Genomic DNA, 56177 nt, shown 5'->3' with positions numbered 1-56177 from the left:
CCGCCGTACACCCCGATCTGGCCGGACAACACGGTCAGCATCGTGCTGCCGCAGACCACGGCGCTGGAGTCGCTGCTCGGCGGGCCCGCCGCGGTGCGCTGCCGCGACGAGCTGCTGCGCCTGGGCGTGCCCGCGGTGTCGGCGTCGCTGGCGCACCTGGGCCAGCGCGGCGACGTCGCCGGGGCGCGGGTGTGGCTGCTGCTGGTGTCGATGGCCGCGCACGCCGGGCGCTACCCGCTCGGACTCGGCGCCGGGCACCAGTCGTTCCTGTCGCACCTGGAGGACTTCCTGTTGTTCCACGACCCGGACGGCACACTGCGCCAGGCGTACGCCCGGCACTGGGACCGGCACGCCGACGTGGTCACCGACCTGGTCACCCGGGTCGCCGACGGCCGCGCGCAGTCGCCGGTGGAGGCGTCGTGGCTGGACTGGACCCAGGCCGCCCGCGCCGTCGCCGAACCCGCCTTCGACCGCGACGAGCTGCCGCTGGTGCCGGGCGCGGCCTACACCGACCGGGCACGCCAGGTCGGCGACGAGCGCACCATGCGCCAGTGGGACCCGACGCGCCGCACCGAGTTCAGCGCGTACCACGAGCAGCTGCGCAAGGTGGACTTCGACAAGGTGCCCTTCGCCCGGGAGTTCGTGACGTACCGCTTCGCCACCAACATCCTGTACCAGCTGCTCAGCGTCTGCGACGTGGAGCCCGCCGAGCGCTACCTGGCCGCGTACCTGGTCAGCCAGGCCGCCGAGCGGATCACCGGCATCACCTGGCGGGAGCGGCTGGACCGCTACCTCGCCGCACAGCGGGCAGGTAATGAGCCCGGCACGACCGTGCCGCAGCGGGTGCTGAGCGAGGTGGCGTCGTGACCGCGCTCGCCACGCGCGGCGTGCCCACGCAGCGCACCCCCGCACAGGTGACGCCGGAGCCCGCGCCGCAGGCCCCGCGCACGCTGGTCCGGCTGCGCCCGATCGTGCACGCCACGCCGACCGCCCAGGGCGTCCACGTCCGCGGCTGGTCGTCGAGCTTCACCGTCAAGGGCGGCAGCGGCCTGTGGAAGCTGTGGCAGATCCTGTCGGCCCGGCTGATCGAGGGGCTGCCCACCGAGCAGGTCGTCGCGCCCACCGGCCGGCCCGAGGTGGTCCGCGCGGTGACCGTGCTGCTGGAGCAGCTGCGCGAGCACGACATGCTGGTCGACCTGCCCGTGGGCTGGGTCGACGGCACCGACCCGGCGGCCCCGCCCGCCGACGTGTGCGCCTGGCTGAGTTCCGTGGCGGCCGACCCGGCCGACGCCTGGCGGCGGCTGCGCACCACCCCGGTGCGGCTGACCGGAGCCGGTCCGGTCGCCGAGGCCGCAGCCCGCGCGTTGGCCGGGATCGGCGTCGACGTCGTGTCCGGCGCGCTGCCGCCCGCTGCGCAGGGCGTCACCGACCTGGTGCTGTCCACCGACGCCGGGATCGCGGTGGCCGCGCGCTGCCGTGGCGAGGTCGGCATGGTGGTGCCGGTGTCCGCAGCCGACTCGGTGCTCTGGTCGGCCCGCGAGGTGACCCGACGGCTGGCCGGGACCGCCGACCCGAGCGCCGCCCCGTACGCGCTGTCGGCGCTGGTCGGCTCCGCCGCGGCGCACCGGCTGGTGTGCGCGGTCGCCGGGCTGGCCGATCCCGCCGTGGAGGCCGCCGAGCTGCACGACGAAGACCAGCAGCCCGCACCGGCCCGGCTGGAGCACCCGGCGGTGCTGGTGGCCCGGCTGGACCCGCTGTCGCTGACCTACCACCCGTTCCTGGCCGCCGCCGCCCCCGCCGCCGCGCCGCCGGACACCGCCGACGAGGCGCTGCGCCGCATCGAGGCGCTGGTCGACGCCGAACTCGGCCCGCTGGCCGAACCGGTCGCGGGCAGCCTGCCGCAGGTGCCCGCCGCCCTGGCCGCCGCCGACGGCGTGGTCGGCATGGGCGCCAGCACCGACGCCGCCCGGCTGGACGCCGTGCTGCGCCAGGCCGAGACCGTGCTCGCCGGTGGCGACGCCGGGCACTTCGCGGTCGGTGTGCACGACCGGCACGCCCACGGCACGGCCCTGCGCCGCCTGGCCGACGCCGCCATCGAGGAACTGGCCACGACCCCGGTCGCCGATGACGAGTGGACCGGCTCACCGGCGGCCCGCCGCTGGTGGAAGGCGCTGACGCTGCGCTTCGGCCAGCCCGCCTGGGTCCACGTACGACGGCTCGCGCCCGATGCCGTGCACGCGCAGATCGCCTGCGGCGGCGAAGTCGTCGCCTGGGCCGTCGAGGCGCGGACCGCCGACGCCGTCGCGTTCGCGGCGCTGGCCGCCGTCGGTGCCGCCCAGGCACGGGAAGCGGGACGGGATCTGCCCGGCGGCCCGGTGACCCTGTCCGGGGCCGCGCCCGCCTGGCGGCCCGCCGGTGAGGACGTCACCCCGTGGTCGGACGGCTGGCACTGGCCCGCCGGAGTCGACCAGGGCGAGGACCGGCTGCAGGCCGCGCTGGCGGCGCTGCCGCCGGTGGCACGGGCCACCGTGTGGCGGCTCGGCACGCTCAGCAGTGCCGAGGACGGCATGACCGAGCAGGCCGCGCAGCTGCGCCAGGCCCTGTCGGCGGTCGGTTTCACGGTCGTGCGGTGGGCGTCATGAGCACCCTCGCCACCGCCCTGCGCGCCCTCGACCTGCCGGTCATCGACCCCGACCAGGTCGGCGTCGGTCAGCCTGCGGTCGTGGTGCTGCAGGACTGGACACGGGAGCAGACCGAGCAGCTCAGCCGGGCGGCGTACGCGGGGGACCGGCCCGTGCTGCCGGTGCGGCTCGACGGTGGGCTGGTCCTCATCGGACCGGTGCTGCACCGAGACGCGCCGGTCTGCCTCGGGTGTGCCGAGAGCGCCCGGCTCAGCGTCTTCGGGCCGACGGTGCCGCAGCGCACCCCCGGCCTGGCGTACGGCGGGCTGCTGCCGCCGACCCTGCTCGCCCCGCTCGCGGCGCTGCTCGCCGGGGCGCTGGCCGACCCGGCCGGGCACGAGGGCATGGTGCTGGCGCTGCGCGCCGACCGGCTCACCGTGTCCACGCACCGGGTGCGCCCGGCGCGGCAGGGCTGCGCGGTCTGCGCGCCGCTGCCCGACGACACCGCGCAGGACGCGCGGATCACGCTGCCGCCGAGCCCGGCCGCCGACCCGTACGCGTTCCGTGCCGCCAACGAGCGCACCACCCGGGAGGGGCTGCGGGCCGAGCTGTTCGACTGGCGCCACGGGCCCGTGGCGCACCTGCGCCGCACCGAGAACATGCCGCTGCCGCTGGTCACCGCGGAGCTGTCGGGCGACAGTGCGATCCGGGAGTCCGGGTACGGCCGGGCGCGCACCTTCGCCGACGCCGAGCGCGTCGGGCTGTTCGAGGCCGCCGAGCGCTACACCGGCATGCGCCCGCACGGGCGGCGTACCGCGATCACGGCGTCGTATGCCGAACTCGACCCGGCGACCACGATCGACCCGGCCCGGCTCGGGCTGCACGATCCGGCGTACCTCGCCCATCCCGAGTTCAAGCTCGAGGCGTACACGCCGGAGCTGCGTACCGGCTGGGTGCACGGCTGGTCGCTGACCCGCGACCGGCTCGCGACCGTGCCCGAGCACGTGGCCTACTGGGGCCTGCACGCCAGTGCGGGACCGCGCTTCCTCTACGAGAGCTCCAACGGCTGCGGGCTGGGCAACAGCCTCACCGAAGCGGTCCTCTACGGGCTCTACGAGGTCGCCGAACGCGACGCGTTCCTGATGGCCTGGTACGCCCGCACCCCGCTGCGGCGGGTCGCGGTCCCCGCCGACGACCCGGTGCTGCCGCACCTGGCCGACCGCCTGGAGGCGGCGGGCTACCGGCTGATGTTCTTCGACGCGACCAACGACTTCGGCGTGCCGACGGTGCTGGCCCTGGTGCTGCACCGCGACCCGGCCTCCGGCGCGCCGCAGGCGCTGTTCGCGGCCGGCGCGCACCCCGACCCCCGGGCCGCGATGCGCTCGGCGGCCGCCGAGGCCGTCGTCGACGCGATCGTCACCCCCGACGTGGTCCGGGCCAAGCCGCACTACCTGGACCGGGCCCGGCTGCTGCCGATGCTCGACGACCCGGCGCTGGTGCTCACCCTCGACGACCATGTCGCCCTGAACACCCTGCCCGAGGCGCGCGAGCGCTACGACTTCCTGCTCGGCGACGACGACCCCGACGGCGGCGACGACTGGCGCGAGGTCTGGCCGGGGCAGCCCGCACCCGCCGCCGACCTGACCCGGCTGCTCACCGACACCCTCGCCCGGCTCGACCGGGCCGGGCTGGAGGTCGTCGCCGTGGACCAGACCGATCCGCGCCTGCGCGACCGGCTCGGCCTGCACGCGGCGAAGGTGATCGTGCCGGGCAGCCTGCCGATGACGTTCGGGCACGTCAACCACCGCACCCGGGACCTGTCCCGGCTGCTGGAGGTGCCGTTCCGGCTCGGCCGGGCCGCGGCGCCCCTGCGCTACGACGACCTCGCCCGCCACCCCCACCCGTTCCCGTGAGGACCACCATGGACGCCACCCTGTCCCGCGTGTGGGACCAGACGCACGGCAAGTCCGTACGGTCGGGCGCGATGCCCCCGCGCACCTGGCCGGACCGTGCCGGCATCGCGCTGGCCGCGCTGCCCGAGCGGTACGCGCTGCCCGCCGCGATCCTGCGCCTGGCCCTGGCACCCCGCCGCTGGGAGCCGTGGAACTCCTACAACGAGCACCGCGCCTACCCGTCGCCGCGCGCCGCCTGGCTCGTCGACGTGTCCGTCGTGGAGGGGCACCGCCGTTGGCTGGTCGACCCCGTGCGGGACCGGCTCGCCGGTCACGCCGACGCCCCGGCCGGCGCGGGCACCGCCGTGACGCTGGAGCTGACCGTGCACCCCGAGCGGCTGCCCGCCGGGTACGCCGCCCTCGCCGACGCGCTGACCTGGCTGGAAGCCGGGCACGTGGCCGGTGCGCTGGCCGAGAGCGCGCAGGCGCACGGCTGGCACGCGACCACGGACCTCGACGACGGCGAGCTGACCGTGACGCTGCGCGCCGCCGATCCCGCCCCGCCCGGCCACGCGCAGGCGGCACGATCGCGGCTGGGCGCGCGGCGTACCTCCGGGCTCGGCCCGCGCGGGCTCAGCGCCGATCCGGCCCCGCTGCCCGAGGGCACCCTCGCGGCGCTGTCCCAGGCGGCGCACCGGCCCCCGACCGGCTCCCCGGCCGCCTGGCCGGGTCTGCGTCACCGGGCCGTGGCGTGCCGTATCACCGGCCTGGCCGACGGACTGCACACCGTGGACAGCGGCACGACTCACCTCGTCGACGCCGACGTCACCATGGACCCGGTGCAGGAGGCGTTCAGCTACCCGCGCGACAAGCTCGACGTCGCGGGCATGAACATCGGCTGGGTGATCACCGCCGACGTCGCGACGGCAGTGCGCGCCGCAGGCGCGGCCGCGTACCGGCGGCTGCTGCTGGCCGCGGGCGCGACCGGCCAGCACCTCGGGTCGGCCGCCGCCGCTGCCGGGCTGTTCTGCCGGCCCGCCCGCAGCGTGCACGAGGCGCACCTGGAGGCGGCCGTCGCCGCCCCCGCCCCCGAAGACTTCCTCTACCTGCTGCTCATCGGCCGGTCGCGCCCCCGCGACTTCGCCTACGACCTGACCCCGCCGGAGGTGCTGCCATGACCGCCGCCACCCTTGACCGGCACAGCGACGCCCGGGTATGGCTCAGCCTGCACTGCTTCGCCTACTGGCCCGCCGGTGACCTCGACGACTTCCTGTGCCGCACCGTCGCCACCCTGCTCGACCGGCTGCGCCGCGAGCAGCGCATCGACGACTGGTTCTACATCCGTTACTGGGAGGGCGGTCCGCACCTGCGGCTGCGCCTGCGCGGCGCGGACCCGGCGACCGCGCAGTGGCTGCGCGAGGAACTGGGCCGCCTGCTGGCCGAGGCCCCGTTCACCCCGGCGGCGCTCGACGGCAGCACCTACTACCAGGCGCTGGGCGGCCCCGCCGCGCAGTCGAAGGCGGGCTGGCACGAGCACGGCGAGGTGCGCGAGATCGCGTACGTCGCCGAGACGCCCCGCTACGGCGGAGCCGACGCGCTGCCGATCGCCGAGGAGGTTTTCTGCCGCAGCTCTGACGTCGCCACCCGGATCGTCGCCGCCACCGCCGACCCCCGGGCGCGGCTGGCCGCGGCGACCGAGCTGACCATCGCCACCGCGATGGCGCTGGGCCTGGACCGGCTCGGCAGCGCCCGTTGGCTGCGCATCCACGCCGGGGCCTGGCGGTTCAACACCGAGGTCGCCATGCTGCCGACCGCGCTCATGCAGGAGCGCACGTCCAAGGTGCTGGCCAAACAAGCCGGGACGCTCAACCAGCGCTGGGCCCGCACCGCCGCGGCGATCACCGCCGACCCCGACGGCCGCCGCTCACCGGTCACCGCCTGGGCCGCCGTGGTCCGGGAGGCCAACGAGCGCCTGGCCGCGCTGGAGCCCGCCGCGACCCCCGGCCGCTGGCTGGGCGTATGGGCCTCGCAGCTGCACATGCTGTTCAACCGCCTCGGTATCACCCCCGACGAGGAGCGCTCGGTGTGCTGGCTGGTCGCCGGCACGGCACTGGCTCCCGAGGGCCTGGCCCCGTTCTTCACCGACGGGGCACAGGCCGCCGACCGCCGCTACCACGAGGCCAGCAAGTTCCTGCTGGGCGGCGCGAGCGACCACGCGCCACGTGAGGTCGAGGGCCCGCCCGCGTTCCGGATGCGCGCGATGCGCCCGCCGGTGGTGCTGCCCGCCCACGACGCGCCACGGCTGCCGCTGGCCGACGTGCTGCGCACCCGCCGCTCCGCACGGGGCGCGGTCACCGGCCCGCTGGTGGCCGAGGAGCTGGGAACGCTGCTGTGGAGCGCCCACGCGATCTCGCACCACGAGCAGATCGTGCTGCCCGACGGCACGCCCTACCGGTTCGGGCACCGGCCCTACCCGAGTGCGGGCGCCCGCTACGTGGCGAAGCTCCGGCTGGTCGTACGCGACGTCGCCGGGGTGGACCCCGGCTGCTACCACGTCGACCCGGCCGACCGGACACTGTGGTGGATGGGCGGGACGCCCTCCGATGTAGACCTGCTGGCGACCTCGACCTGGTTCCAGCCGGACAACACCTCGGCGTACGAGGGGATCGACATCTCGGCCATGCCGGCGATGCTCGCCCTCTACGTCGAACTGGGGCGGCTGCGGCCGCGCTACGGCATGCGCGCGCTGCGTTTCGCCACCGCCGAAGCGGGGCATCTCGCCCAGAACCTGTCACTGGTCGCGGCGGCGACGGGGCTGTCGCTGGGCATGATCGGCGGCTTCTACGACGACGTCGCGCACGAGGTGTTCGGGCTCGACGGCATCGACAACGTGGCGATCTACCTGATGCCGGTCGGACGGCAGCGGCGCTCGCCGGACGGCTGAACCGCCACGGGCCCGGCTTCCGGGCCCGTGGCCAGGCCGGACGCGAAAAAGCCCCCGACCGTCAGGGAGGACCGAGGGCATCGCTGAACACAGTGTGGCACATCTGAGCGCGCGCCGCACCTCTGACGGGAGGGGAACGTCATGTCCGACCCCGCGCCAAGCCTGCGCAGGATCGCCGGTGTGAGCGAGCTGCGTGCGGTCAGCGACACCGTGCGCCTGGCCGTGCTGACGATCCTGTTCGACCATCCACAGGAGACGTTCTCCGTGCGTGACCTGGCCGAACGCACCGGTGTCGCGCTGACGCTGATGCACTACCACCTGAAGATCCTGCGTACCGAGGACCTGGTGGGGGTGGTGGTGCGCCGCACTGCGCAGGGCCGCCGCGAGCGGCGTTACCAGACCTCGTGCGCCGCGCTGCGCTGGGACTTCCCGGCCGCCGACCGCCCCGCGACCTGACGCGACCGCCCCGACCTGACGTCGCCGGGCACGCCGACGGCCCCGCCGGTCAGGGGCGGGGTCGTGTCGGCGTCGCGGGATCAGGCGCTGCCGGGCGAGTTTGTTCCCGCACCGGCGCTCGGGCGGGCGACCGCGGGGACGGCCGGCCGGCCGGGGAGAGCTGTGGTCACTCGCTCCGGGTCGGATGCAGGGCGACCAGCATGCCGAACGGGTGGCTGCCCGAACCGGCGCTCTTCTCGAACTTGCGGACCAGGTTGAGCAGCTCCGCGCGGAACTCCGCGATCTGACTCTGCTCGATGCTGGCCACCGAGCGGCTGACCAGGAGTCGTTCGGTCTCGTCGGCGTCGGCCTCGATGGACATCGTGGACGCGGCCAGGCCGCGGTCGATCTCGTCGCGGGTGATGTCGAACTGGGTGCACACCGCGGCACGCAGGCTCTCGCCGCCGTCCTCGGTGCGTCGGCTGAAGGTCAGGTCGAGCTGGCCCGTGCCGTACTGCTTCTCGATGATGCCGTTGACCACCCGGGTGTCCCTGATCTGGATGAGACCGTGCTGCTCCAGCTGGTTGAGGTGGTAATAGATCTTGGTGGGGGAGATGCCGACGATGCCGGCGAACTCCTTGGCCGTCCAGGTGCGCGCTGGCTCGGCCATCGCCAGCTCCAGGATCGCCATGCGGATCGGATCAGCGAGCGCCTTCAACGTCGCCACATCGTCGATGACCCGCCGCGGTACTAGCTCAGTCACGGCTCAGACCTCCCGTTCATCTCATGTCTACGGTTCGACTATACACCAACGCTTGACATTGTTTAGTTGCTCAGATTATTTTGAACGTAGAGATTATCGCATCGCCATCTTTGAATGCCACCCGGACCCCTCAATCGGAGGATCATCATGTCCAGGAACCGCCTCACGACCGTCCTCGCCGCCGCCGCCCTGGCAGTGGTCGCCTCGCCCGGCCTCGCCAGCGCGTCGCCGGACAGCGATCAGGCCGTCGCACGCGACCACAGCACGGCGATCATCGAGGTGCTCGCGCTCGGCGACGGCGGCCCGGAGGCACCGGGTCCCAACTTCGGCTGCGGCGTGTGCTGATGCCCAGCCTGATCACAGATCTCGCCTAGACGGACGGGTGCGGCCGCGCCCGTCCGTCTACGTATGCAGAGCCGCACCGCCGCACGACGCTCCCCGCCAGGTCCCGAACCGCTGACGGAAGGCCCCGCCATGGTCCGAGCCACCCACGTCCCCAGCCGCTACCTCGCCTTCGGCGAGCGCACGTTCCAGCACCGCACCGGTCGGCCGGTGCGCGCGGTCTACCACACCGCCACGGCGTCGGCCCTGCTGCTCGACCCGTCCATCGTGGACGTGCTCAGTGGCGCCGCCCCGCTGGACCGGCTGGACGCCGCGTCCCTGGACCGGCTCGCACAGCTCGGCCTGCTCGTGCCCGCCGGGACCGACGAGGCGGGCGCCGTCATCGCCGTGTCGCGGGCGGCGGTGCGCGACGCGCGGCAGCGCCAGTTCGTGGTGATGCCGACGGCCTACTGCAACATGGGCTGCGACTACTGCGGGCAGGAGCACCGGCGCGGTTCCGGCATCGCGCCCGGCCGGCACCGCGACGCCCTGGTCGAGCGGGCCGAACGGGCGATGGCCGGTGGCCGCTACGACGCCGTCCACGTGCGCTGGTTCGGCGGCGAGCCCCTGATGGGGTACGCGGTGATGCGGGCGCTGTCGGCCCGGTTCGTGGCCGACGCGCAGCGCCACGGCGTGACGTACTCGGCGAAACTGGTCACCAACGGCGCGCTGCTGGACGCCCGCAAGCTGCGCGCGCTGCACCTGGAGTGCCGCGTCAAGCAGATCGAGGTCACCATCGACGGCCCGCCCGCCCGGCACGAGGCGTCCCGCCCGCTCAAGAGCGGGCAGCAGTCGTACGCCCGGATCGTCACCGCGATCGGCGCGGCGCTGTCCGATCCCGACCTCGCCGGGCTGTCGTTCAGCGTGCGCACCAACGTCGGGCAGCACAACGCCGACCTGGCCGGGGAGTTCGCGGCGGGCATGGCCGCGGCCGGGCTGGCCCACCCGAGGGTGAGCTTCTATCCCGCGCCGATCCACTCCTGGGGCAACGACGTCAGCGACGTGGCGCTGGAGCGCGCCGAACAGGCCCGCGTCGAGCTGGACTGGTACACCGCCTACCTCGCCGCCGGACTGACCTGCGCGCTGCTGCCCGCCACGACCCGCCCGGTGGTGTGCACCGCGGTCACCGCGCACAGTGAGGTCGTCGCCCCGGACGGCCGCGTCTACAGCTGCACCGAGCAGCCGCTCGTGCCCGGCTTCACCGAGCAGCACGTCGGCGACCTCACCGCACTCGACCCGGCCGAGCCCCGCCCGGCGGGCGCCTTCGACGACTGGTACGACAGCATCGACCGGGACCGCACCGGCTGCGGCGACTGCCGCCTGCTCCCGGTCTGCGGCGGCGCGTGCCCGAAACTGTGGCGCGAGGGCAAACCGCCGTGCCCGCCGCTGAAGACCAACCTCACCCAGCGCCTCGACCTGTTCGCCGGATCCACCGGCCTGACCCCGTTGTCCTGACGGGAGCCGGTTGTGCCGCATCGGATGCGGATGCTTCCTGTGAGAGCGCTCTCGCCCTTATCGTCGGGATACCGCTATCCCCGGACGCGGCGGAGGGTGCAGGTGCCACATGAGCCGGTCCAAGCAGCCGACGATCGATGACGTCGCCAGGGTCGCGGGCGTGTCCCGGGCCACCGCGTCCCGCGTGATCAACAACGCGCCGGGTGCTTCCGGGCTGCTGCGGGCGCGGGTGCACGAGGCGGTGGCCGAACTCGGCTACCGGCCCAACGAGGCGGCCCGCGCGCTGGCCTCCGGGCGGCCGCGGGTGGTCGACGTGATCGCGGTGTCCTGCAACCTGCCCGGCGGCTGGCTGGGCTCCAACCCGTACTACAGCCGGGTTCTGGCCGGGATGATGCCGCTGCTGGAGGGGACCGGCGCGCAACTGCGGGTGCACGCGCTGAGCCACGAGTCGGCCGCCGAGGCGCTGGACGAGATCAGCGCCGGGGTCACCCTCGGCGCGGTGCTGTCCGACATCACCCCCGCGCTGGCCGCCCGCTTCCACCGGCTGTGCCGCCGGGTGGTCTCGCTGGTGCCGACCGCGGCGACGGTCCCGGCGATGGTCGCCGACAACGCCGGCGGGGCGTACGCGGCGGTCACCCACCTGCACGGCCTGGGCCGCCGCCGGATCGCCGCGATCCACGGTCCGGCGATCAGCACCTGCGCCGCCGACCGGCGCATCGGTCACCTGCGTGCGGTCCAGCGCTGGGGGCTGGCCGACGTCAGCGCCGACGCCGGTTTCACCCGCGAGGGCGGCTACCAGGCCGCGCTCGCGCTGCTGGACCGGCATCCGGACCTCGACGCCGTGTTCGTGGCGTGCGATCTGATGGCCGCGGGCGTGGTGCAGGCGCTCACCGCGTGCGGGCGGCGGGTGCCCGAGGACGTCAGCGTCATCGGGTTCGACGACAGCGTCGCCGCGATCTGCGTGAACCCGCCGCTGACCACGATGCGCCTGCCGGTGGAGGAGATGGCCGCGGCGGCGGTGCGGCTGCTGCTGTCCGGTGACATCGTGCCCGGCCACCGCTCCCTGTTCCCGGCCGAACTCGTCGAACGTGAGAGCACCGGAGCACCGAAGTCCTGATGAGCGCGGTCCCGTCTGGGGCATCCGCTGCTAGCTGCTGCTCATGGCGAGGGTCTGCCTCTTTCTCCGCCCCGGCGGTCACGTGCCGGGGCTGGCTGTAGCTCGCGCTGCCCGTGCCGGAGTCGAGCGCTGCGCTGCTCGGCCCGACTATGCCCGCATACATTCAAGATCGAATTAAGAAAGTGAAGGTTTGGGGTTTGACACCTTGAAATAATCAAGATACAAATTAATGGCGAGCGTATCGGTGAGAGTGAGGAGCCCGGCATGGAGTGGCAGGAGCTGACGGACCTCACGCGAGGGGAGCCGTTCGTGGTCGAGCGGGTTCGCCTGGAGGGCAGCGGCATCGCGGTCGAGGGCCGGTTCGAGCCGCCGCAACTGGCCCAGCTCAGCGGTGACGACCAGGTCTTCGTCGCCGCGTTCGTGCGCTCACACGGCTCGATCAAGGAGATGGAACGGATCTTCGGAGTGAGCTATCCGACGATCAAGTCGCGGCTCAACCGGATCGCCGAGCGCCTCGACTTCGTCGACACCGACCCGGCCCCCACCGGCGCCGACGTCCTCGACCGCCTGCAGCGGGGCGAGATCGACGTCGCGGCGGCGCTGGCCGAGTTGGACCGTTCCCGATGATCCCGCAGCTGGTGACCGTGGGCTGGCGTCGCCGGGACGGCCGCTGGTTCCGGCTGTACATCCCGGTCCTGCCGGTCGTGCTGGTGCTGTCACCGCTGCTGCTGCTCGCCGTGCTGGGCGGGCTGATCGCGTGTGTGATCTTCAAGGTGAGCATGGTGGGCGCGCTGAGCGGTGTCGGGCGGCTGGTGTGGGCGCTGCCCGGCACCCGGTTCGAGATCGCCGAAGGCCGCATGGGCGTGCTGGTGAGTGTCCGTTGAGGCAGAGGGAGGAGCAACGATGAACGAGCAGCGCCGCCAGGTCCTGGAGATGCTGGCAGCAGGAAAGATCACCGCGGAGGAGGCTGAGCGGCTGATCGACGCCCTCGGGCGGGACCAGCTACAGACGTCGCCGGGAACCGGGTCCGGCGCGAAGTCGCGCCCCAGGTATCTGCGCGTGATGGTGGTCGCGGACGAGGACCCGGCAGGTGAGGGTTCGTCCCGGATCAACGTCCGGGTTCCGCTGCAGCTGCTGCGGGCAGGGGTACGGCTCACCAGCCTGGTCCCGCCGCAGGCGCTCAGCCGGGCCAACGCCGAACTGCACCGGTCGGGCGTCAACATCGACCTGACCCAGCTCAAGCCGCAGCACCTCGACGAGCTGATCGAGCACCTGGACGAGCTCACCGTCGACATCGACTCCGCGGAAGCCAAGGTGCAGGTGTTCTGCGAGTAACCACCACGGCCCGGCTCGACTTCTGACGGCGAGCGCCGCGCGTCCGACGCGCGTCCCGATGCTCGTCTCCCCGCGGCGTTCTCGTCGCCGCGTACAGCACGACGGCTCCTGACCCAGGGCCGCCGTGGCTCGTCCACACCCTTGTGCACCTGTGCGACTCGGCCTGCTGGTCGAGGGAGTCCTGCTGCCCGCGAACGGATGTCGCGCCGCGGCGGGCCGTCCGCCCACTCGATCCGCCAGGGCGGCTTCGCACGCCACAGGTGATCGTCGAATAAGGAGACACCACCCCCATGTCCACCGCACCCCCGGCGGTCCACGTCAGTGGACTGCACAAGTCATACGGAAAGCTGGAAGTCCTCAAAGGCGTGGACTTCAGCGTCGCCGCCGGAAGCATCTTCGCGCTGCTCGGCTCCAACGGCGCGGGCAAGACCACCGTCGTACGCATCCTGTCCACCCTGCTCAAGCCCGACAGCGGCACGGCGGGCGTCGCCGGTTTCGACGTGCTGGCCCAGCCCGAGCGGGTCCGCGCGTCGATCAGCCTGACCGGCCAGTTCGCCGCGGTCGACGCCATCCTCACCGGCCGGGAGAACCTCGTCATGGTCGCCAGGCTGCGCCAGGTCAAGAATCCCGGCCAGGTCGCCGACGACCTGCTGCGGCGCTTCGGGCTGACCGACGCGGCCGGTCGCCGGGTGGCGACCTACTCCGGCGGGATGCGCCGCCGCCTCGACATCGCGATGAGCCTGATCGGCGACCCGCCGGTGATCTTCCTCGACGAGCCGACCACCGGCCTGGACCCGGAGGGCCGCATCGAGGTGTGGAAGGAGATCCAGGGCCTGGCCGACAGCGGCACCACGGTCCTGCTGACCACCCAGTACCTGGAGGAGGCCGAGAAGCTCGCCGACCGGATCGCGATCCTGCACCAGGGCACCATCATCGTCTCGGGCACCCTGGCGGACCTGCGCAAACTGCTGCCCGCCGCGAAGGCAGAACTCGTCGAACGTCAGCCGACCCTGGAGGAGATCTTCCTGGCCGTGGTGAAGAAGGAGCCGTCATGAGCACGCACGTCATCAGCAACACCGGGGTCATGCTCGGGCGTTCCATCCGGCACGTCACCCGCAGCATGGACACCGTCATCACCGTCACGATCATGCCGATCGCGTTCATGCTGCTGTTCCGGTACGTCTTCGGCGGCGCGATCCAGGCCGGGACCGCGAACTACACCAACTACCTGATGCCCGGCATCGCGCTCATCGCGATCGCCAGCGGCATCTCCTACACCGGCTTCCGGCTGTTCAACGACATGCAGAGCGGCATCTTCGAACGTTTCCACTCCATGCCGATCGCGCGCTCGTCGGTGCTGTGGGGACACGTGCTCACCTCCGTGGTGTCCAACGCGATCAGCGTGGTCGTCATCTTCGCCGTGGGGCTGCTGATGGGCTTCCGGACCTCGGCCGGGGTGCTGGCGTGGCTCGCCGTCGCCGCGATCCTGACCCTGTTCACCCTGTCGCTGACCTGGGTGGCGATGATCGCGGGACTGGCCGCGTCCTCGACCGACGGGGCGACCGCGTTCTCGTACCCCCTGGTGTTCCTGCCCTTCCTCAGCTCGGCTTTCGTGCCGACCGCCACGATGCCGGGGCCGGTGCGGGCCTTCGCCGAGAACCAGCCGGTCACCTCCATCGTCAACGCGATCCGGGCCCTGTTCGAGCAGCAGCCGGTCGGCAGTGACATCTGGATCGCCCTGGGCTGGTGCGTCGGCATCCTCGTGGTCGCGTACGCGTTCGCGATGCGGGTCTACCGCCGCAAGATCGCCTGATCGGCCCGCCCGAGCCGCCCGCCGCCACGCGGGCGGCTCGACCCTCTCCGAGATCGGCCCCCGTCCGTCGGCGTGCCGATCCGGTCTCCGGCCTGGTCCACGGTAGGTATAGGTGTGATCCGTCGCCCGAACTCCGGCCTGTCCCGCCGGTCGCTGCTCGCCTGCGCCGCCGCGGCCGGGCTGACCCCTCTGGTCGCGGGCGCGGGAAAGCCGCCGCGCGGCCTGCGCTGGGTCGCCGGGGACCATCACGTGCACACCAAGTACAGCGGCAGCGCCGACGCCCCCTACCGCATCGAACAGCACGTCGAGCGCGCTGCCGGGTTCGGGCTGGGCTGGCTGGTGGTGACCGACCATCCGGGTCCGGCCCACCGCAGCCACGGGCTGGCCCGGTCCTTGGACGACCTGCGCCGGGCCCGTGCCGACCACCCGGACATGCAGCTGTTCCAGGGCATCGAGTGGCGGGTCCCGGCCGGGGAGCACGCGACGCTGTTCACCGCGCCGGGCCCACACGAGGCGAGCCTGCTGGCCGACTTCGAGGCCCGGTTCGACACCGGTCTCAACGACTCCGTCGGGTCCGGGGCCGCCGGGCAGGCCGAAGCCGTGCGGGCGCTGGACTGGCTGTCCGCGCAGGTCCGGGCCGGTCTGGCACCGATGGCGCTGTGCATCCTCAACCATCCCAGCCGCGCCGGGACGTACGGTCCGGCCGAACTGCGGGCGCTGCGTGACGCGGGCGCGATCGTCATCGGCATGGAGGGCGCGCCCGGCGGGCAGGCCAACGGAATCCCGGCCGCGGACGGGGGAGTGGGCGGCGACCGCGGCTCCTACGGCCGGGGCCCGTTCGCCACCTCCTATCGCGGCTATCCGGACGAGGCTTACCGCACCTACGGCGGGTTCGACTGGCTGACCGCGACCGTCGGCGGCATGTGGGACGCGATGCTCGCCGAAGGGCTGCCGTGGTGGATCACGGCCAGTTCCGATGCGCACAAGGTCTTCGGCGAACGCTGGCGCAGCGGCGGGCCGCCCGGCGCCGACGGCTCCTACCCCGACCCCGTGATCGACCCGTCGCCCGGTGCGGCGGGCGGGTTCTGGCCCGGCCAGTACAGCCGCACCCACGTCGGCGTCACCGGCGGCGGGCCGCTGGCGGTGATGCGGGCGCTGCGCGACGGCCGGGTCTGGGTCGACCACGGCCACCTCGTCGACGCCGTCGCCGTGTCGGTGGGCTCGGCCACCCTCGGTGAGGTGGCCACGGTCGACCGCGGCGACGGCATCGACGCCGACATCACGGTCACGCTCGCCTCGCGGGACAACGCCAACGGTGACCGGCCACGGCTGCGGCGCGTCGACGTCATCGCGGGCCCGGTCACCGGCCGGGCCGCACCCGATGCCCGGACCGCGCCCGGGACGCGGGTGGTCGGCTCGTACGACGTCGACGAGGCCGGCGGCACGGTCACGCTGCGGCACCGCTTCGGCGACGTACGCGAACCGTTCTACGTACGGCTGCGCGGCACGGACGGCAACGTCAGCGCACGGGACTCGATCGAGCCGCGGCCCGACCCGTCGGGGGACGCCGACCCGTGGCGCGACCTGTGGTTCTACACCAACCCGGTGTTCGTCGATGTGAGCTGACGCGCTGTCAGTCGGCGCGGCGCGCTGCTATATCGTCCGGCACCGTGGAGCAGCCTGAGCACGTGCCCGGATCCGGACCCGCCCGAGGGGAGGCCCGCGCATGAACGCACCGACCGTGCTGACCGGCGTCACCGGACACCTCGGCCGGATCACGCTGAACCGGCCGCGGGCGATCAACGCGCTGACCACCGAGATGGTCACCCTCATGCAGCAGGCGCTCGACCGGTGGGCCACCTCCGGCGAGGTCCGGACCGTGCTGATCAGCGGGGCCGGTGACCGGGGGCTGTGCGCAGGCGGCGACATCCGCGCGCTGCACGCCGACGCGGTGTCCGGTGGCAGCGCGTCCCTGGACTTCTGGGCGCGGGAGTACCGGCTGAACGCCGGCATCGCCCGCTACCGCAAACCGGTCGTGGCCTGGATGGACGGCCTGGTGATGGGCGGCGGCATCGGGATCTCCGCGCACGCGGGGGTGCGCCTGGTCACCGAGCGCTCGCGGCTGGCGATGCCGGAGGTCGGCATCGGCTTCCACCCCGACATCGGCGGCAGCTGGCTGCTGTCGCACGCGCCCGGCCAGGTCGGCACCCACCTGGCCCTGACCGGGACGTCGGTCGGCGCGGCCGACGCCGTCCACGCGGGGCTGGCCGACAACTTCGTGCCCGCCGACCGGCTGGCGCCCCTGGCCGAGGCGCTGACCAGCGGCGACGCGGCCGAGGCGGTGGCCGCGTTCGCGGTCGCACCGCCGGAGGGCGAGCTGGCCTCGTGCCGGGAGTGGATCGACCGGTGCTACGCCGCGGACTCCGTGGCCGAGATCCTGGACCGGTTGCGTTCCGACCCGGCCCCGGCCGCGCACGCGGCGGCGAAGGAGATCGCCGCCAAGTCGCCGACCGCGCTCGTGGTCACCCTGCGCTCGCTGCGCACCGCCGCGCGCCTGCCGTCGCTGGAGGCCGCGCTGGATCAGGAGTACCGGCTGTCGGCGTCGATGCTGAGGTCGCCGGACTTCGCCGAGGGGGTTCGTGCCCAGATCATCGACAAGGACCGCAACCCGCGCTGGCATCCGGCGAGCCTCGCCGACGTCGACGCGGACGCCGTCGAGGGATACTTCGCGCACTCCGGCGACGACCTCGGCCTGGCCGCGCGGGGACCGCGCTGACGCAGGGCTCCCCACGGGGACAGGCGAGGGAGCTTCGGGCGTGCTCGTCAGGCGCCCGACTCCATGGCCGCGTGGTGGTCGCGGATCACCTTGCGCAGCGCGGGAAGTGCCGGACCCGCCTGTCCCACCAGCGATTCCAGCCGCCGGGCGTGCTGGCGGGTCTGCGCCCGGCTGATCGCGATGCGGATCTCGCCGACGGCGGCCAGCGCGGTCAGTGCGCCGGCCCGCGGATCGGCGCTGCCGCCGTTGAGCGTGTGGCTGACCGTGGAGCGGAGCTGGCTGACCGCCCGGTGCTCGTGCAGCTTCACTCTGGTGGCGGGGAAGAGGCCCAGCATCCGGTAACGCTCGGTGGTGATGACGCGGTCGTCGACCAGTCGCTGCTGCACCGCGCGGAACATGGGCGTCTGGCCCCGGTTGACCCACCAGGCCCATTTCTTGGGCTTCGGCGCGGCCGCGATCGACGCCAGCACTTCGGCGAGCAGCGGATCGCTGACCTTGGTGCCCGTCGCCTGCGGCCTGCCGTCGGCATCGGACAGCGCGCCGCGCTGGTGCAGCTCGGTGAGCGCCGCGGCGCGGATCACGTAGCCCAGGTAACCGTTGCAGGTCAGCTTGCCTTTGTCGGTGTTGTACGCCAGCAGGTAGACCTGCGAGGTGAGGGGCAGTTCCATGACCGGCTCTCAATCTGACGTGTTCCTGGGGGGACGGCCGCGCCGCCGTGGCTCGCCCGCGTCGCCGGGCAGCCGATCGGCCTGGGCCAGTGACTGACGCAGCAGGTACTCGATCTGCGCGTTCACGCTGCGCAGGTCGTCGGCTGCCCAGCGGGCCAGCGCGTCGTGGATCGCCGGGTCCAGCCGCAGCAGCAGTTGCTTACGCTCGGCCGCCATGCCGCTATCATAGTGATATCTATTTTCCGGGCGCAAGTGCCACGCGGCCACCCGACAGCACGTAGACTCCGCGCGTGGATCTGGACGACACCGCCTCCCGGCTCGGCGTACCCGTCACGGACGTCGCACGCGTGCACCAGCTCGCCGGTGACCTGCCGTCGGCTCCACTGCCCGCCAAGGCCGACGCCCCGGCGCTCCTCGACCGGCTCGGGGTGCGCCCGGACGACGCCGCCGAGATCATGGCGGGCTGGCCCGACCCCGGCTCCCCGCTGTGGACGCCGGAGCTGCGCTGGCTGCTCGACCGCTCGATCGCCCTGGTCCGCGCCGACCTCGGCGGGACCGGCTGGCTGCCGCCCGGCCCGGAACTGCCCCGCGAACAGGGCCTCGCCTGGCGGCACCTCTACGTGTACGCCTACCTGGCCCTGGTCGACGTCGTCACGGCGTACCACCGCGAACACGGCGTAGCCGGGGACGTGACCTGGGCGACCCTGGCCGACCTGGGCCGCAACCTCGCCATCGACCGGCGCATGAGCGGCGAGGGCTGGCCGGTCATGCAGGCCTGGCTGACGCTGCACGCGCGCGGCGGCCTCTACCAGCTCGGCCGCCTGCAGCACCATCGCGGCGACACCGCCATCAGCCTGCACATCCCCGAATCGGGGCCGCTGACCCCGGAGGCGATCGACGCCTCGCTCGACGAAGCCCGCGCGTTCTTCCCGCGCCACTTCCCCGACGAGGCGTACACCGCGTTCTCCTGCGGCTCGTGGCTGCTCGACCCGCAGCTGCGGGAGTACCTGCCCGAGGACTCCAACATCATCCGGTTCCAGCGCAGGTTCGAGCTGGAGCCGTACGAGGAGCCCCAGGGCATCGACGCCGACGTCGAGGTGCTGCGCTTCGTGTTCCGCTCGCTGACCACGCCGCTCGACCGGCTGCCGCGCGACACCGTGCTCCGGCGCGCGGCCATCGACCACCTGGCGGCGGGCCGCCACTGGCGCTGGCAACGCGGCCACTTCCCGATCTAGACCCGCATGGCACGCGGCGAGACGCCTGATCGCCGCGGGGGTATCGCGCCGGTCAGGTATCGCCTAGCCTGGCCGGGTGCTGGTCGGGCGGGAAGATCTGCTGACCGAGGTACGCGCGGCACTGGCCACCTCGGGTCGGGCCGTGCTGACCGGACCGCGCGGCGCCGGGCGCACGGCTATCCTCGGCGCCCTCACCGAACAGCTCACCGCCACCGGGCGTCCGGTGGTGCGGATGTCGCCGGCCCGGGACATCGCGCACCTGGGCCTGGCCGACCTGCTGGAACAGATTGCGCCGGACGGCGTGGACGGGCTGCCCGCCCGCCAGGCCGTCGCGGTCGAGGCCGTGCTCTGCCGTGGCGAGCAGCGCCCCGCCGATCCGCTGGCGCTGCGCCTGGGCGCGCTCGCCCTGGTGCGGCAGCTCGCGACCGCGCCGGTGCTGGTCGTCGACGACGTGCAGTGGCTGGATCCGCTCAGCGTGGACGTGATCGGCTTCGTCGCGGACCGGGCCGAGCTGGCGCTGCTGACGGCCCGGCCCGCCACCGCCGGGCCGACCGCGGGCCTGGACCGCGACGCCGTCGAGTTCGCGATCCCGCGGCTGACCGTGGCGCAGGTGGTGGAGCTGCTGGGCAGCCGCGGCCTGGCCTACCGGACGGCCGTGCAGGTGCACGCCGCGTCCGGCGGCCATCCCCGGCTGGCACTGGCGCTGGGCACGGGTCCACACCGGACCGGCCGCGCCCGGGGCGGCGCGGCGGTGCTGTCGCGTGCCGTCGAGCAGGCGGCGCAGGACCTGCTCGACGGGACGGCACCGGGCGTACGCCGCCTCGTGCTGCTCACCGCCCTGGCCGGGCGGCTGCCGACGCCGATGCTGCCGCGCTCGGCGGTGTCCGCGCGCGACGTCGTGATCGCCGAACTGGCCGGTCTCGTGCAGGTCGACCCCGACGACCACCTGCGCCTGTGCGCCGAGGTGCTGGCCGAGGTGGTGACCGCCGACGCCGGTCCGGACGAGCTGGCCGAGGGGCACCACACGCTCGCCGCAGCCGCGATCGACGAGCCGACCCGGCTCTGGCACCTCGCGATGACCGCGACCGCGCCCGACGCTGCACTGGCCCACGCGCTGGCCGGGGCACGGGCCACCATGCGGGCGCGCGGACGCCCCCGGCGCGCGGCCGAACTCGCCCTGCGGGCCGTGGACCTCGCCCCGGCCGACCTCGATCGCGGCACGGTCGTGCGCTGGCTGCGCGACGCCGCCCAGGACGCCGGAACCGCCGGTGACGTGGTGCTCGTACGCCGCATGCTGGGCCGTCTGGAAAGCGTCGACGCACCGGCCGCCGACCGCGCCCGGGCCCGCCTGGCCGCGTTCGACGCGGCGGGCCAAGACCTCGACGGCTGCGAGGAGCTGCTGTCCACCGTGCTCAGCGAGGCCAGCGGGCATCCGGGCCTGCTCGCCGAGGCCCACCTGCGGCTGGCGGTGCGGGCCAACATCACCGAGGGCGCGCCGCCGCGCGCCGCCGTGCACGCCCGTCACGCCGTGCAGCACGCCGTCGCCGCGCGCGATCCCGCCGTGCAGGCGTCGAGCCTGGCCTACCTGGCGCTCATGCAGCGGGTCGTCGGCGACCCGGTGGCGGCCGCGCAGACCCTGGCCGAGGCGCTGGCCGTGGCACCCGGACCGCACGGGGCCCGGCTGGTGAACGCGCCGCCGCACGTCGCCGCGCGGCACGCGTTCTTCGACGACCGGCTCGACGAGGCACGGCAGGGCCTGCTCGGGCTGCTGCCGCAGGCCGAGGCGGGCGGTGTGCCCGAGGACCTGGCGGAGGTGCTGCGGGCGCTCGCCGAGGTCGAGATCCGGATGGGCCGGTGCGCCTCCGCGCTCGGCCACGTCGGCCGGGCCCTGGCGATCACCGAGTGGTCGGGCATGTCACCCGGCCCGACCTGGTACAGCGCGGCGCTGGTCGAACTCGCGGCGGGCAGCCCCGCGAAGGCCCGCGTACTGGCCGACGGGGCGGTGCGCGCGTCGGCCGAGGAGCACGACCAGCTCTACCTGACCCGGGCCACGTACGCGCGCGGACTGGTCCAGCTCGCCGCCGGTGACGCCGCGGGGGCGGTGGCGTCGCTGCGTACGGTGCAGGAGCTGGCACGGCAGCAGCACGCACGGGACCCGTCGATGCTGCGCTGGCACGGCGACCTGGCCGAGGCCCTGATCGCCGTCGGGGAGACCGCGGCCGCCGCCCGGCTGATCGAGCAGACCCGAGGGCTGGCCGCACCGGGCCGGTCGGGCGGGGTCCCGGCGGCCCTGGACCGTGCCGAAGGGCTGCTGCTGTGCGCCACCGGACCCGCGGCGCAGGCGGCGGAGGTGCTGGAACGCTCGGCGGACACGTTCGCCACGCTGGGCATGCCGCTGGAGCAGGCCCGCTCGCTGCTGGCGCTGGCGTCGGCGCAGCGCCGCCAGCGTCGCTGGGCCGCGTCGCGGGACACGGGCGCGCTCGCCGAGGCGATCTACCGCGAGCGCGGAGCCGCGCCGTGGGCGGCGGCACGGGCCACGGAGCCCGGCACGGCCGAGCGCCGGGGCCTCAATCCCGCCGACGCGCGGATCGTCGAACTGGTCGCGGCCGGGGCGAAGAACCGGGAGATCGCCAACGCGCTGTTCCTGAGCGTCAAGACGGTGGAGTCCTCGCTGACCCGGATCTACCGCATCATGGGTGTGCGCTCACGGGTGCAGCTGTCGCTGCTGCTGGCGGCCGAGTCGCCGTGACGTGCGCGCCGCGCGGACCCGTTGCGCGGCAAGGACATCCCTGATCCTCGGCGGGGCCATGCAAGGGTTTCCTCTGTTTCGATCCATGTGCATTTCCGGTTGGCTCCCTCCAGCCGCATCGCGAGGTGCGGCAGGAGGAGGAGTCACTCATGAAGCACAGAGCTGGCCTCGCGGCGGCCGCCGCAGGCTTGATCCTTGCCGGCAGCATCGTGGTCGCCACCGGGCTCACCGCGTCGGCCGCCGTCACCCCGGCATCGCCCGGTGACCGCCTGGACCCGGCCGCGCGGGCCGTCGCCGCCGCCGACCGGGCCGCTGTCAACGGTCTCGACGCGCTGCGCAAGCACAGCAGCGCCGAGGAGTTCGACCGGCGTGCCGTCTACCGCAGCACGACACCGTCCGGACAGGACCTGTTCCACGTCTCCTACAACCGTACGTTCAAGGGCCTGCCGGTGGTCGGCGGCGACGCCGTGGTGGCCACCGACGCCACCGGCAGGGTGCTCAGCACCGTGTCGGCGACCAGCGGCGACGTCGCCGTGAACACCCGGGCCACCGTGCCGGCCGCGCGGGCCGTGACCGTTGCCAAGCAGGGCTACCTGCGCGTCGACAAGACCACCGAGCCGCGCCTGGTGGTGCTCACCCTCGACCAGCCCAAGCCCGTACTGGCCTGGGAGGTGCAGGTCTCCGGCGTCACCAAGGCGCAGCCGAGCCGCAAGAACGTCTACGTCGACGCGCGGACCGGCAAGGTGGCGTACGCCCAGGAGGAGATCCAGGCGGGCACCGGCACTGGGGTCTGGAGCGGGTCGAACCTGCAGATCCCGACGTCGGGGTCCAGCGGCAACTACCAGATGCGCGACACCAGCCGCGGCATCAGCTGCGCCAACTACAGCAACGGCACCGGCTCGATCTTCACCGACGCCGACGACGTATGGGGCAGCAGCAGCAAGACCGACAAGGTCTCCGGCTGCGTCGACGTGTTCCACACCAGCGCCAAGCAGTCCGACATGGTCAACCAGTGGCTGGGCCGCAACGGCCTCAACGGCAACGGCGGCGCGTGGCCCTCGTACGTCGGCCTCGCCGACCGCAACGCCTACTGGGACTACGTGCCCAACGCGACCCTGTTCGGCTACAACCAGGCCGGGCAGTGGCTGACCGGCATGGACGTCGTCGGCCACGAGAACGGCCACGGCATCGACGAGAACACCCCCGGCGGCACCTCGCAGGAGGCCGGGCTCGGCGAGGGCACCGGCGACATCTTCGGCGCGCTGACCGAGCACTTCATCAACAGCTCCGTCGACGTGCCGGACTACGAGACCGGCGAAATGGTCAACTTCTCCGGCAACGGCAAGCCGCTGCGCTTCATGTACAACCCGTCGCTGGACGGGCGCAGCCCCAACTGCTACTCGTCGTCGATCCCGAACACCGAGGTCCACGACGCGGCCGGGCCGCTCAACCACTGGTTCTACCTGCTGGCCGAGGGCAACAGCCCCGGCAACGGCAAGCCGAACAGCCCGATCTGCTCCGGCGGCCCGTCCTCGGTGACCGGCGTCGGCATCCAGACCGCGGGCAAGATCTTCTACAACGCCATGCTGCTCAAGACCTCCGGCATGACGTACAAGAAGTACCGCATCGCCACCCTGCAGGCCGCGAAGAACCTCGACAGCACCTGCAACCTGCACGCCCGTACCAAGGCGGCCTGGGACGCGGTCACCCTGCCCGCGCAGTCGGGCGAGGCCACCTGCACGCCCTCGGGCAGCGACTGGTCGATCGCGCTGAACCCGTCCTCGGGCACCGTGCAGCCGGGCAGCGGCACCACCGCGACCGTGCAGACCACCACGACCGGCGGCAGCGCGCAGAACGTGACGCTGAGCGCCACGGGCGCGCCGTCCGGGGTGGGCGTGTCGTTCAGCCCGACGTCGGTGCAGACCGGCAACAGCTCCACGATGACCGTCACCACCACGTCCGGCACCACGCCGGGCACCTACACCATCACCGTCAACGGTGACGGCACCACCGACCACTCCGCCCAGTACACCCTCACCGTCGGGACCACCACCCCGCCGCCGACCGCCCCGGACATCGACGTCGCCAAGATCCAGGCGCACCTGAGCCAGTTCGGCACCATCGCCTCCCAGAACGGCGGCAACCGCCGGGCCGGGTCGGCCGGGTACACCGCGTCGGTGAACTACGTGAAGTCCAAGCTGGAGGCCGCCGGATACACGGTGACCCTGCAGGACTGCACGAGCTGCACGTACCGCTCCAACAACCTCATCGCCGACTGGCCGGGCGGCCCCGCCGACCAGGTCGTCATGTTCGGCGCCCACCTCGACGGCGTGTCGGCCGGTCCCGGCATCAACGACAACGCCTCGGGCTCGTCGATCCTGCTGGAGTCCGCGCTGGCGCTGGCCGCCGCGAACCCGACGACCGCCAAGCACGTCCGCTTCGGCTGGTGGACCGACGAGGAGCAGGGCCTCAACGGCTCCCGCTTCTACGTCAACTCGCTGACCTCGACCCAGAAGTCGGCGATCAAGGGCTACTACAACTTCGACATGGTCGCCTCGACCAACGGCGGCTACTTCATCAACAACATCAACTCCGCCACGTCCGCGCCGATGAAGGAGTACTGGGACTCCCTCAGCCTGTCCCCGGAGGAGAACGTCGAGGGCCAGGGCCGGTCCGACGACGCGTCCTTCAAGAACGCGGGTATCCCCACCAGCGGTTACGCGACCGGTGCCGGTAACAGCAAGACCTCGGCGCAGGCGAGCAAGTGGGGCGGCACGGCGGGATCGTCGTACGACCCCTGCTACCACCAGTCGTGCGACACCGTCAACAACATCAACGCCACGGCGCTCAACCGCAGCGCGGACGGCCTGGCGTACACGATCTGGAAGACGGCGGTGAGCACCGGGCCCGGCCCGTCGCCGTCGCCGAGCGCCAGCCCGTCGCCCTCGCCGAGCTCGGTGCCGTCGCCCTCCCCGTCGACGACACCGCCGGGCGGCCGGACCTTCACCAACGGCGCCGACTACCAGATCGTGGACAACCGCATCTACAGCCCGGTCGTCTCCACGGCCCCCGGCCTGGCGGTGTCCCCGGTCCAGCTGTCGGTCACGATCCAGCACACCTGCGCCGAGGACCTCGGGATCAGCCTGATCGATCCCAGCGGCCTGGTCTACGCCGTGAAGACCTCGGGCAGCGGCAACTACCAGTGCACGCCCTTCGGTGGCACGCGCACGTACAGCGTGCCCGTGGCGGCGCTCGCGGCGGGCACCTGGCAGCTGCGGGTGACCGACTACGGTCCGGGCGACTACGGCGTGCTCGACACCTGGTCGATCACGCTCTGACGGGTCGGAGCCGGTCGCCCCTGGCGTGAGCCGTACAGGGAGGCCGCCCACCGGTGCCGCGCCGTCACGGCGCGGCACCGGTCCCGCCGTCTCCGGCAGCCGCCGTCCCGTCAGCCGTCAGAACCAGTGCAGGCAGTGCGGCGGCCGGTCGGTGCGGAACAGGTCGTCGGCCTCGGCGGCCGCGCGCCCGCCCGGTGGGCCCGTACGTGCCCGGCCCGTACGAGCGCGCTCGGGGCGGTGCCACCGAGGTAGACCGCGCCCAGCTCGCGTACGTCCAGGGAAAGGTCGGGCTCGCGGTCCGTGGGGACGCAGGCGGCCCGGCCGTCCCGGACGGTCAGCAGGTAGCGGCCACGAAGACCTTCAGGTCCTGGTCGGACGTGGAACGGATCTCCATTGCCGCCGCCTCTCCGGGGTGCCGCCACCACGACCCGTGGTGGCGCGCGCCAGTCCAGCGGTGACCCGGCACGAGATCCGGTGAATTTCCCCGAAATCGCGGCCAGGTCCGGCGCGGCCCGGTCCCGGCTACACCGTTCGCGCGATCGTGATCCTGCCGCGGCGATGGAAGCGGGACGCCCGGTAGTCCACCGCGGTCTGCCCGCCCAGTTCGACGACGGCGCTCGCCTCGGCCTGGCCGAACGGCTCACCCCTCGGCGGGACGAGCCGCACCGCGATCCGGTGCGGCCCCGCGGCGACGGCCAGCGTGTGCGTGCCCCAGCCCTCGACGAGCTGATCCACGCCGTCGACGCTCAGCTGCGGTGTGCTCGTCCGGTACCGCCTGGTGAGCGACGGGTAGGCCAGCGTCACCCGGAGCATGCCCTGACCGATCGACACGGCCACCTCCTCCGACACCATCATCGCGGCTCGCGGTGCTCCGGTGGGCGCAATCGCGGCGGCACGACGCCGGCACCGCGCCGGCGGTGATCCCGAGCCGCAGCCGCTGTCAGCGGCTGATGGACGTCTCCCGGTTCACGTGGGACAGCTTAGCCGGGTTGCGTACCGCGTACAGGCCCGTGATGAGGCCGTCTGCGACGCGTACCGCCAGCACGGTGTCGATCTCGCCGTCGAACAGGACGAGCAGTGCGGGCGAGCCGTTGATCTCCACGGGCCGCAGCGTCGCCGTCTGGTCCACCTTGACCGCACCGCCGAGCAGCAGCCGGGCGACCTTGTCCGCACCGAGGATGGGCCGCAGCACGGCCTGCTTGACCCCGCCGCCGTCGGCGAGCAGGACGACGTCGGGGGCCAGCACGTCGAGCAGGCCTTGCAGGTCACCGGTCTCGGTGGCGTGCTGGAAGGCCTGGATCACGCCACGGGCCTGGGCCGGCGGGACCGCGCCTCGCGGCCTGCGCGCCGCCACGTGCGAACGGGCCCGGTGCGCGATCTGGCGGACGGCTGCCGGATTCCTGTCGACGGCGGCGGCGATCTCGTCGTATCCGAGGTCGAACACCTCCCGCAGCACGAACACCGCCCGTTCGGTGGGCGTCAGGGTCTCCAGGACCAGCAGCATCGCCATCGAGACGCTCTCGGCCAGTGCGACGTCGTCGGCCACATCGGCCGCGGTGACCAGCGGCTCGGGCAGCCACGTGCCGATGTAGGACTCCTTGCGGCGGCGCAGGGTGCGCAGCCGGGTGAGCGCGAGCCGCGTCGTGATCCGCACCAGGTACGCCCGTGGCTCGTCGACGGTGTCGACGTCGACGCCGGACCAGCGCAGCCATGTCTCCTGCAGGACGTCCTCGGCGTCGGCGGCCGAGCCGAGCATCTCGTAGGCGACCGTGAACAGCAGGTTCCGGTGGGCCACGAAAGCATCGGTGCTGTCGTTCATCGGTGACTCCTCGCGTTGCCGACCATGCAACACACCAGACGCCGCTCACCGCCGCCGTGTGACATCCCATGCGAGTGGTCCAGGTCACTGCTCGCCGCTGTCACAGTGTCCGGGCGGCCGGCATCTACAGGGGCATGAACGTCACCTTGTGGGTCGTCACCGGAATCCTCGCCGCAGTGCTGCTGGTCAGCACCTCGAAAATGTTCGTCCCGCGCGAGAAGATCGCTGCGGTCGGCCACGCCGGACAGTGGGTCCTGGACTTCAGCCCGGCCGCGCTGCGCGTCATCGGGTCGCTGGAGCTGCTGGCCGCCATCGGGCTGACGCTGCCCGCCGTCCTCGACATCGTGCCGGTCCTGGTGCCGGTGACCGCGACCTGCGTGGCGCTGCTCTTCACCGGGGCCGCGATCATGCGGTGGCGCCGGGGCGAGCGGGCCACGATCATCGTCGACCTCGTCTACCTCGCCATGGCCGTCTTCGTGGCCTGGGGCCGGTTCGGCCCGTACGCCTTCGCCGGTTGAGCCACGGCGTGACGGTGCGGGGACGTACGCGACGGCGGCCGGGCTGCGGGCCGCCGACGGGATGACACGACTGCGGCCCGCAGGCCGTGAGGCCGGCGGGCCGCCGGGCGCTGCCCGGGGGAAGGAGAGCAGCGCTCTGGTGAAGCCGGTTACCTGCCGTCCGTGGCCGCCGGGGCCGGGACGGCTGCCGGGTGCCGGCGGACCAGCCACAGCGACGTGCCGGTCAGTGCCAGTGCCGCCACGAACAGGACCGCGTGCAGCACCGGGTCGATGATCGGGACGAACGCGATGATCGCGACCGGCAGTTGCACGAGGGCGATCAGGGCGAGCATCTGGCCGCGGCGCTGCGGGCCCCAGGCGAAGGCCGTCACGATCGGTGACAGCACGACGGCCAGGGTCAGCAGGTCCAGGACGGTGTGCGCCCACGGGTTGGTGACCCGGTTGTGGGCGAAGGCGTAGGCGGGGGCGGCGACGAGCACCAGTCCCACGGTCAGGGCGGCGGTGGTGAGCAGGCGACGCATGGCGACCTCCAGCGCGACGATCAGGTCAGATCACCTTCTGTAACTACACGGTAGGCCTGCCGCGACCACCGCCGGTAGAGCAATCACATGAATGAATACTCCCAGGTAGGTGGTTATCTGCTATATGGCGGACTGCCGTGTGTGCGGTGGTCAGCTGGCGTAAAGGGCGAGCCCGGTGGCGCGAACCGTGCCACGATGCTCGCCATGCCCGTACGCGCACTGAGCTTCGGAGCCATGGCCCAGGCCTACGAGAGGTTCCGGCCGGGTATCCCGTGGAGCTCTTCGACCTGATGTTGCCGCCCGCCGACCAGGAGCAGGTGTACCAGCGGATCCTGCGGGTCCTGCCGGACACGGTCGAGATCGACGCCGACATCACCGCGCATCTGGCCAGACGCCGCCCGCAGCCGTAGCGCCGCTGCCCGTGGACAAGCCCGCGCCGCTCGCGCTCAGCCCACCGGCAGGGCCACCGGTTCGTCGGCCCTGGTCCGCATCGGACGGCGACCGGCACGGCGGATGAACCACTCCGCGACCGCCAGGTTGATCAGCCACCCGGCCGCCATCGCGGTGAACCGGCCCAGCCTGCCCGGCTCGTCACCGGTCAGCAGCAGGGGCAGGTGGGTGAACGCCTGGGTGCCCGCCGCCAGCCCGATCGCGTACCCCCGCATCATCCAGGCCCGGTGCGCGGTGAAATCGCGCCGCCGCACGGCCAGCAGACCCAGCACGATCGCCGCCGCCATGCCGCCGCCGAACACCAGCCGCAGCAGCATCACCCCGGGTCCGTCGATGGGCGGCAGTTCGTAGGCGACCGCCATCCACATCCCCGACAGCGCGGCGACCAGGCCGCACGGGATCAGGACCCGCCCGGCGGCACGGTGCCGGCCCGGCCGCCGCCGGCGCAGCACGGCGTCGAACTGGAACGCGCCGACCAGGCAGTACACGGTCGCGCCGGCGATGTGGAGCACCACCGGCACCGGGTCGGCGAAGAACCGCGCGTTGCCGTCGTCGATCGGGGCCCCGGTGGCCAGTGAGGTCACCCGGAAGGCCCCGGCCGCGACCGGGATCAGGCTGAGGGCGATCAGCGCGTACGGAACAAGGCGAGAACGTTTGGTCACGCCGTCGATGGTGCGGCCGGGGGCAGGGCCGCTTCATCGCCCTTCAGGCCGGGGATCGCCGCCCCGGTCATCCTTTGGTACTATGACCCGCCCGGCCGGTCTCGTATGCCCAGATCGCCGCCTCGACCCGGTTGCGCACCCCGAGCTTGGTCATCAGGCTGCCCACGTGCGTCTTCACGGTGCTGAGGCTGATGAACAGCTCCGCCGCGACCTCGGTGTTGGTGCGCCCGGCGGCCAGTGCGGACAGCACCTGCTCCTCCCGGTCGGTCAGCGCCTCCAGTGGTTGGCGGCGCGGCGTGGCGGGGTCGTGCCGGGCGAAGGCGCTCAGCAGCCGCGTCGTCACGCTCGGGGCGATCAGCGCGTCGCCCCGGGCGGCGGCGTGCACCGCCTGGCTGAGCAGCGCCGGTCCGGCGTCCTTGAGCAGGAAACCGCGCGCCCCGGCGCGCAGCGCCCCGTACACGTACTCGTCCAGGTCGAACGTGGTGATGACGACGACCGCCAGCGGGCGGGCGACCTCCGGCCCGGCCAGCTGCCGGGTCGCGGCGATCCCGTCCAGCACCGGCATCCGCACGTCGAGCAGGCACACGTCCGGGCGCAGCCGCTCGGCCAGCCGCACCGCCTCCCGCCCGTCGGCGGCCGTGGCGACAACCTCGACGCGGGGCTGGGCGTCCAGGATCATCGCCAGCCCGGTGCGGACCAGCTCCTGGTCGTCGGCGACCAGCACCCGGACGTTCACCGCGCACCCGCCAGCGGCAGTTCGACCGCGACGGTCCAGCCGCCGGCCGGATCGGGACCGGCCCGCAGCACCCCGTCCAGCAGCCGTGCGCGCTCGCTCATGCCGGTCAACCCGTACCCCCTGCCGGTGTCCCTGGCCGGTGCGCCGTCGTCGCCGACCCGCAGCCGCACCACATCATCGTCGACACTGACCCGCACCCGCACCCGGGTCGCCTGCCGCGCGTGCCGCTGCGCGTTGGTGACCGACTCCTGCGCCATCCGGTACAGCGCACCGCCCAGCGCGGCGGGCAGCGCCGCCAGGTCCCCGTCGACCACGACGTCGACGGGCAGCCCCGCGCCGTTGTGACCGGCCAGTCGGTGCAGGTCCGCGGCCCCCGGCTCCGGGGCGTACGACGCCGGTTCGCCCTCGCGCAGCACCCGGACCATGCCGCGCATCTCCGCCAGCGCCCGCGACGCCTCCGCCTCGATCACCCGCAGCGCCTCGGTCGCCGCCTCGGGCCTGGTCGGCGCGAGGGCCAGCCCGGCCTGCGCCCGGATGGCCATCGCCGACACGTGGTGCGCGACCGTGTCGTGCAGGTCGCGGGCCAGCCGTTCCCGCTCCAGCAGCTTCACCTGCTCCAGCTCGCGTACGCGGGCCCGCACGCGGTAGCGCCGTGCCAGCCCTGCCGCGGCGACGGCCACGACGACCGCGAGCCCGCCCAGCGAATCCGCCGGACCGGTCGTGCCTGTCGCCGCCGACAGCCCCAGGCACCCGAGCATGCCGGCCGCCGCGAGCACGATCTCGCGACCCGCACCCCACCGCGTCACGGCATACGGCAGCAGCAGCAGGTAGACCATCGTGTACGTGTCGGGCACCGTGTCGCGGGTCAGCAGCGGCACGAGCGCGCCGGTCCCGAACGCCAGCAGCACCATCGGCAGCGGGCGTTCGCGACGCCACGGCAGGGTCGCCGTGAACGCCGCGCTCAGCAGCAGCGAGGCGATCGGGAGGTCGGGCCGCAGCAGGCCCTCGGCCACGGTGGCCGCGACCAGCGCGGCGGCGAGCAGGTAGTCGGCCCGGCCGCGCGGCGGGACCGGCGCGGGGCGCGGCTCGCGCCAGAAGGACAGTCCGGGCACGACCCGATGGTACGGGCCGTCCGCGCTCGGTCGCCGAGCCGTGGGGGAGCGGGCGAGGGCGTGCGTGGGGCACACCCTCGCCCGCCGCGTCAGCGGGTGAACCAGCGCTGGGCGTTGGTGCCGTTGCAGGTCCACAGCTGGATGATGGTGCCGTTGACGGTGCCGCTGGAGCGGGCGTCGACGCACTTGCCCGAGCCCGCGCCGACGATGGTGCCGTCGGTGTTGAAGGTGAACTTCTGCGCGGCGGTGCCGTTGCACGGCCACACCTGGATCTTCGTACCGTCGGCGGTGCCGTTGCCGTTCACGTCCAGGCACCGGTCGCCGTAGATGCGCAGCTCACCGGCGCTGGTGCGGGTCCAGCGCTGGTTGTTGCCACCGTGGCAGTCCCACAGGTGCACCTGCGAGCCGGGCCCGGCGCCGCCGCCGCCGGCGTCGTCGACGCAGCGGTTGGACAGCGGATTGGACAGCAGCACCGGCGCGTTGACCGGCGGCGTGGTGATCTTCGCGAGGCTGCCGGGCACCGACTGCAGCGCGGAGTACCAGACGGCGGCCATCTTGTCGTAGCCGGCCTGGTTGGGGTGCAGCCCGTCGGCCAGGTCGGCCAGCGTCAGCGGGGAGTGCATGTCGACCAGGTGGACCCGGGAGCCCTTCTGCGCGACGATGCCCGGGATCGCGGCGTTGAACACCAGCGAGCGCGCCTCCTCGGTGGCGTTGCTGCGCGGGGTCACCTGCGCGACGAACACCTCGGTGTTCGGCCCGAGCAGGCGGATCTTGTCGATGAGGGCGGACAGCCGGGCCGGGGCGTTGGGCAGGTCGTAGTTCTGCCCGACGTCGTTGGTGCCGATGTGCAGCAGCACGGTGCGCGGGGCGTACGTGCGCATCCAGTTCAGCATGTTGGCGTCGAGCTGGTCGATGCGCCAGCCGGAGTGGCCCTCGTGGTCGTGGTCGGGCAGGCCTGCGGGGCCGTTGAACCCGGAGCCGACGAGGTCGACGGTGTGCCCGCCGGCCGCCAGGCGCTGCCAGAGGTTGACGCGGTAGCCGCCGGGCACGTTGAACCCGTCGGTGATGGAGTCGCCGAGCGGCATGACCCGCACCCCGCCGTTGGTCTCGGCGTGGGCCGCCGTGGCGGGCAGCAGGATCACGGCGCAGGCGGCGAGGGCGGTGGCGAGCGGCATCAGTCTGCGCAGACTTCGGCGCATGGGCTGGTCCCTTCGATGGGGGAGGGGGCTCGCGTGGCGCCGTCCACGCAGACATGTTCGTCGATGGATGAGTTTGTGTCCCCGCGAGGGATATGTCAAGAGCGGCCGATCGCGAATCAATTGCGCTACATCTATCTGTGCTCATTGAGGGCCCTCCGATATACAAAGACATCAGTGCATCATCGGCACTGCCATGCCTGGAGGAACTCCATGAGACGCACCCTCACCGCTGCCGTGGCGGCGACCGTGGCGATCGCCGCGGCCGTCCTGCCCACGGGACCCGCGGCCGGTGAACCGGCCCGCACCGCCGACCCCGCCGCGGCCGCGCTGGCCGCGCTCGGCGCACCGCCCGGCGAGACCTACACTGTCCTGCGCACCGTCACCGACCCCGACGGGCGCGCCCACGTACGCCTGCGCCGCACCATGCACGGGCTGCCCGTACGCGGCGGCGACGCCGTCGTGCACCTCGACCCGTCCGGTCGCGCCACGCGCACCGACGGCGCGCTGCCCGTCCCGCCCGCCATCGGCACACCCCGGGTCGCCGCCGCCGTCGCGGCGCGGACCGCGAGAGACGCGTTCCACGGCACCGTCACCGAGGTCGGCCGGCCCGAACTGATCGTCGACGCGACCACCGGCGGCCGCCTGGCCTGGGAGACCGTGGTCCAGGGCCGGGCCGCCGACGGGCAGACGCCGTCCCGGCTGCACGTGCTCGCCGACGCCGCGACCGGCGCCGTCTACGCCACCGACGACGAGATCCGGACCGCGCTCGGCACCGGACGGACGATCTACGCCGGACCGGTGCGTATCGACACGACGCCGTCAGGCACGGCTTACCAGATGATCGACCCGTCGCACGGCGGCAACCGCACCTGCGACATGCGCAACGCCACCAGTGGGCCGTGCGTCCTGTTCACCGACGCGGACAACCTGTGGGGCAACTACACCACGACCGACCGGGCCAGCGCCGCCGCCGACGCCCACTTCGCCTCGGCCAAGACCTACGACTACTTCAAGTTCGTGCACAACCGGTCCGGGCGCACCGGCACCGGGGCCGGGATCACCTCGCGGGTCCACTTCGGCAACAACTACGTCAACGCCTTCTACGACGGCGTGCAGCTGACCTTCGGCGACGGCATCGGCAACGTCCACCCGCTGACCTCGACCGACATCCTGGCGCACGAACTCGGCCACGGGTACACCGACGCCATCGTCGGCCTGGTCTACAGCGGAGAGGCCGGCGGCATCGACGAGGCCAGCAGCGACATCTGGGACGCGATGGTCGAGTTCTACGCCGCCGCGCCCGGCGACCCCGGCGACTACCTGATCGGCGAGGAGGCCGACATCTTCGGCACCGGCGAGCCGTTCGGCAACCTGTTCGACCCGTCACTGGACGGCTCCTCGCACAGCTGCTGGTCGGTGGCCACACCGCCGGCCGACCCGCACGTGTCGGCCGGGGTCGGCAAGCACTTCTTCTTCAACCTCGCCGAGGGCACCGGCGCCACGGTGTACGGCTACAGCCCGCTCTGCGGCAAGGCCGCCGACGTCACCGGCATCGGCCGGGCCAAGGCCGAGAAGATCTGGTACCGGGCGCTGAACGTCTACGCCCTGTCCACCACGTCGTACGCGAACATGCGCGCCTACACCCTGGCCGCCGCGGCCGACCTCTACGGCAGCTGCTCGATCGAGCACAAGACCGTGCAGGCGGCCTGGACCGCGGTCAACGTCGCCGGAGTCACCGTCTGCGGCGGCCCGTGACGGCACGGAGCCCCGCCCGGCCCGCGGGCGGGGCTCCGTGCCCTCGCGGTCCTCCCTGGTCGGCGCACCGGCCCAAGGTTCGTCCAAGGTGCGCCCAAGGCCGCCCGCCGAGAGTCGTCCTCACCACCTCCGAACGCCGGAGGCAAGGGTGAGGACAGGGAGATCCCGCATGAAGTCCATTCGCATGATGCTGGTGGCGGCGGTCGCCATCTCGGCCGCCGCGTTCGGCGCGGCCACCCCGGCGCAGGCCGCCGACACCGCGCTCGGCATCGACGTCGGCAACATCGCCTGGGAGCAGTTCACGTCCACCAATGCCGACGTCAAGGCGCGGCTGTCGGAGACGGGCACGAACTGCAACTTCTACACCGGCTTCTGGACCGACCCGAACAACGACCGCAGGGACGGCACGTCGGCCAGCACCTGCGGCAAGACCACCGACGGGTACATGTACCGCGACGGCACCAAGTCCTGGGGCGCGGTGAACTGGCGGGCCCGGGCCTGGTGCGCCGACTTCGCCAAGTTCGCGTTCTACTGGGGCGGTGCGAAGTACACCGGCCTGAACGCGCTGGCGTCCAGCTTCAAGACCTACGGCCAGACCAACGGCACCTGGCACACCAGCAGGAGCTACGTGCCGCGCAAGGGTGACGCGGCGGTCTACGACTGGGAGTCCGACGGCGTCATCGACCACGTCGCGATCGTCACGTCGTACGAGGACACCAGCACCGACGGCAACCACTACGTGGTCGGCGGCAACCAGTCGAACAAGGTGACCCACGTGCTGCACGGCAACTGGGAGTCCGGCGTCGTCGGATACACCTCGCCCGCCGCGAAGTAGGCAGCCGCACCTCGACACCGGCCCTGGTTCACCGCCAGGGCCGGTGTCGTTCACCCGTTGTGCTCTCGGTCACCACCCACCACTTAGGACACCACCCCTCTCGTCTCGCTGAGAGAAGGGCCGGGTTCTACGGGTGGGTGGTTTCGATGACGGTGGAGTTCGTTCTGCTCGGCGACGTCGCGGCACGGCACGACGGCCGCCCGCTGCGCCTGGGCCACGCGCGCCAGCGCAGCGTGCTCGCCGTACTGCTGCTGCAGGCCGACCAGTCCGTATCGGCCGACCAGCTCATCGACCGCGTCTGGGCCGAGCAGCCGCCCCGCCGCGCGCACAGCACCCTCTACGGCTACCTGTCCCGGCTGCGCCAGGCACTGGCTCCCACCGGCGTCACCGTGGTCCGGGAGCACGGCGGCTACCAGCTGCCCGTCGCCCCGGCGGCCGTCGACGCGTACCGCTTCACGCAGCTCGTCGACCAGGCGCGAACCGGACCCGAGCCGGACCGCCTGGCCCTGCTCGACGAGGCCCTGGCGCTGTGGCAGGGCGACGCGCTGGCGGGTCTGGACACCCCGTGGCTCGCCGCGCAACGCGCCGTCCTGGACAGCCGCCGGCTCGCCGCCGAACTGGACCGCACCGACCTGGCCCTGGGCCTGGGCCGCCACGACGCACTGCTGGCCCCGCTGACGGTGCGGGCCGCCGCGCATCCGCTCGACGAGCGGCTGGCCGGGCAGCTCATGCTCGCGCTGCACCGGGCGGGCCGCAGCGCCGAGGCCCTGGCGCACTACCAGGCCACCCGCCTGCGGCTGGCCGATGAACTGGGCATCGACCCCGGTGCCGCGCTGCAGCAACGGCACCGGCAGATCCTGGCCGACGACGCCGACCTGCGCCCGCCGACCCCCGGCGGGCAGGCCGCGCCGCATCCGGAGCCCCGGCAGCTCCCGGTCCCGCCGCGGCTGTTCACCGGGCGCAGCAGGGCGCTGGCGCAGCTCGACAGCGCCGTGGACGCGGCCCGGGACAGCACCCGGGCGATGGCGCTCACGGCGGTCAGCGGCGGCGGGGGAGTCGGCAAGTCCTGGCTGGCGCTGCACTGGGCGCACACCGCCCTCGATCGCTTCCCCGACGGGCAGCTCTACGTCGACCTGCGCGGATTCGACCCCACCCAGCCGCCGGTGGACGCGGCCGTGGCGGTCCGGGGCTTCCTCGACGCCCTCGGCGTGCCGACCGCGGCGATCCCGGCCGACCCGCAGGCGCAGGCGGCGCTGTTCCGCAGCGTCGTGGCAGGACGGCGGCTGCTGATCGTGCTCGACGACGCCCGCGACACCGCCCACGTGCTGCCGCTGCTGCCGGGCAGCGCCACCTGCACGGTGCTGGTCACCAGCCGCAACCAGCTCACCGGCCTCGCCGCGACCCACGGCGCGCGGCTGCTGCCGCTGGACGTGCTCACCGACACCGAGGCCCGCCAGCTGCTGGCCACCCACCTCGGCCGGGAGCGCACCGCCGCCGAGCCGGTCGCCGTCGCCGCGCTGCTGCGCTGGTGTGCGGGCCTGCCGCTGGCGCTGAGCATCGTCGCGGCGCGCGCGGCCGCCCGCCGCGACTTCGCCCTCAACGCGTTCGCCGAGGAGCTGCGTGACGCCGCGACCCGGCTGGACGCCCTGGACACCGCCGACCTGACCACGGACCTGCGCGCGGTCTTCGCCACCTCCTACGAAGCCCTGCCGCCCCCGGCCGCACGGCTGTTCCGCCTGCTCGGCACGGTCCCCGGACCCGACATCGGCCTGCCCGCGGCGGCCGCGCTCGCCGAGGACGAACCCGGGCGCATCCGCCTCCAGCTGCGCCTGCTCGACGCCGCCCACCTGCTGCAGGAACACCAACCGGGGCGCTACCGCATGCACGACCTGCTGCGCCTGTACGCCGCCGAGCGATGCCGCGACGAGGACGGCGCACCGGCCCGCAGCGCGGCGCTGGGACGGCTGGTCGACTTCTACCTGCGTACCGCGTACGCCGCCGACCGCCTGCTCGACCCGCCGCGGCCGGAGGAGCCCGGACAGCAGCCACCGCCCGGCCCCAGCCATCCGCTGCCCGACGCGAACGCCGCGCTGGCCTGGTTCGACGCCGAGCACAGTTGCCTGCTCAACGCCCAGCGCCGCGCCGCCGAGCACGGCTGGCACCCGCGGGTGTGGCAGCTCGCCTGGGCCTTGAGCAGCTACCACTGGCAGCGCGGACACCTCCAGGCCGGATTCCAGACCTGGCAGGCCGGGCTCGCCGCCGCGAACCAGCTCGGCGCACCCGGGCCGCTCGCCATCGCGCACCGGCTGCTCGCCCGCTCCTGCACCCTGCTGGGCCGCCACGCCGAAGCCGTCACCCACCTCGACCAGGCCCTCACGCTGTTCGAGGCGGCCGACGCCCCCACCGACCAGGCGCACACCCACCAGACCCTGGCCTGGGTATGGGGCCAGCAGGGCGACGACGCGCGGGCCCTGGCCCACGCGACCCGCGCGCTGACCCTGCACCGCGAACTCGGCAACACCGCCTGGGAGGCCGACGCGCTCAACCTCGCCGGCTGGTACAGCGCCCGGCTCGGCGACCACGGGCAGGCGCACGCGCTGTCCCTGCGGGCCCTGGCGCTCTACCGGCGGCACGGCAACCGCAACGGCGAGGCCGCGACCCTCGACAGCCTCGGCTACGTCGCCCATCTCAGCGCCGCCCACACCACCGCCCTGCGCTACTACCGCCTGGCGCTGGCCCTGTTCCGCGAGCTGGGCAACCACGCCTACACCGCGGACACGCTCACCCACCTGGGCGAGACGCACCGCGCGCTCGGCGAACACGCCGCAGCCGAGGACGCCTGGCGCCAGGCGGTGGACCTCTACCGCACCCAGCAGCGCACCCGCGACATGCGCCGCGTCGAGGAACTGCTGGCCACGCTGCGTACCCCGGCGATCAGGTGAGCTTCACCGGCCCGGCAGCTGGTCGCGGCGGCGGCGCAGGTACGCCGTCTCGGCGGTGTTGCCCGCCAGCTCGATCGCCCGGTCGTACGCCGCCCGCGCCTGCTCGCCGCGGCCGAGCCGGCGCAGCAGGTCGGCGCGGGTGGCGTGGAACGCGTGGTAACCCTCCAGCGGCAGCCCGTCGACCTGCGCCAGCGCGACCTGAGGGCCGTCCAGCTCCGCGACCGCGATGGCCCGGTTGAGCCGCACGATCGGCGACGGGTCCAGCCGCACCAGCTGGTCGTAGAGCGCGACGACCTGCGACCAGTCGGTGTCGCGTACGTCGCGGGCATCGGTGTGCACGGCGTTGATCGCGGCGAGGATCTGATACCGGCCCGGCGGCTGCCCGGACCTCAGCCGCGCCCGGACCAGGGCATGCCCCTCGGCGATCAGCGCCCGGTCCCAGGAGCCGCGGTCCTGCTCGCCGAGCACGACCAGCTCGCCGCTCGCCGACACCCGCGCGGTGCGGCGGGCCTCCGTCAGCAGCATCAGAGCCAGCAGCCCGGCGACCTCGCCGTCGGCGGGCATCAGCTCGCGAACCAGCCGGGTCAGCCGGATCGCCTCGGCGGTCAGCTCGCCGCGGACCGCCTCCTTGTCCGGGTCCGAGGACAGGTAACCCTCGTTGAAGATCAGGTAGAGGACGGCGAGCACCCCGCCGACGCGGCCCGGGAGGTCTTCGCGCGACGGCACGCGATACGGGATGCGGGCGTCCTTGATCTTCGTCTTGGCGCGGGTGATCCGGCGGCTCATGGCGGCCTCCTGCACCAGGAACGCGCGGGCGATCTCGGCCACGGTCAGCCCGCCGACCATCCGCAGCGTCAGCGCGACCCGCACCTCCATGGCCAGCGCCGGGTGGCAGCAGGTGAACACGAGGCGCAGCCGGTCGTCGTCGATGGCGCCGAGCGGCTCGGGAACGTCGGCCAGCATCAGCGCCTCCTGGTGCTTCTCCTCGCGCTTGACCTCCCGCCGGAGCCGGTCGACGGCCTTGCGGTGGGCGGTGGTGGTGAGCCAGCCGCCCGGATTCGGCGGCACGCCGTCGACCGGCCAGCGCTCGACGGCCGTGGCGAACGCCTCGGCGGCCATCTCCTCGGCGACGTCGAGGTCGCTGAATCGCCTGGCCAGGGTCGCGACCAGCCGGGCCCACTCCGCGCGGTGAACCCGGGTGATCGCCTCGCCGACGTCGGTCATGCGCTCAGCAGGGGCCGCACCTCGACCCGGCGGTTGCAAGCCTTCGACCCCTGGGCGGCCAGCCGCAGTGCCACGTCGAGATCGTCGGCCTCGATGATCCACAGACCGGCGACGTGCTCCTTCGACTCCAGGAAGGGCCCGTCGGTGAACACCGGCTCGCCGCCCCGGCCGTCGATGACGGTGGCCGAGTCGGGTGAGGCGAGGCCGGCGGCGAAGACCCAGTGGCCGTCGGCCTGCAGCCGGTCGTTGAAGACATCGATCGCGGCCATCTCCTCGTCGGTGGCCAGCGCGTCCGAGTCGAACAGCACGGAAACCAGGTACTGCGCCATCGCAACCATCTCCTGTCATCGGGCCGCCGCCCCTCGGCGGCCTTCACCCCTGCTACGAACGAGGCTGCCGCGATCCGACACGCGCCGCCGACATTCCTTCAAGCATCTTCGTACCCCTCCGCCGGGTCGGCGTGGCGGCGTCAGTGGCCGGGTCCACTCAGCGCCTGCAGGGCGATGGTCAGCCGGGCGGTGAGGGCCGCAGGGTCGGCGCCGGTGAGTGCTGGTGTGGCGATGACGGAGCGCATGAGCCATACGCCCGCGATCAGGGCGAGGATCAGTTCGGCCCGCTGGTCGGCGTCGGCTCCGTCGAGCAGGCCGGTCAGGCGTGATCCGGCGTGACCGGCGATGGCGTCGTGCATGATCTCGGCGGCGCGCGGGTTGCCCGCCGAGCGCAGCATCAGCAGGAACGGGCTCAACTGCGCTGCGGCCGGGTCGGTGCGGTCGACCAGCGCTCGCGCGATCTGCGCGGGCAGCTCCGCCGGGTCGTCGCCCACGATCGTGGGCGGGGCGAAGGACCGGTTCACGACCTCGGCGAACAGCTGCTCCTTGGACCCGAAATAGCGGTTGACCAGCATCGCCGTGACTCCGGCGGCGGCGGCGACCTCGCGAACACCCGCGCCGTCGTATCCGGCGCGGGTGAACGCCTCGATCGCCGAGTTCAGGATCGCCTCACGGGTGGCCGCCGCGTCCCGGCGGCGTGGCTGCTGCGTCACACTCATGTCTACTAGTGTAGACATTGCAGGTCAGTGCGGTCTACGGTCGTAGACATCCAATCGAACACCACTGGGGGAGATCATGGATCTGCAACTCACGGGCAAGCGGGCGCTCGTCACCGGAAGCACCTCCGGGCTGGGTGAGGCCATCGCCCGGCGGCTGGCCGCTGAAGGCGCGACAGTGGTCGTGCACGGCCGCGACGAACAGCGCGCCGTCAACGTCGCCGACGCCATCCGCGCCGACGGAGGATCGGCCGACATCGCCGTCGGCGACCTGGCCACGGATGCCGGTGCGGCCACCGTGGCCGGTGCCGCGACCGCACGAGGGCCGATCGACATCCTGGTCAACAACGCGGGCGGCTACGACCCCATCGGCTGGGCGCAGGCCGCCCCCGCCGCCTGGGCGCGCCTGTACGAGGTCAACGTCATCTCCGGGGTACGCATGATCCAGCACCTGGTGCCCGGCATGCGCGAGCGCGGCTGGGGCCGCGTCGTCCAGATCGGCGGCGGTCTGGCCGGACAGCCGACGGCCGACCAGCCCCACTACACCGCGACGCTGGCCGCCCGGCACAACCTCGCCGTGTCGCTGGCCCGCGACCTTGCCGGGACCGGCGTGACGTCCAACGTCGTCGCCCCCGGCGCGATCATGGTCGACGCGGTCCGGGACCTGCTGGTGCGGCTCGCGCCTACGCATGGCTGGGGTGAGACCCCGGACGAGATCGAGCGGGCCGCCACGGCCGACTGGGTGCCCAACGACACCGGCCGCTTCGGGCGGCCGGACGAGATCGCCTCGGCGGTGGCCTACCTGGCCAGCCCGCTGGCAAGCTACATCAGCGGCGCGACGCTACGCGTCGACGGCGGCACCGTCCGCAGCGTCCAGTGATCGGTGTACGGCGAGAGCCCCGCCCTGTTTCGCAACTCTTAAAGACTTGCGGCCTCCAGGTCACCTGGAGGCCGCAAGTCTTTAAGAGTTGCCGCAGGAGGGCAGCCGGGCCAGCGCGGCGGGGTGCGCTGGGGGCGCGGTCAGCGGCCCAGGACGGCCTTGGCTATGCCGGAGATGAAGCGTTCGATCTCTGAGCCGAACGGGTTGTCGTGGACCATGTAGGTCCAGGTGGCGCTGGGGCGTTCGAGGCCCACCTCGGCGGGGGTCCAGTCGGGGCTGTCGATCCGGGCGGCCAGGAACGTCTCCGCCGTGGCGGCGTTCACGCCGTCGAGCATCTGGCTGAACGCGGGCACGGCCAGCCGGTGGAACTCGTCCAGCGGGTCCTGCCTGCCCAGCGCGCGCAGGTGTACGCCGTCGCGCACGTCGGCCAGCATGCCCAGGTGGTCGGCCCAGCCCCGGTCCAGGTGGTACAGCGCGATCTGGCGTACGGCCTCCTCGGCGGCCTGCTCGCCGATGAGGTTCACGACCTCGGCGTAGCGTTCCGCGACCGTGGTCATCTCCAGCCCGGCGTGAGCCAGGTCGTCGGCGTCGGCGTCGGCGGGCAGGTCCGCCTCGGCGACGGCGTCGGGATCGGCGGGGAAGCGGGTGTGGTCCTCGCGCAGCAGTTGCGCTGCGGCGTCGGTGGTGAGCAGGGCCTTGCGGCGCAGGGCGAGCACCTGGCGCTGCTGCTCGACCAGTACGCCGTACCGCCAGGTGTTGCGGTGGATCTCGAAGTCGACGCCCTCGGCGACGCGCTGGGCGTGCCCGACGGCCCAGTGCACGGCCGGGCCGGTCACCCGGCCGTCCCCGGCGGTCGTGCCGCCGATGCCGTCGCCGTGCCGCACGATCAGCTCGTCCTCGCGGCTGACGAAGAACATCGAGCCGCCCGGGTCGCCCTGCCGGCCGGCCCGGCCGCGCAGCTGGTCGTCGACGCGGCGGCTGTCGTGCCGACCCGCGCCGATGACGTACAGGCCGCCGAGTTCGGCGACCGCCGCGCGGTCCTCGCCGTCGCTGCCGCCGAGCCGGATGTCGGTGCCCCGGCCCGCCATCTGCGTGGACACCGTGACCACGCCCCGGCGGCCCGCCTCGGCGATGACCGCGGCCTCGTGCGCGTCGTTCTTGGCGTTGAGCACCGCGCAGTCGATGCCGTGCTCCTGCAGGGCCGCCGCGAGCCGCTCCGACTCGGCGACGTCGAGGGTGCCGACCAGCACCGGACGACCCGTCTCGTGCGCCTCGGCCACTTCGGCCATCAGCGCCTCTTCCTTCTCCTCGATCGTCGCGTACACCCGGTCGGGCTCGTCGACCCGGATGTTCTCCGTGTTCGGCGGGATGACCGCGACCTCGAGCTTGTAGAACTCGCGCAGCTCGTCGCCGATCGTGGAGGCGGTGCCGGTCATGCCCGCCACGGTGGGGTAGAGCGCGATGAACGCCTGCACGGTGATCGTGGCCAGGATCTCGCCCTCGTCGGTCGCGGTCAGGCCCTCCTTGGCCTCGACCGCCGCCTGCAGCCCGTCGGGCCAGCGGCGGCGGCGGGCGACCCGGCCCCGGAACTCGTCGACCAGCGCGATCCGGTCGTCCTTGACGATGTAGTCCACGTCCACGGCCAGCAGCGCCCGCGCGTGCAGGGCCAGGTTGACCGCGGTGAGCTTGTTCAGGTTCTCCTGCGCGTACAGGTGCAGCCCGCCCCAGGCGCGCTCGACCAGCGCCGCACCGGCGTCGGTGAGCTGCACGTTGCGGCCGTCGTCGACGACCTCGAAGTCGCGGCCCTGCCGCATCCCGGCCACCAGCAGCGCGGCTGCGCTCGCGTCCGACCCGCCGTCGGTGAGGCTGCCCGCCACCACCAGCGGCACCCGGGCCTCGTCGATCAGGATCGAGTCCGCCTCGTCGATGATCACCGTGTACAGGCCGGGCATGACCGCGTCCTCGGCCCGCAGCACGAGCTGGTCGCGCAGGAAGTCGAAACCGGCCTCGCTGACCGACACGTAGGTGACGTCGCACCGGTACGCCGCCGCGCGCTCGTCGTGGGCGTCGCCCTCCCCGACGGAGCCGACGGTCAGGCCGAGCAGCCGGTACGCGGGGCCCATCCAGCGGGCGTCGCGGTCGGCGAGGTAGTCGTTGACGGTGAGCACCTGCACCCGCGAGCCGCGTACGACGTAGCCGAAGGCCGCGATGACGGCGGCCAGGGTCTTGCCCTCGCCGGTGGCCATCTCCACGACGTTGCCCTGCATCATCGCCATCGCGCCGAGCAGCTGCACGTCGAAGGCGCGCTCGCCGAGGGCGCGGCGGCCGGCCTCGCGGCCCATCGCGCAGATCTCGATCAGGTCGCGCTCGTCGATGGACAGCGGCGTGGCCGCGGTGACCACCGGCTCGCCGTCCTCCGGCCCGCTGACGTCGTCGCGCAGCCCGAGCGCCCGCTCGGTGAACTCGGCATCGGTCAATGCCTCGAGCTCGTCCTCCAGGTCCCGGATCTTCGGCAGGATAGCCTCGTAACGGCTCAAACTGACCGTCGTACCCGGGCGCTCCATGAACGTGCGCAGCTTCTGCTTCAACCGACTACCCAAACCCATGCGGCAAAGGTACGTCGTCCGCGGCGATTCGGTGGGTGCGGCACCGGGTGGACCTTTTAATGCCTGGTCGGAGGACGGCAGACCGGCGATGTGGGGCGCGCCGTCCCACCCCGTGGGCGCTCCGGGTCACGTTTCGAAGATCGCATGCAACCGGGGGGTACGGCCGGGCGTCAGTGAACCGCTCCGGCCGGAGCACGATCGTGGGAGGGGACGCAGATGCAAGGCTCGGATGCGCGGTGGGTCGCACGATGCTGACGGAGTGCGGCGACGCGGGGGAGGGCCGGGACGACCGGTCGGTGGCGGCCGCGATCGTGGAGGCCTGATGTCCGACATCGAGGAGTTCGACGCCTTCTACGCCGATACGTCCTGGAGGGTGTTGGGCCAGTTGTGGACCATGACGGGCAGCCGGGCCGAGGCCGAGGACGCGGTGGCCGAGGCGTACGCGCGGGCCTGGCAGCGCTGGAGGCAGGTGCGCGAGTGTGACAGCCCCGAGGCCTGGGTGCGGCGTACCGCGTCGCGGATCGCGATCAGCACCTGGCGCAAGGCGGTCAACCGGATGCGCGCCCACCACCGCGCCACCCCCGAACAGGAACTCGCGGGCCTCGGCCCGGACCACGTGGCGCTGGTCCACGCGCTGCGCCAGATCCCCGCCGAGCAGCGCCGCGCGATCGTGCTGCACCACCTGGTCGGCCTGAGCGTGGCCGAGGTCGCCGCCGAGGTCGGCTCCCCCCAGGGCACGATCAAGGCCAGGCTGCTGCGCGGGCGGCGGGCACTGGCCGGCTGGCTCAGCGACCATCCCGAACCCGGTCATATCCCGCACCAGACGATCACAGGAGAGGACGGCAGTCATGGCTGAGCAGCGCGGCGAGGACGAAAGGGGCCTGGACCGTAATCTGGCCGCGCTCGCCGACCACGGTGCCCGGATCGGGCGGCTGAGCGGCGCCGAGCAGGCCCGGCACCGGGGCGCGCAACGGCGGCGCAATGGACGGCTGGCCGCGGCGGCCAGCGGCCTGGCCGTGGTCGCGGTGTTCGCCGGGGTGTACGTCACCCAGTTCGGCCAGGGCTCGCCGGAACTGACCCCGGCGACCGAACGGCCCCGCCCGGTCGTGTCGGCCTCCGCGTCGCCGTCCGCGTCGCCCTCGCCGGTGGTCACCCCGAAGGTCGACCCGTCGGCCGTGCCGGGCGACGGAGTGCCGAACCGGGATCAGGCGGTATGGCTGCAGGCGACCACCACCGGCGGCTACCCGCTGCTCACCGTCCTGCCCGACCGCTCGCTGTCGGCGGTGGGAGAGCAGTCCGCCACCGACGACGCGCAGTTCGCGCTCATCCCGCTCACCCCTGAGGGCGAGGAGTACTTCCTCAAGACCGCCCAGCCCGGGACTTCAGGCGAGCTCGGCTGCGCGGTGCGCGACGGGGACCGGTTCACCGTCACCGCCTGCGACGGCTCCCGCCGGGAGCAGCGGGTCGTGCTGCGCGGAACCGCCGCGCCGTACGAGGTGGTGCTCGGCGGCCAGGCGCTGAAGGTGACCGGCACGGGCGTGACCGGGGTCGCACTCGGACAGGGCACCCCGTTGACGTTCATCATCCGGGGCGAGGTTCATGACCCGACCCGCTGAACCCCACCGGTAGCACCCCATCTGGCTGCTTATCGCCGATGTTAAGGGCATGTGTGGTGATCGGGTCACGTCCCGATAACACGCTGCGTGGTCAAGTGAACTCCCCAATGTCACCGAGCGGAACGCCGGTGACCGTAAGGAGTTCACATGTCCTGCCCATCCCCGCGCCCCTCGAAGACCCTGCGGTTCGGTGTCGGCATCGCCGCCGCCGCCGTGCTGACGGCCGTTCCCGCCTACCGGGCCGTCGCCTCGGCCGCTGACGGCACCACCGCGAGCGACGGCGCGCTGGACCGGCCGGTGTCCCCGTTCGACGACGGCCGTCCTGCGCTCGACCGGCTCGACCCCGCACTGCTGGCCGCCGTCCGGCAGGCGGCCCGGGACGCCCGCCGCGACGGGGTCGAACTGCAGGTCAACTCCGGCTGGCGCAGCCCCCGCCACCAGCAGCACCTGCTCGACGAAGCCGTGGCCGAGCACGGCTCGGACGAGGCGCGCAGGCAGGTGCTGCCCCCCGACCGGTCCAGCCATGTCACCGGCAGGGCCGTCGACATCGGGCCGGTCGAGGCGGACCGGTGGCTGCAGCGGCACGGCCCGGCCTACGGGCTCTGCCAGGTGTACGCCAACGAGATCTGGCACTTCGAACTGCGGACCGCGCCCGGCGGGAGCTGCCCGCCGCGACTGCCGGACGCGTCCGCGGGTTGAGCGCCCGATCAGGCCGGCATGACCTCGTACCACCAGGTCTCGCGCTCGTCGTCCAGCATCTCGAGCTGGTCCTCGGTGGGGCGGTAGCCGTCCGGTAGCGACACCGCCCCCGCGCCGGACCGCCGTACGATCTCGCGCAGCCGCGTGACGCCCGTGATCTCGCTCAGGTCGTCGGCCGTCAGCGGGGTGCCGTCGACGAGCGCGGCATGGCCCAGGCCGTACCACTCGGCGATGAGCCGCAGGTCGCCGGTCTGCTCGGCCGCGGCGGCCACCTCCGCCACCACGTCGATCAGCGCTACCCGCTGCGGTGCGACCGCGTCGCGGCCCGCCAGCCGCCCGGCCTCCACCAGCCGCCGCCACAGCGCCGAACCCGCCTCGCAGTACAGCCACGGCGGGTCGACGTAGCCGTCCTCCAGCCAGCTGTCGTAGCCGTCGAAGTCGTCGTCGTCCTCGTCGAACTCGCGCAGCCCCTGGAACGCGGTCAGCCCGTCGAAGAACGCACGCCGCGCCGCGTAGTCCGGGTGCTCCGCGAGCGCGAACCGGTAGGTGTGCCGCCGCCGCAGCAGGATGTCCAGCACCCGGCCCTGGGTGAACGAGCAGTCGTATCCGGACTGGAACGCGTACAGGGCCGTGAACCAGCCGCGTAGCCGGTCGTCGTCGGGCGGGTGACGGGCGTCGAGCAGTTCGACCGATGCGGACACCAGATCCTCGACGTAGTGCATCGACATTGCCGCGCCTCCGATCCCGGTCGGCGTCCCGGCACGGGCCGCCGGGGCGGATGGTAGCCCGAACCTGCGTCACCCGACCTGGACGACGATCTTGCCGCCGACGCCGCCCGCCTCCAGCGCGCGGTGCGCCCCCGCGACGTCGGCCAGCGGGTAGACGCCGCCCACCACCGGCCGCACCGCACCGCCGTCCACGTACGCGGTCAGGTCGGCGAACAGGCCGCTGGTCGGGTTGCCGCTGAAGAAGCGCACCCGCCGCGATCCGAAGACACTCGACGCGAACAGGTAGCCCAGCGACGGCAGCAGCCGGTCGATGTCGAAGCTGATCGCGACCATGCGCCCGCCCGGGGCCAGCAGCCGCCGCAGGGTGGGCAGCGCGGTGCCGACGGTGTCCAGGACCACGTCGAACCGGCCGAGTTCGGACAGCTCGGTGGTGGCGTAGTCGCGCACCTCGTCGGCCCCGAGCTCGCGGACCAGGTCGAGGTTGCGGGCACCGGCCAGGCCGGTGACGTGTGCCCCGTACGCCCGCCCCAGCTGCACCGCCACACTGCCGACGCCGCCGCTCGCGCCGCGCACCAGCAGGCGCTCGCCCGCCCGCAGCCGGGCCTTGTCCCGCAGCGCCGTGATCGCCGTCGTGCCGACGCCGGGCAGCGCCGCCGCCGCGACCAGGTCCATCCCGGCCGGGGCCGGTGCGATCAGCTCCGGGCGTACGGCCACGAACTCGGCGGCGCTGCCGAACCTGCGGCCGAGCCCGCCCCACACCCGGTCGCCGACGCGGTGGCCGGACACCCCCGCGCCGACCGCGGCGACCTCGCCCGCGAAGTCCATCCCGGTGCGCTTCGGAAAGCCCCGGCTGATCAGCCCGGTCGCCAGCCGCAGCCGGCCTGCCCGCCCTGCCAGTTCGCCGCCGTTGACGCTGGCCGCGTGCACCCGCACCAGCACCTCACCCGGCCCCGCGACCGGGGTGGGCACCCTGCCCTCGTAGAGCACCTCCGGCGGGCCGTAGCTGTCGTACATGGCCGCACGCATCTGGTCCATCACTCGTATCCGTTCCGCCCGCAGTGGCGCGGGGCTTCGAGCGGCGAGCGTAACCTGGTAAACGGACGGGGGTATCCGTTTGCGCTAAGGTGAGAAGCATGAGTGCCGGTTCGTCTCGGATACCGCTCCCCGCCGACGGGCAGCCTGGCGGGCAGCGGGCCGACGCGGTGCGCAACCGGGCCCAGATCCTCGACGTCGCCCGCGACGCTTACTCCCGCCAGGGTGTCGACGTGCCGATGGCCGCCGTCGCCCGCCGCGCCGGCGTCGGCGTGGCCACCCTGTACCGGCACTTCCCGACCCGGGAGGCGCTGATCAGGGAGGTCTTCGCCGAACAGTTCACGACCTGTGTCGGCGCGCTCGACGAGGCGCTGGCCGACCCGGACCCCTGGCGCGGTTTCGTGCTGCTGGTCGAGAAGCTGTGCGCCATGCAGGCCGCGGACCGGGGGTTCACCGCCGCGTTCCTGGCCATGTTCCCCGACGCCGTCGACCACGACCGGCGCCGTGACCTGGCCGAGCACGGCTTCGCCGCACTCACCCGGCGCGCCAAGGCGGCCGGGCGGCTGCGCGCCGACTTCGCCCAGGCCGACCTGGTCCTGCTGCTGGTCGCCAACAACGCCGTCGCCGCGCTGTCCCCGGCCCACGCGGCGGCCGCGTCCCGGCGGCTGACCGCGTACCTGCTGCAGTCGTTCCGGGCCGAGCCCGCCGCTCCGCTGCCCCCGCCCCCGGACCTGGGGCTGCACCATCTGCTGGCACCGCCCGCCGGTCGCGGTCAGGGATGATCACCCGGTTGGCGGCCGACGCGTCCGCGGCGTGTCATATCGAGCCATGTTGACGCCGCTCGTGCCGCTGGCTAACTTCGGGCCATGTCGGTTCACCGTGCCCGCCCGCGCTGGTTCGCACCGCTCGTAGCCGCGGCGCTGGGCGCGGCGCTGGCCTGGGCCCAGGTGGCGGCGGCGCTCGGCGTCGGCGTGCTGGACTTCACCCGCCGGTTCGACGCGGGCAGCGACAACGACTGGCTGCTGAACTTCCGCAACCTGCTGTGGCTGTGCATGACGGCCGTCGTCCTCGCGGCGCTGGCGGCCCGGCTGATCAACGACGAGCGCACCTGGCGTCCGGTCGTCGCTGCGGCGCTCGGCGCCGCCACCGTCCTGCCGCTGGCGATGGCGCAGGCGGCGCGGGCGCAGCACCTGAACCTGGTCGGTGACGCCTCGGGGTCCGCCGCGCAGGCGGTGATCACGGGCGTCGTGCTCGGCGCGGCCCTCAGCGTGCTGGCCGCCCGTCTCGCGTCGGGCCGCGCGTCGACACCGGGTGTCGCCGTCGGCACGGCCGTGGTCGGGACCCTGCTGGTGGTCGGTGCGAGCGCGTCGGCGATCGACCCGCCGGTGCTCGGCGCGCTGGACCTCCCACTGGACTACGGTGCGCGCAACGACCTGTCGCTGGTCTCGGCGCTGCTGCTCGGCCCGGTGACGGCCGCGCTGGCCTGCCTGTTCGGCCGGTGGGAGTCGGTTCGGGCACTGCTCGTGGCGGGCCTCGCCGGGGTCGGCGGCGTCACGGCGGTGATCGTGGCGACGCTGTTCACCGGCCCGGGCCCGTCCGGGGACCACAGCGACCTGGGACTCGTCGTGCTGGGTCCGCTGCTGGTCGGCGGGGCTGCCGCGTACGGGCTGCTCACGGTCGTGGCCCGGCACCGGCGGAGCCGGACGGCGGACGTTCCCGTGTCCACCACCGGTTCCGCGTCGTGAGCTGACGCCCGCTCGTCAGCCGAGCAGCGCCAGGTCCTCGCCGGTGAGGGCGAGCTCGCCCGCGGCGATGTTCTCCGCCAGGTGCGCCGGTGATCCGGTGCCGGGGATGAGCAGGATGTTCGGCGAGCGGGCCAGCAGCCAGGCCAGCGCGACCTGCGCGACGGTCGCGCCGTGCCGCTCGGCGACGGTGTTCAGGTGCTCGGCCGTCAGCGGCTGGAAGCCCCCGACGGGGAAGAACGGCACGTAGGCCACGCCCGCCGCCGCACACGCGTCGACCAGCGCGTCGTCGTCGCGGTAGGCGATGTTGTACCGGTTCTGCACGCAGACGATCGGCGCGATGGTGCGCGCCGTCTCGAACTCGGCGGTGCCGATGTTGGAGATGCCGAGGTGCCGGATCAGCCCCTCCTCACGCAGCGCCATCAGCGTCTCCAGCGGCGCGGCGATCGCGGAGCGGTCGTGGCCCCGGTCGCCCATGCGCAGGTTCACCACGTCCAGCCGGTCCACACCCAGCGAGCGCAGGTTCGCCTCCACGCCCCGGCGCAGCCCGTCCGCGCTCAGCCCCTGCTGCTCGGCCGACGGCAGGGCGATGTCCGAGCCTTCGACGAGCGCGCCCACCTTGGTCACCAGGACCAGATCCGCCGGGTACGGGTGCAGCGCCGTCCTGATCAGCTCGTTGGCGGCGACCCCGTCGCGGTCGTAGTAGTGCGACGTGTCGATGTGGTTCACGCCCCGCTCGACCGCCTGCCGCAGGATCGCCAGCGCCGTGTCACGGTCCGGCCGCCCGCCCTGCGGCCAGCCGGTCAGTTTCATCGCCCCGTAACCGACCCGGCCGACGTCGAGGTCCCCACCCAGTTTCCAGCTCGTGTTAGCCATGATCGCGAGCATAGTTCGGTGGCCGGGTGACGACGTGTCGTTCACGCCCCCGCCGTCGGCGCGGCCGGAAGTTCGGCCCGCGTAGCCGTCTGTGCGTGCCCGGTGGGCGTTCCCGCGAACGCGCACCGGGCCCCGGCGATCAGAACCCGCCCGCCGCGTTGCACTTGACGCCCTGGTCCAGGCAGTTGCGGACGCGGGCGGCGAGCGCGTCGTCGTCCCAGCCGTTGAAGAAGTCGGCGTGCATGGAGAAGGAGTTGCCCGAGGACAGGGTGATGCCGTCGGTGTCGGCGCTGAGGGCCTTGTACGAGATGACGAACGACACCGACGGGATCGGCACCGGATGGCTGCGCGGGCAGACCCCGGTGTGCAGCGCCCCGGACATGTGCGCCTGGTGGTCGGGGCTGTCCAGGTGCCTGCCGTCCCAGCAGTCCGGGAACGTGATCTGGCGGACGATGTGCGCGGTGGGCGCGCAGACCGGGAACACGCCGTCCTTCGAGCGGCCGGTCTCGCCGCCGATGCCCGCGCACCAGAACCGGTTGCCGTTCGGGTCGGACTTCTTCTTCGCGTCGCCCTCGACCATGCGCAGCCCATACGGGAACGGCTGGGTCCGGCTCGGGTCCTTGAGCCGCGAGCCGTAGTAGACGGTGATCTCGTCCGGGTCGACGACCTTGCCGTCGCGGTACAGCGTCGGAATCCAGTACCCGGAACGGTCCTGCTTGGGATTGCAGGTCGTCGCACCGGAACGCAGCGACGCGGCCGTGGTCCGGCTGTCGACGGTCTTGTTGCCCCAGAAGGTGTGGTTGTGCGACGCGCCGGGCAGGCCCGGGAAGACGATCGGGTCGTCGTCGGCGTGGTGGCTGACCGTGCAGGTGGCGTGGAACTCGGGGACCTTCACCGGCCTGCCGGTCACCGTCGCCGGTCTCCGGGCGAAGAACGCCGCCGTCCGGGCCTTCTGCTCGTCCGGGTCGACCGCGATCCAGCCCGGCTTGGCCGGTTTCGGCGACGGCTTCGCCGAGGCCGGGGCCACCGGCGACACGGCCGACGGGCTGGCGGTCGCGACCGTTCGCGTCGGCGCGCTCTGCGGCGCGGAGGCCTCACCGGCGTCGGTGACGATGAACGAGACCACCGCGATCGCCAGCACGACCGGCACCGCGATCAGGACCGGGCCGAGACGGCCCAGCCGGGCCGTCCAGCCACGGTGCGGGGCTGCCTGTTCTTCGGTACGCAAAGGTTCTCCCAGGTAGAGGGCCGACCGGGTCACGCCGGGTGGCTGCTGAGGAATCCGATCGCCATCGCGCCCCACCAGCCGCCCTGCGACACCAGCGCCGCCAGCACCGAGCGGGCCAGCAGCGACCGGGGCACGGGGCCGGTGTACGCGGCGATCCTGCGGTGCAGCGCGGTCGCCTGCACCCCGTTGAGCGCCACCAGCAGCACCAGCAGCAGTTTGATCTGGGTCAGGGTCGCCCCGAGGTCCGGCCGCAGCAGCCCGCCGCTGGCGGCCAGGCCCGCCAGGCCCAGCCAGATCAGCAGGTGCACCTGGTCGGCGACGGCCAGCACCTGCCGCAGCTGGCAGCGCCGCAGCAGCCACTTCAGGGCGAACCAGTCGACCGCGACCACCGCGCCGAACCCGACGACCAGGCAGGCCAGGTGCACGAACAGGGCCACCCGGTGCAGCGCGGGGTTGACCGGCACCAGCGTCGACTCCGCGAGCACCGCCAGCCAGGTCACCACGATCACCACGGCGACCAGGCCCGGAGACGGCGAGGCCGAGTCCGCGAGCCTGCCCCGCAGACCCGGCCGGTGGCGGCCGCGGGCCTCCGGCGGCGGTTGCTCACCGGTCACCGGAAGGCTGCGCGTCGGGGTGTTCACGGAGGACATCTTGCACCGTCGCGATACGCCCGGACAGGGCGGGCAAGGTCCGCGCGTGACGGCTGGCGGAGCATCCTTTGTGGTCGTGCGGCGCGGGACCCGGCGGGCCAGCGGCTACCATGCCTGCGTTCATGAGAGCCGCCCGTGTCAGGAGTCAGCCGTGTGGGATGAGCCGAGCAACGACCCGCGCCCGGTCCGCAACCGGCGCAACCTGCTGGTCGTCGCCGGGGGACTGGCAGTGGTGACGGCCGTCGCGGCGGGTGCCCTGTTCGCCGCCGACGCGCCGGAGGCGTCGAACGCGGCCCCGGGTCCCGCGTCGGCGGCCGCGTCGGCGGCACCGGTTCCAGCGTCGTCGCCGGCGTCGCCGTCGCCGTCCGCGGTCACCGCCAAACCCGCGAAACCCGGCTGGGTCCCCGTCGACCAGAAGTCATGGCAGGCGCAGGTCGACGCGTACCGGAACAGGAAGATCGACCCGGTCCCGGCGGGGGTGGGCAACCTGCCCGAGTTCCGGGCCGACTGCACCTACAGCCACTCGCTGCCCGACGACCCGATCGTCGCCCCCGGGCTGCCGGGCGCGTCGCACATGCACTCGTTCGTCGGCAACAAGGCCGTCGACGCGCGGACCAGGGCCGCCGACCTGACCAGGTTCACGGCCACCACCTGCAAGCCGACCGAGGACCACTCCTCGTACTGGGTGCCGACGCTGTACGACAACGCGACCGGCAAGCCCGTCGAGACGACCGGTTTCCGGGTGTACTACCGGTCGCTGATGACCACCTCGGCGAACCAGCAGCCGATGCCCAACGGCCTGCGCATGATCGTCGGCGACGCCAAGAAGAGCAAGCCGACCCCGCGCGGGGCGAACGGCCAGTTCTTCTGCGCCTACTACGGTCCGGGCGACGTGAACGGCGTCGCGCGCAGCAGCAACGGCAACTGGCCCATCTGTGACGGCAAGGCCACGCTGCACTACATCATGCAGTTCCCGGACTGCTGGGACGCCAAGCACCTGGACAGCCCCGACCACAAGGCGCACGTGTCGTTCGGCCGCGGCAACGCCTGCCCGCGCAGCCACCCCGTGAAGATCCCCGCCATCACCTTCGACATCGCGTACGGCGCACAGGGCAGCGCGGCCGGTTTCTACCTCGCCTCCGACAAGGACGGCAAGAGCGCGTCGTCGATGCACGGCGACGCGTTCGTGATGTGGGACGTCGACGCCATGAACAAGCGCACCAAGAACTGCGTACAGCAGCGCCGGACCTGCGACAACTTCGGCTATCAGAAGTAACTCCAGTCGTCGGCGACCGACGCCGTCCGCGACTCGACCATGATCTGCTCGGCGTCGAGGGTGTCCAGCACCTTCTCCAGTTCGCGCGAGTCGTACCGGCCGGTGGACCGCGCGTCCAGCAACGCCGACCGCTGCCGCTCGATGACCCGCAACCTGAGCTCGCGGTACTCCCGGATCACCCGGGACCTCCAGCGCGTCCAGGTCGGCGGTGGCGTCCTCGCGAACGACATCGGTTCGTACGCGGGCGAGCACCTCCGGGGGATAGACGCTGCCGTCGGGGCATCGAGCCGCTTGGCGATGGCGGTCGCCACCGCGTCGGTCGGGCTGACGATCGCGCCGACGGCGATGCCGCCCGCGAGCCCGCCGCGATGATCAGCAGTTCCATGTGACCTCCCCGTTCGCAATAGACGTTGGCCTATCTGGATGACTGGAACAAGATCGAACTCATCTAGATAGGCCAACGTCTATGAAAGGCGGTGTGCGGTGCGGCGCGGCGGCCGGCCGTGCGGTGGATCGGGGCACCCGGGCTGAAGATCGCGAACGGGGGCCGTAACCTACTGCCAGTCGATGTGGACTTCAAGGATCTGGCCTGTGAAGGTGGTCGCAGTGGTCCAAGCGGGAACGGTGCTGGCCGGACGGTACCGGCTCGACCAGCGCGTCGGCAGCGGCGGCATGGGTGAGGTGTGGCGGGCCCACGACCAGGTCCTGGACCGCGTCGTCGCGGTCAAGTGCCTGCTCGACGGGCGGCCCGACGAGCCGAACTTCGTCGACCAGTTCCGCACCGAGGCCCGCATCATGGCCACCATCAGCCACCCCGGCGTCGTCGAGGTGCACGACTTCGGTGACGACCCGGCCGCGGGCGTCTACCTGGTCATGAAGTTCATCGACGGCGAGTCGCTGGCGCAGACCCTGGCCCGGGTCGGGCGCCTCGACGCCGCGGCCACGATGCGCCTGGTCGCGCAGGCCGCCGACGCCCTGCACGCCGCCCACGCCAAAGGCGTCACCCACCGCGACATCAAACCCGGCAACCTGCTGGTACGCCCCGACGGCAGCACGCTCGTCACCGACTTCGGCATCGCCCGGTCGGCCGGCGCGGCCGGGTTCACCACCACCGGGATGCTGGTGGGCACCGCCGGATACCTCGCGCCGGAACGCGCCATGGGCCACCCCGCCACCCCCGCCACCGACATCTACGCGCTCGGCGTCGTCGCCTACCGGTGCCTGGCCGGGCGGCTGCCGTTCGCCGGGGACAGCATGGTCGAACTCGCCCTGCGCCACGTCCACGACGCACCGGACCCGCTGCCGCCCGACGTGCCACCCGCCGTCCGGGCGATCGTGGCACGGGCCATGGCCAAGGACCCGGCGCAGCGCTGGCCGTCAGCCGCCGCGCTCGCCGCCGCGGCTCGCGAAGCGTCGGCCCCGGTGCCGGGGGAGCAGGCGACGGCGTCGCTGCCGACCCGGCCCCAGGCCGTGGCCCCGGTGCCGACACGCCGCCAGACCGTCCCGGACAGGCGAGGCGGTCGGCGGCTGCTGCTGCCCGTCGCCGCCGGCCTGATCGTCGCGGCCGTCGCGGCGACGGCGTTCGTGCTCAGCCAATCCCCGGATACCCCGTCACCGAACGTCGCGGCGAGCCCGAGCGGCTCCGTCCCGAGCCCCGCCGGACGCGACGACACGGTCGGCGTGCCGACCAGTCCTGCCGTCACCAGTCCGGTGCCCAGTGCCAGCGCCGCGAGCCCGAAGGCGCGGGTGGCCCGGTCCCTGGTCGCCCCGAACAACCTGACCGCGACAGCGGTCGGCCCCGACACGATCCGCCTGCGGTGGCGGGACCGGTCGGCGAGCGAGACCGGCTTCACCGTCATCAACGGCAACACCTCGCACGACGTCCCGGCGAACACCACCAGCTACGACTGGACCGGGCTGTCGCCCGCGACCCACTCGTGCTTCAAGGTCCGGGCCTTCGACGCGTCCGGCGTGACGGCGTACTTCCCGGCCGCGCAGGGCAACTGGGTCTGCGCGACCAGCCTGGACGGATCGGGACCGGCCGCGCCCACGAACCTGTCGGCGACGGCGGTCGACGCCGGGACGATCCGCCTGCAGTGGAGCGACAACGCCGCCGACGAGACCGGCTTCACCATCACCAACGGCAACACCTCACGCAACGTCGGCGCCGACACGACGACCTACCAGTGGGACGGGCTGGCTGCGGGCACCTACATGTGCTTCAAGGTCCGCGCCTACCACTCCGGCGGCGTATCGGCCTACGCCCCGGCCGCCAGCAGCGAATGGGCCTGCGTGACGACGCCGTCGACCTGAGCGCCATCCGTGGCGTGCACGGTGTCCGCATGATCGCCTGGGTCGACGCGGTCGCTGCCGGGAACGTCTGTCAACACGAGCCGGCAGGCGGGCCGGGCACCCGCTTACCCCGCACGTAGACGGCCAGCAGGCGGTGGACCGCGGCGGGCTCGGCGACCGGATTCCCGGACACCGCCAGGATGTCGGCGTCG

The 56177-nt window shown here is 73.1% G+C and carries 54 protein-coding genes (2 of these 54 running past the window's edge); 32 read left to right on the top strand and 22 right to left on the bottom strand.

The window, feature by feature from the left end; translation table 11 throughout:
- The 6 genes from HAV40_RS02815 to HAV40_RS02790 form a co-directional block, all read left to right on the top strand.
- A protein-coding gene (locus HAV40_RS02815; protein ID WP_166378646.1) for a lantibiotic dehydratase C-terminal domain-containing protein crosses the window boundary here: on the top strand, window positions 1-867 show its 3' portion. 312 nt of this gene lie to the left of the window's left edge; 867 of the gene's 1179 nt are visible here — the last part of the coding sequence; the start codon falls outside the window, past its left edge; the stop codon is at window positions 865-867.
- The gene (locus tag HAV40_RS02810; RefSeq protein ID WP_166378644.1) at window positions 864-2642 is read left to right on the top strand and encodes a hypothetical protein; all 1779 of its coding nucleotides are present in this window, start codon (window positions 864-866) and stop codon (window positions 2640-2642) included. The genes HAV40_RS02815 and HAV40_RS02810 overlap by 4 nt, the downstream gene beginning before the upstream one ends.
- Window positions 2639-4534, top strand: coding sequence for a TOMM precursor leader peptide-binding protein (locus tag HAV40_RS02805; RefSeq protein ID WP_166378642.1), 1896 nt, complete (start codon window positions 2639-2641; stop codon window positions 4532-4534). The genes HAV40_RS02810 and HAV40_RS02805 overlap by 4 nt, the downstream gene beginning before the upstream one ends.
- 8 nt (window positions 4535-4542) lie before the next feature.
- A complete protein-coding gene (locus tag HAV40_RS02800) occupies window positions 4543-5691 on the top strand; it encodes a hypothetical protein (protein WP_166378640.1) in 1149 nt (382 codons plus the stop codon).
- Window positions 5688-7457, top strand: coding sequence for a thiopeptide-type bacteriocin biosynthesis protein (locus tag HAV40_RS02795; RefSeq protein ID WP_166378638.1), 1770 nt, complete (start codon window positions 5688-5690; stop codon window positions 7455-7457). The genes HAV40_RS02800 and HAV40_RS02795 overlap by 4 nt, the downstream gene beginning before the upstream one ends.
- Window positions 7458-7637: 180 nt before the next feature.
- Entirely contained in the window at window positions 7638-7913 is a 276-nt protein-coding gene (locus tag HAV40_RS02790) for a winged helix-turn-helix domain-containing protein (protein ID WP_166378636.1), read from the top strand.
- Between the two features lie 166 nt (window positions 7914-8079).
- Here HAV40_RS02790 and HAV40_RS02785 read toward each other — a convergent pair whose 3' ends face one another.
- Window positions 8080-8655 (bottom strand): ArsR/SmtB family transcription factor, encoded by a 576-nt coding sequence (locus HAV40_RS02785; RefSeq protein WP_166378634.1) that lies wholly within the window; start codon window positions 8653-8655, stop codon window positions 8080-8082.
- Between the two features lie 147 nt (window positions 8656-8802).
- Between HAV40_RS02785 and HAV40_RS02780 the strand changes: the two genes are divergently transcribed.
- The 10 genes from HAV40_RS02780 to HAV40_RS02735 all read left to right on the top strand — a co-directional run bounded on the left by HAV40_RS02780 (window position 8803) and on the right by HAV40_RS02735 (window position 17532).
- Window positions 8803-9000 carry a hypothetical protein gene (locus tag HAV40_RS02780; protein ID WP_166378632.1) on the top strand — a complete coding sequence of 66 codons (198 nt, stop codon included), beginning with the start codon at window positions 8803-8805 and terminating at the stop codon, window positions 8998-9000.
- Between the two features lie 129 nt (window positions 9001-9129).
- Window positions 9130-10491 carry a radical SAM/SPASM domain-containing protein gene (locus tag HAV40_RS02775; protein WP_166378630.1) on the top strand — a complete coding sequence of 454 codons (1362 nt, stop codon included), beginning with the start codon at window positions 9130-9132 and terminating at the stop codon, window positions 10489-10491.
- A 109-nt stretch (window positions 10492-10600) separates the two neighbouring features.
- Window positions 10601-11608, top strand: a complete 1008-nt coding sequence (locus HAV40_RS02770) for a LacI family DNA-binding transcriptional regulator (RefSeq protein WP_166378628.1) — start codon at window positions 10601-10603, stop codon at window positions 11606-11608.
- Window positions 11609-11872: 264 nt separating this feature from the next.
- Entirely contained in the window at window positions 11873-12235 is a 363-nt protein-coding gene (locus HAV40_RS02765) for a DUF2089 domain-containing protein (protein ID WP_166378626.1), read from the top strand.
- Window positions 12232-12492, top strand: a complete 261-nt coding sequence (locus tag HAV40_RS02760; RefSeq protein ID WP_166378624.1) for a hypothetical protein — start codon at window positions 12232-12234, stop codon at window positions 12490-12492. Before HAV40_RS02765 ends, HAV40_RS02760 begins: the two co-directional genes overlap by 4 nt.
- Window positions 12493-12511: 19 nt before the next feature.
- On the top strand, window positions 12512-12943 hold the full coding sequence (locus tag HAV40_RS02755; protein WP_166378622.1) for an SHOCT-like domain-containing protein: 432 nt from the start codon (window positions 12512-12514) through the stop codon (window positions 12941-12943).
- A 290-nt stretch (window positions 12944-13233) separates the two neighbouring features.
- A complete protein-coding gene (locus HAV40_RS02750) occupies window positions 13234-13998 on the top strand; it encodes an ABC transporter ATP-binding protein (RefSeq protein WP_166378620.1) in 765 nt (254 codons plus the stop codon).
- Window positions 13995-14756, top strand: coding sequence for an ABC transporter permease (locus HAV40_RS02745; protein WP_166378618.1), 762 nt, complete (start codon window positions 13995-13997; stop codon window positions 14754-14756). Before HAV40_RS02750 ends, HAV40_RS02745 begins: the two co-directional genes overlap by 4 nt.
- 114 nt (window positions 14757-14870) lie before the next feature.
- On the top strand, window positions 14871-16382 hold the full coding sequence (locus HAV40_RS02740) for a PHP domain-containing protein (RefSeq protein ID WP_203671361.1): 1512 nt from the start codon (window positions 14871-14873) through the stop codon (window positions 16380-16382).
- Window positions 16383-16482: 100 nt separating this feature from the next.
- On the top strand, window positions 16483-17532 hold the full coding sequence (locus tag HAV40_RS02735; RefSeq protein ID WP_166378616.1) for an enoyl-CoA hydratase/isomerase family protein: 1050 nt from the start codon (window positions 16483-16485) through the stop codon (window positions 17530-17532).
- Between the two features lie 47 nt (window positions 17533-17579).
- Here HAV40_RS02735 and HAV40_RS02730 read toward each other — a convergent pair whose 3' ends face one another.
- Window positions 17580-18200, bottom strand: coding sequence for a GOLPH3/VPS74 family protein (locus tag HAV40_RS02730; protein WP_166378614.1), 621 nt, complete (start codon window positions 18198-18200; stop codon window positions 17580-17582).
- Between the two features lie 9 nt (window positions 18201-18209).
- Entirely contained in the window at window positions 18210-18416 is a 207-nt protein-coding gene (locus tag HAV40_RS02725) for a type II toxin-antitoxin system antitoxin (protein WP_166378612.1), read from the bottom strand.
- Between the two features lie 74 nt (window positions 18417-18490).
- Between HAV40_RS02725 and HAV40_RS02720 the strand changes: the two genes are divergently transcribed.
- The 3 genes from HAV40_RS02720 to HAV40_RS02710 all read left to right on the top strand — a co-directional run bounded on the left by HAV40_RS02720 (window position 18491) and on the right by HAV40_RS02710 (window position 25522).
- Window positions 18491-19435, top strand: coding sequence for an acyltransferase domain-containing protein (locus HAV40_RS02720; RefSeq protein ID WP_166378610.1), 945 nt, complete (start codon window positions 18491-18493; stop codon window positions 19433-19435).
- Between the two features lie 76 nt (window positions 19436-19511).
- On the top strand, window positions 19512-22184 hold the full coding sequence (locus tag HAV40_RS02715) for a helix-turn-helix transcriptional regulator (RefSeq protein WP_166378608.1): 2673 nt from the start codon (window positions 19512-19514) through the stop codon (window positions 22182-22184).
- Between the two features lie 149 nt (window positions 22185-22333).
- Window positions 22334-25522, top strand: coding sequence for a M28 family peptidase (locus tag HAV40_RS02710; protein ID WP_166378606.1), 3189 nt, complete (start codon window positions 22334-22336; stop codon window positions 25520-25522).
- A gap of 110 nt (window positions 25523-25632) precedes the next feature.
- On the opposite strand, the gene HAV40_RS38260 is transcribed toward HAV40_RS02710, so the two are convergent.
- The 3 genes from HAV40_RS38260 to HAV40_RS02695 form a co-directional block, all read right to left on the bottom strand.
- Window positions 25633-25944 (bottom strand): sterol carrier protein domain-containing protein, encoded by a 312-nt coding sequence (locus HAV40_RS38260; protein WP_239086304.1) that lies wholly within the window; start codon window positions 25942-25944, stop codon window positions 25633-25635.
- A gap of 100 nt (window positions 25945-26044) precedes the next feature.
- Window positions 26045-26353: a hypothetical protein gene (locus tag HAV40_RS38255; protein WP_166378604.1), complete on the bottom strand. Its 309-nt coding sequence runs from the start codon at window positions 26351-26353 to the stop codon at window positions 26045-26047.
- A gap of 109 nt (window positions 26354-26462) precedes the next feature.
- Window positions 26463-27341, bottom strand: a complete 879-nt coding sequence (locus HAV40_RS02695) for an RNA polymerase sigma-70 factor (RefSeq protein ID WP_166378602.1) — start codon at window positions 27339-27341, stop codon at window positions 26463-26465.
- Window positions 27342-27475: 134 nt separating this feature from the next.
- Here HAV40_RS02695 and HAV40_RS02690 point away from each other — a divergent pair, with 134 nt between their 5' ends.
- Entirely contained in the window at window positions 27476-27859 is a 384-nt protein-coding gene (locus HAV40_RS02690; RefSeq protein WP_166378600.1) for a DoxX family protein, read from the top strand.
- A gap of 149 nt (window positions 27860-28008) precedes the next feature.
- On the opposite strand, the gene HAV40_RS02685 is transcribed toward HAV40_RS02690, so the two are convergent.
- On the bottom strand, window positions 28009-28380 hold the full coding sequence (locus tag HAV40_RS02685) for a hypothetical protein (protein ID WP_166378598.1): 372 nt from the start codon (window positions 28378-28380) through the stop codon (window positions 28009-28011).
- 272 nt (window positions 28381-28652) lie between these two features.
- On the opposite strand from HAV40_RS02685, the gene HAV40_RS02680 reads away from it, so the two are divergent.
- Complete coding sequence (locus HAV40_RS02680; protein ID WP_166378596.1) at window positions 28653-28790, top strand: hypothetical protein; 138 nt, start codon at window positions 28653-28655, stop codon at window positions 28788-28790.
- A 36-nt stretch (window positions 28791-28826) separates the two neighbouring features.
- Here HAV40_RS02680 and HAV40_RS02675 read toward each other — a convergent pair whose 3' ends face one another.
- From HAV40_RS02675 to HAV40_RS02660, 4 genes are all read right to left on the bottom strand, one after another.
- A complete protein-coding gene (locus HAV40_RS02675; RefSeq protein ID WP_166378594.1) occupies window positions 28827-29492 on the bottom strand; it encodes a DUF2306 domain-containing protein in 666 nt (221 codons plus the stop codon).
- Window positions 29493-29559: 67 nt separating this feature from the next.
- Window positions 29560-30228, bottom strand: a complete 669-nt coding sequence (locus HAV40_RS02670; RefSeq protein WP_166378592.1) for a response regulator — start codon at window positions 30226-30228, stop codon at window positions 29560-29562.
- Entirely contained in the window at window positions 30225-31340 is a 1116-nt protein-coding gene (locus tag HAV40_RS02665) for a sensor histidine kinase (RefSeq protein WP_166378590.1), read from the bottom strand. Before HAV40_RS02665 ends, HAV40_RS02670 begins: the two co-directional genes overlap by 4 nt.
- An 89-nt stretch (window positions 31341-31429) precedes the next feature.
- Window positions 31430-32539, bottom strand: coding sequence for a ricin-type beta-trefoil lectin domain protein (locus tag HAV40_RS02660; RefSeq protein WP_166378588.1), 1110 nt, complete (start codon window positions 32537-32539; stop codon window positions 31430-31432).
- Between the two features lie 210 nt (window positions 32540-32749).
- Between HAV40_RS02660 and HAV40_RS02655 the strand changes: the two genes are divergently transcribed.
- The 3 genes from HAV40_RS02655 to HAV40_RS02645 all read left to right on the top strand — a co-directional run bounded on the left by HAV40_RS02655 (window position 32750) and on the right by HAV40_RS02645 (window position 38071).
- Complete coding sequence (locus HAV40_RS02655) at window positions 32750-34294, top strand: M4 family metallopeptidase (protein ID WP_166378586.1); 1545 nt, start codon at window positions 32750-32752, stop codon at window positions 34292-34294.
- 169 nt (window positions 34295-34463) lie between these two features.
- Window positions 34464-35129: a CHAP domain-containing protein gene (locus HAV40_RS02650; RefSeq protein WP_166378583.1), complete on the top strand. Its 666-nt coding sequence runs from the start codon at window positions 34464-34466 to the stop codon at window positions 35127-35129.
- A gap of 146 nt (window positions 35130-35275) precedes the next feature.
- A complete protein-coding gene (locus HAV40_RS02645; RefSeq protein WP_166378581.1) occupies window positions 35276-38071 on the top strand; it encodes an AfsR/SARP family transcriptional regulator in 2796 nt (931 codons plus the stop codon).
- A 3-nt stretch (window positions 38072-38074) separates the two neighbouring features.
- Here the strand turns inward: HAV40_RS02645 and HAV40_RS02640 are convergent, their stop codons facing one another.
- The 3 genes from HAV40_RS02640 to HAV40_RS02630 form a co-directional block, all read right to left on the bottom strand.
- Window positions 38075-39295, bottom strand: coding sequence for an RNA polymerase sigma factor (locus HAV40_RS02640; RefSeq protein WP_166378579.1), 1221 nt, complete (start codon window positions 39293-39295; stop codon window positions 38075-38077).
- Window positions 39292-39624 carry a YciI family protein gene (locus HAV40_RS02635; protein WP_166378577.1) on the bottom strand — a complete coding sequence of 111 codons (333 nt, stop codon included), beginning with the start codon at window positions 39622-39624 and terminating at the stop codon, window positions 39292-39294. The genes HAV40_RS02640 and HAV40_RS02635 overlap by 4 nt, the downstream gene beginning before the upstream one ends.
- Before the next feature lie 140 nt (window positions 39625-39764).
- Window positions 39765-40343, bottom strand: a complete 579-nt coding sequence (locus HAV40_RS02630) for a TetR/AcrR family transcriptional regulator (protein ID WP_203671359.1) — start codon at window positions 40341-40343, stop codon at window positions 39765-39767.
- Window positions 40344-40419: 76 nt separating this feature from the next.
- Between HAV40_RS02630 and HAV40_RS02625 the strand changes: the two genes are divergently transcribed.
- On the top strand, window positions 40420-41220 hold the full coding sequence (locus tag HAV40_RS02625; protein WP_166378575.1) for an SDR family NAD(P)-dependent oxidoreductase: 801 nt from the start codon (window positions 40420-40422) through the stop codon (window positions 41218-41220).
- A 140-nt stretch (window positions 41221-41360) separates the two neighbouring features.
- Here HAV40_RS02625 and secA2 read toward each other — a convergent pair whose 3' ends face one another.
- The gene (gene secA2 / locus HAV40_RS02620; RefSeq protein WP_166378573.1) at window positions 41361-43826 is read right to left on the bottom strand and encodes an accessory Sec system translocase SecA2; all 2466 of its coding nucleotides are present in this window, start codon (window positions 43824-43826) and stop codon (window positions 41361-41363) included.
- A gap of 322 nt (window positions 43827-44148) precedes the next feature.
- Here secA2 and HAV40_RS02615 point away from each other — a divergent pair, with 322 nt between their 5' ends.
- The 3 genes from HAV40_RS02615 to HAV40_RS02605 all read left to right on the top strand — a co-directional run bounded on the left by HAV40_RS02615 (window position 44149) and on the right by HAV40_RS02605 (window position 46141).
- Window positions 44149-44682, top strand: a complete 534-nt coding sequence (locus tag HAV40_RS02615) for a sigma-70 family RNA polymerase sigma factor (protein WP_166378571.1) — start codon at window positions 44149-44151, stop codon at window positions 44680-44682.
- Window positions 44675-45442: a hypothetical protein gene (locus HAV40_RS02610; RefSeq protein WP_166378569.1), complete on the top strand. Its 768-nt coding sequence runs from the start codon at window positions 44675-44677 to the stop codon at window positions 45440-45442. The genes HAV40_RS02615 and HAV40_RS02610 overlap by 8 nt, the downstream gene beginning before the upstream one ends.
- Before the next feature lie 147 nt (window positions 45443-45589).
- Window positions 45590-46141 carry a M15 family metallopeptidase gene (locus HAV40_RS02605; protein WP_166378567.1) on the top strand — a complete coding sequence of 184 codons (552 nt, stop codon included), beginning with the start codon at window positions 45590-45592 and terminating at the stop codon, window positions 46139-46141.
- Window positions 46142-46149: 8 nt separating this feature from the next.
- Here HAV40_RS02605 and HAV40_RS02600 read toward each other — a convergent pair whose 3' ends face one another.
- Both HAV40_RS02600 and HAV40_RS02595 read right to left on the bottom strand, forming a co-directional pair.
- Entirely contained in the window at window positions 46150-46869 is a 720-nt protein-coding gene (locus tag HAV40_RS02600) for a hypothetical protein (protein WP_203671357.1), read from the bottom strand.
- A 69-nt stretch (window positions 46870-46938) separates the two neighbouring features.
- Window positions 46939-47904 carry an NAD(P)-dependent alcohol dehydrogenase gene (locus HAV40_RS02595; RefSeq protein WP_203671355.1) on the bottom strand — a complete coding sequence of 322 codons (966 nt, stop codon included), beginning with the start codon at window positions 47902-47904 and terminating at the stop codon, window positions 46939-46941.
- A 98-nt stretch (window positions 47905-48002) separates the two neighbouring features.
- On the opposite strand from HAV40_RS02595, the gene HAV40_RS02590 reads away from it, so the two are divergent.
- Together HAV40_RS02590 and HAV40_RS02585 are read left to right on the top strand one after the other, a co-directional pair.
- Entirely contained in the window at window positions 48003-48683 is a 681-nt protein-coding gene (locus HAV40_RS02590) for a TetR/AcrR family transcriptional regulator (protein WP_166378565.1), read from the top strand.
- A gap of 84 nt (window positions 48684-48767) precedes the next feature.
- A complete protein-coding gene (locus HAV40_RS02585) occupies window positions 48768-49646 on the top strand; it encodes a hypothetical protein (protein ID WP_166378563.1) in 879 nt (292 codons plus the stop codon).
- Between the two features lie 15 nt (window positions 49647-49661).
- On the opposite strand, the gene HAV40_RS02580 is transcribed toward HAV40_RS02585, so the two are convergent.
- From HAV40_RS02580 to HAV40_RS02570, 3 genes are all read right to left on the bottom strand, one after another.
- Window positions 49662-50519 (bottom strand): oxidoreductase, encoded by an 858-nt coding sequence (locus HAV40_RS02580; protein ID WP_166378561.1) that lies wholly within the window; start codon window positions 50517-50519, stop codon window positions 49662-49664.
- Between the two features lie 139 nt (window positions 50520-50658).
- Complete coding sequence (locus tag HAV40_RS02575; RefSeq protein ID WP_166378559.1) at window positions 50659-51747, bottom strand: DUF1996 domain-containing protein; 1089 nt, start codon at window positions 51745-51747, stop codon at window positions 50659-50661.
- Between the two features lie 29 nt (window positions 51748-51776).
- Entirely contained in the window at window positions 51777-52388 is a 612-nt protein-coding gene (locus tag HAV40_RS02570) for a hypothetical protein (protein ID WP_203671353.1), read from the bottom strand.
- Window positions 52389-52548: 160 nt separating this feature from the next.
- Here HAV40_RS02570 and HAV40_RS02565 point away from each other — a divergent pair, with 160 nt between their 5' ends.
- A complete protein-coding gene (locus HAV40_RS02565) occupies window positions 52549-53673 on the top strand; it encodes a DUF1996 domain-containing protein (RefSeq protein WP_166378557.1) in 1125 nt (374 codons plus the stop codon).
- Here the strand turns inward: HAV40_RS02565 and HAV40_RS02560 are convergent.
- Window positions 53664-53852 (bottom strand): hypothetical protein, encoded by a 189-nt coding sequence (locus HAV40_RS02560; RefSeq protein ID WP_166378555.1) that lies wholly within the window; start codon window positions 53850-53852, stop codon window positions 53664-53666. The two genes, HAV40_RS02565 and HAV40_RS02560, sit on opposite strands and share 10 nt — an antisense overlap.
- Before the next feature lie 427 nt (window positions 53853-54279).
- On the opposite strand from HAV40_RS02560, the gene HAV40_RS38250 reads away from it, so the two are divergent.
- A complete protein-coding gene (locus tag HAV40_RS38250; protein ID WP_239086301.1) occupies window positions 54280-55986 on the top strand; it encodes a protein kinase domain-containing protein in 1707 nt (568 codons plus the stop codon).
- Between the two features lie 70 nt (window positions 55987-56056).
- Here the strand turns inward: HAV40_RS38250 and HAV40_RS02550 are convergent, their stop codons facing one another.
- A protein-coding gene (locus tag HAV40_RS02550; RefSeq protein WP_166378553.1) for an amidohydrolase family protein crosses the window boundary here: on the bottom strand, window positions 56057-56177 show its final stretch. Its footprint extends 1109 nt past the window's final position; 121 of the gene's 1230 nt are visible here — the last part of the coding sequence; its start codon lies beyond the right edge, outside the window; its stop codon occupies window positions 56057-56059.

It is taken from the genome of Catellatospora methionotrophica (assembly GCF_011297335.1).
In the GTDB taxonomy this organism is placed as follows: domain Bacteria; phylum Actinomycetota; class Actinomycetes; order Mycobacteriales; family Micromonosporaceae; genus Catellatospora; species Catellatospora methionotrophica.
Note: the sequence above shows the minus strand (reverse complement) of the source record. Positions and strands in the feature narration are given on the sequence as shown.

What these genes read in the sequence shown, in the direction of transcription:
- HAV40_RS02805 (WP_166378642.1), top strand. Translation starts at nt 2,639, where the DNA reads ATGAGCACCCTCGCCACCGCCCTGCGCGCCCTCGACCTGCCGGTCATC.
- HAV40_RS02800 (WP_166378640.1), top strand. Translation starts at nt 4,543, where the DNA reads ATGGACGCCACCCTGTCCCGCGTGTGGGACCAGACGCACGGCAAGTCC.
- HAV40_RS02795 (WP_166378638.1), top strand. Translation starts at nt 5,688, where the DNA reads ATGACCGCCGCCACCCTTGACCGGCACAGCGACGCCCGGGTATGGCTC.
- HAV40_RS02780 (WP_166378632.1), top strand. Translation starts at nt 8,803, where the DNA reads ATGTCCAGGAACCGCCTCACGACCGTCCTCGCCGCCGCCGCCCTGGCA.
- HAV40_RS02775 (WP_166378630.1), top strand. Translation starts at nt 9,130, where the DNA reads ATGGTCCGAGCCACCCACGTCCCCAGCCGCTACCTCGCCTTCGGCGAG.
- HAV40_RS02770 (WP_166378628.1), top strand. Translation starts at nt 10,601, where the DNA reads ATGAGCCGGTCCAAGCAGCCGACGATCGATGACGTCGCCAGGGTCGCG.
- HAV40_RS02765 (WP_166378626.1), top strand. Translation starts at nt 11,873, where the DNA reads ATGGAGTGGCAGGAGCTGACGGACCTCACGCGAGGGGAGCCGTTCGTG.
- HAV40_RS02760 (WP_166378624.1), top strand. Translation starts at nt 12,232, where the DNA reads ATGATCCCGCAGCTGGTGACCGTGGGCTGGCGTCGCCGGGACGGCCGC.
- HAV40_RS02755 (WP_166378622.1), top strand. Translation starts at nt 12,512, where the DNA reads ATGAACGAGCAGCGCCGCCAGGTCCTGGAGATGCTGGCAGCAGGAAAG.
- HAV40_RS02750 (WP_166378620.1), top strand. Translation starts at nt 13,234, where the DNA reads ATGTCCACCGCACCCCCGGCGGTCCACGTCAGTGGACTGCACAAGTCA.
- HAV40_RS02745 (WP_166378618.1), top strand. Translation starts at nt 13,995, where the DNA reads ATGAGCACGCACGTCATCAGCAACACCGGGGTCATGCTCGGGCGTTCC.
- HAV40_RS02735 (WP_166378616.1), top strand. Translation starts at nt 16,483, where the DNA reads ATGAACGCACCGACCGTGCTGACCGGCGTCACCGGACACCTCGGCCGG.
- HAV40_RS02730 (WP_166378614.1), bottom strand. Translation starts at nt 18,200, where the DNA reads ATGGAACTGCCCCTCACCTCGCAGGTCTACCTGCTGGCGTACAACACC.
- HAV40_RS02725 (WP_166378612.1), bottom strand. Translation starts at nt 18,416, where the DNA reads ATGGCGGCCGAGCGTAAGCAACTGCTGCTGCGGCTGGACCCGGCGATC.
- HAV40_RS02710 (WP_166378606.1), top strand. Translation starts at nt 22,334, where the DNA reads ATGAAGCACAGAGCTGGCCTCGCGGCGGCCGCCGCAGGCTTGATCCTT.
- HAV40_RS02695 (WP_166378602.1), bottom strand. Translation starts at nt 27,341, where the DNA reads ATGAACGACAGCACCGATGCTTTCGTGGCCCACCGGAACCTGCTGTTC.
- HAV40_RS02690 (WP_166378600.1), top strand. Translation starts at nt 27,476, where the DNA reads ATGAACGTCACCTTGTGGGTCGTCACCGGAATCCTCGCCGCAGTGCTG.
- HAV40_RS02685 (WP_166378598.1), bottom strand. Translation starts at nt 28,380, where the DNA reads ATGCGTCGCCTGCTCACCACCGCCGCCCTGACCGTGGGACTGGTGCTC.
- HAV40_RS02660 (WP_166378588.1), bottom strand. Translation starts at nt 32,539, where the DNA reads ATGCGCCGAAGTCTGCGCAGACTGATGCCGCTCGCCACCGCCCTCGCC.
- HAV40_RS02655 (WP_166378586.1), top strand. Translation starts at nt 32,750, where the DNA reads ATGAGACGCACCCTCACCGCTGCCGTGGCGGCGACCGTGGCGATCGCC.
- HAV40_RS02650 (WP_166378583.1), top strand. Translation starts at nt 34,464, where the DNA reads ATGAAGTCCATTCGCATGATGCTGGTGGCGGCGGTCGCCATCTCGGCC.
- HAV40_RS02645 (WP_166378581.1), top strand. Translation starts at nt 35,276, where the DNA reads ATGACGGTGGAGTTCGTTCTGCTCGGCGACGTCGCGGCACGGCACGAC.
- HAV40_RS02640 (WP_166378579.1), bottom strand. Translation starts at nt 39,295, where the DNA reads ATGACCGACGTCGGCGAGGCGATCACCCGGGTTCACCGCGCGGAGTGG.
- HAV40_RS02635 (WP_166378577.1), bottom strand. Translation starts at nt 39,624, where the DNA reads ATGGCGCAGTACCTGGTTTCCGTGCTGTTCGACTCGGACGCGCTGGCC.
- HAV40_RS02630 (WP_203671359.1), bottom strand. Translation starts at nt 40,343, where the DNA reads ATGAGTGTGACGCAGCAGCCACGCCGCCGGGACGCGGCGGCCACCCGT.
- HAV40_RS02625 (WP_166378575.1), top strand. Translation starts at nt 40,420, where the DNA reads ATGGATCTGCAACTCACGGGCAAGCGGGCGCTCGTCACCGGAAGCACC.
- secA2 (WP_166378573.1), bottom strand. Translation starts at nt 43,826, where the DNA reads ATGGGTTTGGGTAGTCGGTTGAAGCAGAAGCTGCGCACGTTCATGGAG.
- HAV40_RS02615 (WP_166378571.1), top strand. Translation starts at nt 44,149, where the DNA reads ATGTCCGACATCGAGGAGTTCGACGCCTTCTACGCCGATACGTCCTGG.
- HAV40_RS02610 (WP_166378569.1), top strand. Translation starts at nt 44,675, where the DNA reads ATGGCTGAGCAGCGCGGCGAGGACGAAAGGGGCCTGGACCGTAATCTG.
- HAV40_RS02605 (WP_166378567.1), top strand. Translation starts at nt 45,590, where the DNA reads ATGTCCTGCCCATCCCCGCGCCCCTCGAAGACCCTGCGGTTCGGTGTC.
- HAV40_RS02600 (WP_203671357.1), bottom strand. Translation starts at nt 46,869, where the DNA reads ATGTCGATGCACTACGTCGAGGATCTGGTGTCCGCATCGGTCGAACTG.
- HAV40_RS02595 (WP_203671355.1), bottom strand. Translation starts at nt 47,904, where the DNA reads ATGGACCAGATGCGTGCGGCCATGTACGACAGCTACGGCCCGCCGGAG.
- HAV40_RS02590 (WP_166378565.1), top strand. Translation starts at nt 48,003, where the DNA reads ATGAGTGCCGGTTCGTCTCGGATACCGCTCCCCGCCGACGGGCAGCCT.
- HAV40_RS02585 (WP_166378563.1), top strand. Translation starts at nt 48,768, where the DNA reads ATGTCGGTTCACCGTGCCCGCCCGCGCTGGTTCGCACCGCTCGTAGCC.
- HAV40_RS02580 (WP_166378561.1), bottom strand. Translation starts at nt 50,519, where the DNA reads ATGGCTAACACGAGCTGGAAACTGGGTGGGGACCTCGACGTCGGCCGG.